General features: G+C 71.3%; 54 protein-coding genes (2 of these 54 running past the window's edge). 34 read left to right on the top strand and 20 right to left on the bottom strand.

Going from position 1 to position 56,100, the window contains the following annotated elements; translation table 11 throughout:
- The 4 genes from ACFQTY_RS14545 to ACFQTY_RS14530 form a co-directional block, all read left to right on the top strand.
- Window positions 1-319: the final stretch of a cation diffusion facilitator family transporter gene (locus tag ACFQTY_RS14545; protein ID WP_378101695.1), read on the top strand. 713 nt of this gene lie to the left of the window's left edge; 319 of the gene's 1,032 nt are visible here — the last part of the coding sequence; its start codon lies beyond the left edge, outside the window; its stop codon occupies window positions 317-319.
- A 161-nt stretch (window positions 320-480) separates the two neighbouring features.
- On the top strand, window positions 481-882 hold the full coding sequence (locus ACFQTY_RS14540) for an ArsR/SmtB family transcription factor (protein ID WP_378101693.1): 402 nt from the start codon (window positions 481-483) through the stop codon (window positions 880-882).
- Window positions 879-2,837: a heavy metal translocating P-type ATPase gene (locus tag ACFQTY_RS14535; protein WP_378101691.1), complete on the top strand. Its 1,959-nt coding sequence runs from the start codon at window positions 879-881 to the stop codon at window positions 2,835-2,837. The genes ACFQTY_RS14540 and ACFQTY_RS14535 overlap by 4 nt, the downstream gene beginning before the upstream one ends.
- 50 nt (window positions 2,838-2,887) lie before the next feature.
- Window positions 2,888-3,223 (top strand): YnfA family protein, encoded by a 336-nt coding sequence (locus tag ACFQTY_RS14530; RefSeq protein ID WP_378101689.1) that lies wholly within the window; start codon window positions 2,888-2,890, stop codon window positions 3,221-3,223.
- A gap of 97 nt (window positions 3,224-3,320) precedes the next feature.
- Here the strand turns inward: ACFQTY_RS14530 and ACFQTY_RS14525 are convergent, their stop codons facing one another.
- From ACFQTY_RS14525 to ACFQTY_RS14515, 3 genes are all read right to left on the bottom strand, one after another.
- Window positions 3,321-5,186, bottom strand: coding sequence for a hypothetical protein (locus ACFQTY_RS14525; RefSeq protein WP_378101687.1), 1,866 nt, complete (start codon window positions 5,184-5,186; stop codon window positions 3,321-3,323).
- A gap of 503 nt (window positions 5,187-5,689) precedes the next feature.
- Entirely contained in the window at window positions 5,690-6,040 is a 351-nt protein-coding gene (locus tag ACFQTY_RS14520) for a helix-turn-helix domain-containing protein (protein WP_378101685.1), read from the bottom strand.
- A 17-nt stretch (window positions 6,041-6,057) separates the two neighbouring features.
- A complete protein-coding gene (locus ACFQTY_RS14515; protein ID WP_378101833.1) occupies window positions 6,058-7,119 on the bottom strand; it encodes a tyrosine-type recombinase/integrase in 1,062 nt (353 codons plus the stop codon).
- Window positions 7,120-7,537: 418 nt separating this feature from the next.
- Between ACFQTY_RS14515 and ACFQTY_RS14510 the strand changes: the two genes are divergently transcribed.
- Both ACFQTY_RS14510 and ACFQTY_RS14505 read left to right on the top strand, forming a co-directional pair.
- Window positions 7,538-8,704: a cyclic GMP-AMP synthase DncV-like nucleotidyltransferase gene (locus ACFQTY_RS14510; RefSeq protein ID WP_378101683.1), complete on the top strand. Its 1,167-nt coding sequence runs from the start codon at window positions 7,538-7,540 to the stop codon at window positions 8,702-8,704.
- Window positions 8,705-9,233: 529 nt separating this feature from the next.
- Window positions 9,234-9,761, top strand: a complete 528-nt coding sequence (locus tag ACFQTY_RS14505) for an SLATT domain-containing protein (protein ID WP_378101680.1) — start codon at window positions 9,234-9,236, stop codon at window positions 9,759-9,761.
- 801 nt (window positions 9,762-10,562) lie between these two features.
- On the opposite strand, the gene ACFQTY_RS14500 is transcribed toward ACFQTY_RS14505, so the two are convergent.
- Together ACFQTY_RS14500 and mobF are read right to left on the bottom strand one after the other, a co-directional pair.
- The gene (locus ACFQTY_RS14500; RefSeq protein ID WP_378101677.1) at window positions 10,563-10,940 is read right to left on the bottom strand and encodes a hypothetical protein; all 378 of its coding nucleotides are present in this window, start codon (window positions 10,938-10,940) and stop codon (window positions 10,563-10,565) included.
- A gap of 12 nt (window positions 10,941-10,952) precedes the next feature.
- Window positions 10,953-14,507, bottom strand: coding sequence for a MobF family relaxase (gene mobF / locus ACFQTY_RS14495; RefSeq protein ID WP_378101676.1), 3,555 nt, complete (start codon window positions 14,505-14,507; stop codon window positions 10,953-10,955).
- Between the two features lie 474 nt (window positions 14,508-14,981).
- Here mobF and ACFQTY_RS14490 point away from each other — a divergent pair, with 474 nt between their 5' ends.
- Entirely contained in the window at window positions 14,982-15,407 is a 426-nt protein-coding gene (locus tag ACFQTY_RS14490; RefSeq protein ID WP_378101674.1) for a hypothetical protein, read from the top strand.
- A complete protein-coding gene (locus tag ACFQTY_RS14485; protein WP_378101672.1) occupies window positions 15,404-16,798 on the top strand; it encodes a hypothetical protein in 1,395 nt (464 codons plus the stop codon). Before ACFQTY_RS14490 ends, ACFQTY_RS14485 begins: the two co-directional genes overlap by 4 nt.
- 450 nt (window positions 16,799-17,248) lie before the next feature.
- Here the strand turns inward: ACFQTY_RS14485 and ACFQTY_RS14480 are convergent, their stop codons facing one another.
- The 3 genes from ACFQTY_RS14480 to ACFQTY_RS14470 form a co-directional block, all read right to left on the bottom strand.
- Window positions 17,249-17,587 carry a transposase gene (locus ACFQTY_RS14480; protein ID WP_378101670.1) on the bottom strand — a complete coding sequence of 113 codons (339 nt, stop codon included), beginning with the start codon at window positions 17,585-17,587 and terminating at the stop codon, window positions 17,249-17,251.
- Between the two features lie 144 nt (window positions 17,588-17,731).
- The gene (locus ACFQTY_RS14475) at window positions 17,732-18,361 is read right to left on the bottom strand and encodes a sulfocyanin-like copper-binding protein (protein ID WP_378101668.1); all 630 of its coding nucleotides are present in this window, start codon (window positions 18,359-18,361) and stop codon (window positions 17,732-17,734) included.
- Entirely contained in the window at window positions 18,358-18,669 is a 312-nt protein-coding gene (locus tag ACFQTY_RS14470; protein ID WP_378101664.1) for an SHOCT domain-containing protein, read from the bottom strand. Before ACFQTY_RS14470 ends, ACFQTY_RS14475 begins: the two co-directional genes overlap by 4 nt.
- 63 nt (window positions 18,670-18,732) lie before the next feature.
- Between ACFQTY_RS14470 and ACFQTY_RS14465 the strand changes: the two genes are divergently transcribed.
- A complete protein-coding gene (locus ACFQTY_RS14465) occupies window positions 18,733-19,134 on the top strand; it encodes a DUF3105 domain-containing protein (protein WP_378101662.1) in 402 nt (133 codons plus the stop codon).
- A 57-nt stretch (window positions 19,135-19,191) separates the two neighbouring features.
- On the opposite strand, the gene ACFQTY_RS14460 is transcribed toward ACFQTY_RS14465, so the two are convergent.
- The 3 genes from ACFQTY_RS14460 to ACFQTY_RS14450 form a co-directional block, all read right to left on the bottom strand.
- Complete coding sequence (locus ACFQTY_RS14460) at window positions 19,192-19,344, bottom strand: hypothetical protein (protein WP_378101659.1); 153 nt, start codon at window positions 19,342-19,344, stop codon at window positions 19,192-19,194.
- Between the two features lie 90 nt (window positions 19,345-19,434).
- Window positions 19,435-20,787 (bottom strand): dihydrolipoyl dehydrogenase family protein, encoded by a 1,353-nt coding sequence (locus ACFQTY_RS14455; protein ID WP_378101657.1) that lies wholly within the window; start codon window positions 20,785-20,787, stop codon window positions 19,435-19,437.
- A gap of 72 nt (window positions 20,788-20,859) precedes the next feature.
- Window positions 20,860-21,159 (bottom strand): thioredoxin family protein, encoded by a 300-nt coding sequence (locus tag ACFQTY_RS14450; protein WP_378101655.1) that lies wholly within the window; start codon window positions 21,157-21,159, stop codon window positions 20,860-20,862.
- 55 nt (window positions 21,160-21,214) lie between these two features.
- Here ACFQTY_RS14450 and ACFQTY_RS14445 point away from each other — a divergent pair, with 55 nt between their 5' ends.
- The 9 genes from ACFQTY_RS14445 (at window position 21,215) to ACFQTY_RS14405 (ending at window position 30,116) form a co-directional block, all read left to right on the top strand.
- Window positions 21,215-21,616 (top strand): heavy metal-responsive transcriptional regulator, encoded by a 402-nt coding sequence (locus tag ACFQTY_RS14445; protein ID WP_378101653.1) that lies wholly within the window; start codon window positions 21,215-21,217, stop codon window positions 21,614-21,616.
- Between the two features lie 382 nt (window positions 21,617-21,998).
- Window positions 21,999-22,349: an NADH-quinone oxidoreductase subunit A gene (locus ACFQTY_RS14440; protein ID WP_378101651.1), complete on the top strand. Its 351-nt coding sequence runs from the start codon at window positions 21,999-22,001 to the stop codon at window positions 22,347-22,349.
- A gap of 158 nt (window positions 22,350-22,507) precedes the next feature.
- Window positions 22,508-23,500 (top strand): hypothetical protein, encoded by a 993-nt coding sequence (locus tag ACFQTY_RS14435; protein WP_378101649.1) that lies wholly within the window; start codon window positions 22,508-22,510, stop codon window positions 23,498-23,500.
- The gene (locus ACFQTY_RS14430) at window positions 23,493-24,431 is read left to right on the top strand and encodes an NADH-quinone oxidoreductase subunit H (RefSeq protein ID WP_378101646.1); all 939 of its coding nucleotides are present in this window, start codon (window positions 23,493-23,495) and stop codon (window positions 24,429-24,431) included. Before ACFQTY_RS14435 ends, ACFQTY_RS14430 begins: the two co-directional genes overlap by 8 nt.
- The gene (locus ACFQTY_RS14425) at window positions 24,428-24,988 is read left to right on the top strand and encodes an NADH-quinone oxidoreductase subunit J (protein WP_378101643.1); all 561 of its coding nucleotides are present in this window, start codon (window positions 24,428-24,430) and stop codon (window positions 24,986-24,988) included. The genes ACFQTY_RS14430 and ACFQTY_RS14425 overlap by 4 nt, the downstream gene beginning before the upstream one ends.
- Window positions 24,985-25,287, top strand: a complete 303-nt coding sequence (locus ACFQTY_RS14420) for an NADH-quinone oxidoreductase subunit NuoK (RefSeq protein WP_378101640.1) — start codon at window positions 24,985-24,987, stop codon at window positions 25,285-25,287. The genes ACFQTY_RS14425 and ACFQTY_RS14420 overlap by 4 nt, the downstream gene beginning before the upstream one ends.
- Entirely contained in the window at window positions 25,284-27,194 is a 1,911-nt protein-coding gene (locus ACFQTY_RS14415; RefSeq protein WP_378101638.1) for a proton-conducting transporter membrane subunit, read from the top strand. The genes ACFQTY_RS14420 and ACFQTY_RS14415 overlap by 4 nt, the downstream gene beginning before the upstream one ends.
- Window positions 27,194-28,684 (top strand): NuoM family protein, encoded by a 1,491-nt coding sequence (locus tag ACFQTY_RS14410; RefSeq protein ID WP_378101829.1) that lies wholly within the window; start codon window positions 27,194-27,196, stop codon window positions 28,682-28,684. Before ACFQTY_RS14415 ends, ACFQTY_RS14410 begins: the two co-directional genes overlap by 1 nt.
- Before the next feature lie 25 nt (window positions 28,685-28,709).
- Window positions 28,710-30,116 carry an NADH-quinone oxidoreductase subunit N gene (locus ACFQTY_RS14405; RefSeq protein WP_378101635.1) on the top strand — a complete coding sequence of 469 codons (1,407 nt, stop codon included), beginning with the start codon at window positions 28,710-28,712 and terminating at the stop codon, window positions 30,114-30,116.
- A 27-nt stretch (window positions 30,117-30,143) separates the two neighbouring features.
- On the opposite strand, the gene ACFQTY_RS14400 is transcribed toward ACFQTY_RS14405, so the two are convergent.
- Together ACFQTY_RS14400 and ACFQTY_RS14395 are read right to left on the bottom strand one after the other, a co-directional pair.
- The gene (locus tag ACFQTY_RS14400) at window positions 30,144-30,578 is read right to left on the bottom strand and encodes a sulfocyanin-like copper-binding protein (RefSeq protein WP_378101633.1); all 435 of its coding nucleotides are present in this window, start codon (window positions 30,576-30,578) and stop codon (window positions 30,144-30,146) included.
- A 209-nt stretch (window positions 30,579-30,787) separates the two neighbouring features.
- On the bottom strand, window positions 30,788-31,075 hold the full coding sequence (locus tag ACFQTY_RS14395; RefSeq protein WP_378101630.1) for an SHOCT domain-containing protein: 288 nt from the start codon (window positions 31,073-31,075) through the stop codon (window positions 30,788-30,790).
- A gap of 456 nt (window positions 31,076-31,531) precedes the next feature.
- Between ACFQTY_RS14395 and ACFQTY_RS14390 the strand changes: the two genes are divergently transcribed.
- Together ACFQTY_RS14390 and ACFQTY_RS14385 are read left to right on the top strand one after the other, a co-directional pair.
- Complete coding sequence (locus ACFQTY_RS14390; RefSeq protein WP_378101627.1) at window positions 31,532-32,881, top strand: peptidoglycan DD-metalloendopeptidase family protein; 1,350 nt, start codon at window positions 31,532-31,534, stop codon at window positions 32,879-32,881.
- A gap of 215 nt (window positions 32,882-33,096) precedes the next feature.
- A complete protein-coding gene (locus tag ACFQTY_RS14385; protein WP_378101624.1) occupies window positions 33,097-33,423 on the top strand; it encodes a heavy-metal-associated domain-containing protein in 327 nt (108 codons plus the stop codon).
- Between the two features lie 53 nt (window positions 33,424-33,476).
- On the opposite strand, the gene ACFQTY_RS14380 is transcribed toward ACFQTY_RS14385, so the two are convergent.
- The gene (locus ACFQTY_RS14380) at window positions 33,477-33,734 is read right to left on the bottom strand and encodes a hypothetical protein (RefSeq protein WP_378101621.1); all 258 of its coding nucleotides are present in this window, start codon (window positions 33,732-33,734) and stop codon (window positions 33,477-33,479) included.
- Between the two features lie 468 nt (window positions 33,735-34,202).
- On the opposite strand from ACFQTY_RS14380, the gene ACFQTY_RS14375 reads away from it, so the two are divergent.
- The 4 genes from ACFQTY_RS14375 to ACFQTY_RS14360 all read left to right on the top strand — a co-directional run bounded on the left by ACFQTY_RS14375 (window position 34,203) and on the right by ACFQTY_RS14360 (window position 44,164).
- Window positions 34,203-37,310 (top strand): heavy metal translocating P-type ATPase, encoded by a 3,108-nt coding sequence (locus ACFQTY_RS14375; protein ID WP_378101618.1) that lies wholly within the window; start codon window positions 34,203-34,205, stop codon window positions 37,308-37,310.
- A 146-nt stretch (window positions 37,311-37,456) separates the two neighbouring features.
- On the top strand, window positions 37,457-40,012 hold the full coding sequence (locus ACFQTY_RS14370; RefSeq protein ID WP_378101615.1) for a heavy metal translocating P-type ATPase: 2,556 nt from the start codon (window positions 37,457-37,459) through the stop codon (window positions 40,010-40,012).
- Between the two features lie 77 nt (window positions 40,013-40,089).
- Window positions 40,090-40,983 carry a DMT family transporter gene (locus tag ACFQTY_RS14365; protein WP_378101612.1) on the top strand — a complete coding sequence of 298 codons (894 nt, stop codon included), beginning with the start codon at window positions 40,090-40,092 and terminating at the stop codon, window positions 40,981-40,983.
- Between the two features lie 64 nt (window positions 40,984-41,047).
- Window positions 41,048-44,164: a beta-phosphoglucomutase family hydrolase gene (locus ACFQTY_RS14360; RefSeq protein ID WP_378101609.1), complete on the top strand. Its 3,117-nt coding sequence runs from the start codon at window positions 41,048-41,050 to the stop codon at window positions 44,162-44,164.
- Window positions 44,165-44,297: 133 nt separating this feature from the next.
- Here ACFQTY_RS14360 and ACFQTY_RS14355 read toward each other — a convergent pair whose 3' ends face one another.
- From ACFQTY_RS14355 to ACFQTY_RS14345, 3 genes are all read right to left on the bottom strand, one after another.
- Entirely contained in the window at window positions 44,298-44,558 is a 261-nt protein-coding gene (locus tag ACFQTY_RS14355) for a hypothetical protein (RefSeq protein ID WP_378101607.1), read from the bottom strand.
- Between the two features lie 130 nt (window positions 44,559-44,688).
- Window positions 44,689-45,093 (bottom strand): hypothetical protein, encoded by a 405-nt coding sequence (locus ACFQTY_RS14350; RefSeq protein ID WP_378101605.1) that lies wholly within the window; start codon window positions 45,091-45,093, stop codon window positions 44,689-44,691.
- Window positions 45,090-45,887, bottom strand: a complete 798-nt coding sequence (locus ACFQTY_RS14345) for a prolipoprotein diacylglyceryl transferase (RefSeq protein ID WP_378101603.1) — start codon at window positions 45,885-45,887, stop codon at window positions 45,090-45,092. Before ACFQTY_RS14345 ends, ACFQTY_RS14350 begins: the two co-directional genes overlap by 4 nt.
- Before the next feature lie 226 nt (window positions 45,888-46,113).
- On the opposite strand from ACFQTY_RS14345, the gene ACFQTY_RS14340 reads away from it, so the two are divergent.
- The 10 genes from ACFQTY_RS14340 (at window position 46,114) to ACFQTY_RS14295 (ending at window position 53,758) form a co-directional block, all read left to right on the top strand.
- On the top strand, window positions 46,114-46,338 hold the full coding sequence (locus tag ACFQTY_RS14340) for a heavy-metal-associated domain-containing protein (protein ID WP_378101601.1): 225 nt from the start codon (window positions 46,114-46,116) through the stop codon (window positions 46,336-46,338).
- Window positions 46,335-46,511, top strand: a complete 177-nt coding sequence (locus tag ACFQTY_RS14335) for a hypothetical protein (RefSeq protein ID WP_378101598.1) — start codon at window positions 46,335-46,337, stop codon at window positions 46,509-46,511. The genes ACFQTY_RS14340 and ACFQTY_RS14335 overlap by 4 nt, the downstream gene beginning before the upstream one ends.
- On the top strand, window positions 46,508-48,787 hold the full coding sequence (locus tag ACFQTY_RS14330) for a heavy metal translocating P-type ATPase (protein WP_378101596.1): 2,280 nt from the start codon (window positions 46,508-46,510) through the stop codon (window positions 48,785-48,787). The genes ACFQTY_RS14335 and ACFQTY_RS14330 overlap by 4 nt, the downstream gene beginning before the upstream one ends.
- A 1-nt stretch (window position 48,788) precedes the next feature.
- On the top strand, window positions 48,789-49,064 hold the full coding sequence (locus ACFQTY_RS14325) for a metal-sensitive transcriptional regulator (RefSeq protein WP_378101594.1): 276 nt from the start codon (window positions 48,789-48,791) through the stop codon (window positions 49,062-49,064).
- Window positions 49,065-49,107: 43 nt separating this feature from the next.
- Window positions 49,108-49,767 carry an ATP-binding cassette domain-containing protein gene (locus ACFQTY_RS14320; protein ID WP_378101591.1) on the top strand — a complete coding sequence of 220 codons (660 nt, stop codon included), beginning with the start codon at window positions 49,108-49,110 and terminating at the stop codon, window positions 49,765-49,767.
- A complete protein-coding gene (locus ACFQTY_RS14315; protein ID WP_378101588.1) occupies window positions 49,764-51,278 on the top strand; it encodes an ABC transporter permease in 1,515 nt (504 codons plus the stop codon). The genes ACFQTY_RS14320 and ACFQTY_RS14315 overlap by 4 nt, the downstream gene beginning before the upstream one ends.
- A gap of 306 nt (window positions 51,279-51,584) precedes the next feature.
- On the top strand, window positions 51,585-52,283 hold the full coding sequence (locus ACFQTY_RS14310) for a M15 family metallopeptidase (protein WP_378101586.1): 699 nt from the start codon (window positions 51,585-51,587) through the stop codon (window positions 52,281-52,283).
- A 112-nt stretch (window positions 52,284-52,395) separates the two neighbouring features.
- The gene (locus ACFQTY_RS14305; RefSeq protein WP_378101584.1) at window positions 52,396-53,079 is read left to right on the top strand and encodes a DUF305 domain-containing protein; all 684 of its coding nucleotides are present in this window, start codon (window positions 52,396-52,398) and stop codon (window positions 53,077-53,079) included.
- Window positions 53,080-53,228: 149 nt separating this feature from the next.
- Window positions 53,229-53,465 carry an SHOCT domain-containing protein gene (locus ACFQTY_RS14300; RefSeq protein ID WP_378101581.1) on the top strand — a complete coding sequence of 79 codons (237 nt, stop codon included), beginning with the start codon at window positions 53,229-53,231 and terminating at the stop codon, window positions 53,463-53,465.
- Window positions 53,462-53,758 carry a DUF2933 domain-containing protein gene (locus ACFQTY_RS14295; protein WP_378101579.1) on the top strand — a complete coding sequence of 99 codons (297 nt, stop codon included), beginning with the start codon at window positions 53,462-53,464 and terminating at the stop codon, window positions 53,756-53,758. Before ACFQTY_RS14300 ends, ACFQTY_RS14295 begins: the two co-directional genes overlap by 4 nt.
- A 153-nt stretch (window positions 53,759-53,911) precedes the next feature.
- Here ACFQTY_RS14295 and ACFQTY_RS14290 read toward each other — a convergent pair whose 3' ends face one another.
- The 3 genes from ACFQTY_RS14290 to ACFQTY_RS14280 all read right to left on the bottom strand — a co-directional run.
- Window positions 53,912-54,562 (bottom strand): DUF3105 domain-containing protein, encoded by a 651-nt coding sequence (locus ACFQTY_RS14290; protein WP_378101576.1) that lies wholly within the window; start codon window positions 54,560-54,562, stop codon window positions 53,912-53,914.
- Window positions 54,563-54,820: 258 nt separating this feature from the next.
- On the bottom strand, window positions 54,821-55,960 hold the full coding sequence (locus ACFQTY_RS14285; protein ID WP_378101574.1) for a sensor histidine kinase: 1,140 nt from the start codon (window positions 55,958-55,960) through the stop codon (window positions 54,821-54,823).
- Window positions 55,957-56,100: the final stretch of a response regulator gene (locus ACFQTY_RS14280; RefSeq protein WP_378101571.1), read on the bottom strand. Its footprint extends 582 nt past the window's final position; only the last 144 of its 726 coding nucleotides appear in the window; its start codon lies off the right edge, out of view; the stop codon is at window positions 55,957-55,959. Before ACFQTY_RS14280 ends, ACFQTY_RS14285 begins: the two co-directional genes overlap by 4 nt.

Here is a 56,100-nt window from a genome sequence, read left to right as displayed (position 1 = left end):
GATCCTGCCTCGCACCTGGAACCTGATGCGCCAGGCCCTGCGGATCCTCATGGAGGTCGCGCCCCGCGGCATCGACGTCAACGCAGCCACCGCCGAGCTCGCCGCCCTGCCTGGGGTCCGGGAGGTCCACGACCTGCACATCTGGACGCTGACCAGCGGGATGGAGGCCGCGACCGTGCACATCGTGGTCGAAGACGACGCCACCTGGCACCGCGTGTTGGACCGGACACGTCGGATCCTCACCGAGAAGTACGCCGTCACCCACCCCACCATCCAGCTCGAACCCGCAGATCACGTCGAGGCACCTGTCGGCTTCTGACCGGCGCGCGCCTGCAAGCTCGTGCCCGCCGGCCATTCGACTGCCGGGACCTCACCCGGTAGGACGATCCGCCCGTCGGCGGCATGCCCGGACGCAGCATTAGAGTTGCCTGCTAGTATCGTCATGTGACGATCACAACTGGCGGAAACGATGCGACTCGCGTGGAGCCGTCTGCTGGCGGGGCGGCGGCGTTGGCGCCAGCGGCGGCGTTGTTCCACTCCTTGTCCGACCCGGCGCGGTTGGCCGTCCTGCAGCATCTGACCAACGGCGAGCACCGGGTGCGTGATCTGACCGATCACATCGGCCTGGCGCAGAGCACAGTCAGTGCGCACCTTGCCTGCCTGAAGGAGTGCGGCCTGGTCGACTCGCGCCCGCAGGGTCGGGCGTCGATGTTCTTCCTGACGACGGCACCGGAGCTTCTCGCGGTCCTCGCGGCGGCCGAGCGGCTGCTGGACGCGACCGGGCACGCGGTCGAGCTGTGCCCCACCTACGGGCTGGGCCAGACCGGCGCCCGGACCTTGATCACGACGAACGACGACACACTCGAGGAGAGCACCCGATGAGCGACGCCTGCTGCGCCGACCAGACCACTACCGGCGCGGTCGAGGACGACGATGACGACGAGGTGACCAGCATCTGGGGTGTGCGCGAGATCCGCGCTGGCATCCTGGCTGGCGCGCTGCTGGCCGTCGCCTTCGTGCTGGGACTGGGCGGTCAGGATGGGTGGGCGCTGGGCCTGAACATTGCCGCCCTCGTGGTCGGGGCGAGCACCTTCGTGCCCGAGACCCTGAAGAAGCTGGCGCGGGGCAAGATCGGCGTCGGCACCCTGATGACGATCGCCGCCGTGGGAGCGGTGGTCCTCGGCGAGTTCGCCGAGGCCGCGACGCTCGCCTTCCTGTTCTCGTTGAGCGAGGGGCTGGAGGAGTACTCCCTGGCCAAGACCCGCCGCGGCCTGCGCGCCCTGCTCTCCCTGGTGCCCGAGACCGCCACGGTCCGACGCGACGGGATCGAGCAGGTCATCGACCCGGCCGACCTTGTCGTGGGCGACGCGATGCTCGTCAAGCCCGGCGAGCGGCTGGCCACCGACGGCACCATCCGTACCGGGCGCACCACCTTGGACGTCTCGGCCATCACCGGTGAGTCCATCCCCGTCGAAGCCGGACCCGGCACCCAGGTGTACGCGGGGTCCATCAACGGCACCGGGGCCCTGGAGATCGAGGTCACCACCACCTCAGAGAACAACTCCCTGGCGCGAATTGTGCACATCGTCGAGGCCGAGCAGTCCCGCAAGGGCACCACCCAGCGCCTCGCCGACCGGGTCGCCAAGCCGCTCGTGCCCGCCATCATGATCGTCGCCACCCTCATCGCGGTCATCGGCTCCCTGCTGGGCGACCCGGGCCTGTGGATCCAGCGCGCGCTGGTCGTCCTGGTGGCCGCATCCCCGTGCGCCCTGGCCATCTCCGTACCGGTCTCAGTCGTCTCCGCCGTGGGGGCGGCCAGCCGGTTCGGGGTGCTCATCAAGGGCGGCGCCGCCCTGGAGACGCTCGGCGCCATCCGCACGATCGCCCTGGACAAGACCGGCACCCTGACAGCCAACGCACCCGCCGTCGTCGAGGTCGCCACCACCACCGGACACACCCGCGAGCAGGTTCTTGCCCTGGCCGCCGCCCTGGAGGCCCGCAGCGAACATCCCCTTGCCAGGGCGATCCTCGCCGCGGTCAGCACCGTGCCCGACGCCGCAGACGTCCAGGCGGTTCCCGGCGCCGGCCTGACCGGCACCATCGACGGGCGCCTGGCGAGGCTGGGCCGACCCGGCTGGATCGAGACCGGGGACCTGACCGACGAGGTGCAGCGGATGCAGGAGGCCGGGGCCACCGCGGTCCTGGTCGAGGATGACGGGCAGGTGATCGGCGCGATCGCGGTGCGCGACGAGCTGCGCCCCGAGGCGTCCGCCGTCGTCGCCGAGCTGCACCGCCAGGGCTACACCGTCACGATGCTCACCGGCGACAACACCGCCACCGCGCAGGCCGTAGCCGCCCAGGCCGGCATCACCGACGTCCACGCCGAGCTGCGCCCCGAGGACAAGTCCACCCTGGTCGCCGCGCTGCGCACCACGGCGCCAACAGGGATGGTCGGCGACGGCGTCAACGACGCCCCTGCCCTGGCCACCGCGAACCTCGGCATCGCGATGGGCGCGATGGGCTCCGACGTCGCACTGGAGACCGCGGACGTCGCCCTGATGGGTACGGACCTGCGCGCCCTGCCCCAGGCACTCGCCCATGCCCGACGAGCCCGGCGCATCATGCTGCAGAACGTCGGGCTGTCCCTCGCCCTCATCGCCATCTTGATCCCGCTGGCCGTGGCCGGGGCGCTGGGGCTGGCCGCCGTCGTCCTGATCCACGAGCTCGCCGAGGTCGTCGTCATCGCCAACGGCGTGCGCGCCGGACGCACCACGAACCTGCACACCACGAGCGCCGCGACCAGCACATCGAACCCGCAGCCTGCGATGGCCCGATAGAAGCCGATCCCACCCAGGCAGCCTTTGTCGGGCCGTCTAGGCTCTCGGCCATGCCGATCGCCAGGCCCGTCGCCCTGTTCGTCCTGGCCGCGATCGCCGAGATCGGTGGCGCCTGGCTCGTGTGGCAGGGCGTGCGCGAACACCGCGGCCTGCTGTGGGTGGGCGCCGGGGTGATCGCGCTCGGCCTGTACGGCTTCGTCGCAACGCTGCAGGCCGACGCGAACTTCGGCCGCATCCTGGCCGCGTACGGCGGTGTGTTCTTGGCCAGGTCGCTGACCTGGGGAATGGTGGTCGACGGGTTTCGTCCCGACCGCTACGACGTCATCGGCGCGGCGGTCTGCCTCGTGGGGGTCGCGGTCATCATGTATGCCCCCCGAGGGGCCTGACCAGCTTTCTCGCCGATAGCCGCGACCGGAGGCATCGTCTGGCGCGTCGCCAACCGAAGGCGAACCGACCAGACAGGCACAACTCAGCTCGCGGCAGTCACGTCGCCCGGTCGGCTGCGTAGTGCGCCCAGTCGCCGCCGGCACGGGTGGTGTGCCGGACCACGTGAGAGGTTCTGAGGCCCAGGACCCCGGCGAGCATGGCTGGCGGGATCTCGGTGCTGAGCTGGTCGAGGGCGGCCAGCCGGGTCCGGCGCGGTTCGATGCCGATGGTGCGCAGCCGGCGTCCAATGCTCGCGGCAGTGAGGTGGCGTCCGGCGCGCTGACCCGGGAACAGCCAGTCGCCGGGGAGCTGCTCGGCGACGCCTTCGCGTCGACGCGAAGGTAGCGACTGGATCAGGGTCGCGAAGGGTTCGGGGAGCTCGAGTCGGTCGCCGCCGAGGCGTACGGTCACGATGGTGCCATCGGTGGCGATGTCCCTGGTGGTCAGCGCGCAGATGCGCACCAGGGGTTGGGCGTAGAGGACGACGAGGGCGCCGGCGACGCGGTCGGCGGTGTCGAGGGTGTCGTCTCGGACCAGGCGGCGGGCGATGGTCCACCGCCGTTCGGGATCGGTGTGCAGGTCGCTTCGGCCGCTGGACGATGGCGACAGGATGATCGCCGGAGGCAGCACTCGGGTGCGCCTGGCCCAGGTCAGGAATGGCCTGACCTGGTGGGGTCGGGTGCGGGGGCTGGCGAACCAGCTGTCGATGTCGCCCTGGTGGATGCTCGCCAGGGTGCGGTGGGTGGCTTCGACGGTGGCCAGGAACGCGATGACGGAGCGTAGGGTGCGACGCGCGTTGGCGACGGCGGCGCCGATGTCGATGTCGATGTCGATGTCGACGGTCCCCGCCTGGTGGTGGCGCAGGCGCGGTAGGACCTGCCAGCGCAGCCAGCTGCGCACGATCCGTGCGTCGTTGACGTCCAGGGCGGCCAAGATCTGGTCGCTGTCCTGCTGGAGTCGGTCGATGAGTCGGCCCCGGTCGGGGTCCAGCGCGCCGGTGGCGAGCAGGAGGTCGCGCAGGTGCTCGACGGCCCTGGTTGGGGGTTGGGCGTCCATGGTGGCGTGGGTCAGTGGCAACTGCCCGGAGTCGAGCGCGGTGAGCAGCGAGGTGATCGCTGGTCGGCGCAGCCAGCGGCGGGTGGTCATGGGCTCGGCGGCCAGGATCGGCGCACGCAGAGCGTGCAGGGCTCCGGGCGGGTGGTCGGCCAGCAGCCCGTCGACGGTCCGCCCCAGCGCGCACGGGCCGCACAGCTGCTGTCCGGCGAGCGTGGTCAGGTGCCGGTTCTGGTGGCAGTCGGCGCAGCGGCGCGCCGCGCGCTCCCGACACCAACGGCACCACCCCCGGTTGTCGAGGACCCGGTCCGGCTCGTTGCAGCCCGTGCACGTGCCCCGACGCCGGTGAGCGTCGCGCCGGCACCGTCCGCACACGCGTTCATCCTCGCCCCGTGCGGGTCTGGCGCACTTGGGGCAGTGCCGCGCGCAGGCCCGACACCGAATCCGAAGGCCGTACACGCTCGCGTCGCTGCCACAGGGCTGCTGGCAGAACTGGCACGAGGGCCAGGGCAGGTCAGCGCCCGCGGTGCGCAACGCGATGACGAGCCGGGCCACGAGGAACGGGAGCCCGGGGTCGGTCAGGCGGTGTTCTGCGAGCAGTCCGGCCAGGACCCACAGATCGCGCACGCTGGGCGCCACGGTCGCCAGGACGTCGGCGACTTGGGCGCGGTCCAGTGACACCTGCCCGGCCAGCGCGTACGTGAGCTGCTCGAGCGCCTCGGTCCGTTTCGCCTTTGCGCGGAGCCGGTCGGTGCAGCCGCGGCAGCGCGGGTGACCGGCCTGGTCGCACGCGTAAGGGCGCCGCCGCTGACCGCACCCGGCACACATCTGCGTACTGGTGCGTCGGGCGTAGCACGCGGAGCAGATCACTGCGCCGCCGGGGAGCTGCTGGTGCGCGGGTCGGGTCCGCCCGCAGTCCCGGCAGGTCGGGTGGATCGACCTGATCGCCTGCGCGCCCCGCCGCGACCAAGGCGCCGACGAACCGGTCCAGGACCGGCGGCAGGCTGGTCGGGCCGGTGGCCAGGACGCCGGGGTGGGTGCACAGGTGGTCGGCGAGCTGTCCCAACCGCCGTCCTTCGGCCATCTGGTCGATGACCCGAACGACGGCGGCTTCGCCCAACGCCGGTTCGGCCGCCGCGACGGCGGCCAGGATCACGGCACGGCGCCGGGCGGCCAGCCAAGCCGCGGCCACCGTGCGGTAGCAGGCGTCGCACCACGGCGCGCCATCGCCATTGCGGCCCACGAGCTTGCGGTGTCGACCGCACGTAGCGCACATGCCCTGGTGGGCGCGGGCCACGCACGCCGTGCAGATGCGTCCGTGCGGGCCGTAGCCTTTGAGCTTGACTTGCCGCCCGCAGCCGGCGCAGGGCGGATCACTCACGGTCGCGGTGGATCTCGGCTCGCCGCGGAACCCGTCCCCGCCCGCCGTCCGCGGGCCCGGTCACTGCTGGTCCGCGGGTGCCGGTTGCCCGGGACCGGCGGGTCGCAGCGACCGGTTCGATCAGGTCATTGGGGCTGCAGGCCAGGATGTCGCACAGGGCCATCAAGGTGCGCAGGCTCAGGCGTTCGGGGGTCTGGGTGACCAGGCGGTAGACCTGCGCGGCCGACAGCACCACGCCGCGCTCGGCCAGCAGCGGGACCAGGTCGGTGGTAGCGAACATGTTCTGTTCGGCCATCCGCAGCCTCAGGTGCCAGGCGTATCCCAACTTGCGGGCGGGCGTCATCGCGGTGCTCCTGTCTGTCACGGCATAGCCGGATCGGTGAACGCCCGGCTCAATGCCCGGCGCAGCGCCTGGTTCTTGTAGTCCGAGCCGACCGTGGTGTACCCGGCCGTCGTCGACCCCCACGAGTGGCCGACCTGCTGCTGGACGAACAGGTGGTCGAACCCGTCCTCGATCAGGTGGGTGATGTAGGAGTGGCGCAGGCAGTGCGGTCCCAGCTCGCCCGGCAGACCGCACTGGTCGCGGTAGGCCGCGAACCGGGCGTTGATGTGATCGGTCGAGATCGCCGCGCCCCGCTCGGTCGGCCACAACGTCGTCGACGCGGAGGCGTAGCCCGGGCGAATCTCCTCGACCCACTCGGCGAGAGTCTCGGCGGCCCACCCCATCGTGGTCAGCACGGTGCGCCGGCGCGGCGTGCCGCCCTTCATCGCCTTGCCGTAGCGGACCGAGACCGCGCCGTACCGGCCGAACTGCTCGGCGTGCGGGTTGGGCGACAAGTCGGCCAGGTCCAGCATCGCCACCTCCCGGCGACGCAGCCCGAAGGCGTACACCGTCTTGAACAACGCCGCGTCACGAAACGCCGCCAACCAGCCCTTGCGCCCGGACCTACCCACCGTCGCCACCCGCTCGTCGCAGTAGTCGAAGAACCTCTGCAGCTCCTGGCGGCTGAGTGGACGGTTCCCGGGCCGGGCCTCGCTCTGGTCGCGGTGCACGGCGGTGTTCCACTCGTGGAACACCTGCACCGGGTGGGTGCCGAACCGCTGCTCACACACCTCGTCCCAGCCGTACCGACGATCGGTCACGTACCCGCAGAACAGCTGCACCGCCATCTGGTAGTTGCGCAGCGTCGAGTGCGCCAGCCCCCGGCCGACCAACGCCGTCGTCCACTCCTCGACATCGCCCGGGGTCCACGTCCACGGGTAGGCGTTGGTGAACGCGACCAGCCGGCGCACCAACAACACCCGCTGCTCGATCGTCGTCGCCGCCAGGAGGCGCGACGTCTGCTGCGCGACCCAGCCCGCCAGCATCGCCTCCAAGACCGCCTCCTCCGGGGCGAGGAACGACACCCCGGACGCCAACACCGACACCGCCGAGCCAGCCACCACCCCCCGAACCGATCGATCAGCTCGCATCCAACTCCACCCCAGACCGTCGTGATCCGATGACCGTATCACTCATCAGATGCACGATTGCGAGCGCCGTCCGTCGTCCAACGCCCCCGGTCGACGCGTCTCAAGAGACCCGCCCCGCGCCCGCGGAAGGGCGACCAGCCGCCCCGTCCCAGGTGCCCGCTGCTCGGGTTCCAGCTGTTCGAAGCGGCGAACGTCGCCAACTACTAGATGTCGTGGTCCGCGCGTGTGTCAGACCCAAGTAGTAGTGTGTGAGAAGTACAAGCGTGTAGTTGCAGTCACGTGATTCACCGTCACGCCACGTCGAACCGTGAGCCGGGATGCAGGCGATCCGACGCGCCGCCATCCGATTCGCAAAGGGAACCTCGCCATGACGCAACTCGCCGCACCGCCCGCACTGGGCGGGCTGACCCACCTGCTCGACGAGGGCCTTGCAGCGCTCGACATCACCCAGTCCGACCATGACCGGGCCGTGCAGCGCTACGAGGAACTGGCCACCGTCCTCGACGCACGATGGGCACCAACCTGCGGTAGCAACGCGGTCTTCCCGCAAGGTTCCTTCAGGCTCGGGACGGTCGTTCGCAACATCCAGCGTGACGACGACATCGACATCGACATCGTCGCTCTACGCGACATCACTCGGGGCGCCATCACGCAAGAGCAACTCAAGGACGAAGTGGGAGACGCGGTGCGGACATACGCGCGTCGGCCCGTCAGTGACTTTCCCGAAGTCGAGGAGAGTTCCCGGTGCTGGACGCTGACCTGGCCGGACATGCACATGGACATCCTCCCGGCCATCCCTGGCGACGACGCCTCAGGGGAGGCGCTGCTGATCACTGATAGGGACGTTCGCTCCTGGCTCGCGTCGAACCCCGTCGGCTACAGCCGCTGGTTCAGTGGCCGTACCCAGGTCGCTGAGTTGGGCCACAGGGTTGAGGCCAAGCGCCTTGAGGTCCAACCGGTACCAGAGTGGCGACGGCGCGCGCCGCTGCAGCGGGTAGTTCAGGCGCTCAAGCGGCACCGCGACGTGTACTTCGAGGATCGACTTCACGACCGCCCGTCCTCCATCGTGATCACGACCCTCGCAGCGCACGCCTATGCCGGAGGAGCCGACCTGTACGACGCGCTTCGTCAGGTGGTCCTCGACATGGACGGCCACCTGGAGCGGATCGACGGCACGTGGGTCCTGCGGAACCCCGCCCAGCCGGACGAGAACTTCACGGACGCGTGGGCAGCGGAACCCGAACGCGCGGAGCACCTCTTCGAGTGGCTTACCGCTGCACGGGAGGCGTTCGCACAACTGGAGGCGACGTCTGGATTGCAGCACACTATCCCGCTGCTCGAAGGCGCGTTCGGCAGCCGGTTTGCCAGCGGGGCAAGCCGTGGGCTGGCGGACCTCCTCGGTAGTTCACGGCGAGACGGCACCCTTCGCATGTACGAGGGCGGCGCCCTCGGGACTGGAGCTTCTGGCCTCGCCTCCACTGCGTCGCGCCCCGTGAGGAGCCATGGCTTCGCCGGCGGCCCCACGTCGAACTGACGTCAACTTGCCTCTCCAGGCTCTGTCTCTCAGCCGAGCATTCCCAAGAGGTGCGATCCGTTTGTCGGCGCAACGTCTGGTCTGGGAATGCGCCGTGCGTCCGGCTCCGACGTGCAGCGAATACATCGTGCGCCTCGAAGCGGGCCCCGCCAAGATGCCATCGATCTACGTTCAAGACCCCGAGCTGGTTCCCAACGGAGACGGTCTGCTGCCGCACGTCTACGAAGATGGAAGCCTATGCGTCTCGAAGTTCGGCGATTTTCACCCCGGGATGCTGTTCGTCGACTCTATCGTCCCGTGGACGAGCGAGTGGCTGATCTTCTACGAGTTGTGGCGAGCGACCGGCCTTTGGTTCGGTGACGGGGCCGATCAACTCGACGAAGACGCACAGTCCCAGGTGCTTCACCCGTACCGTGCCCGCCGGTCACTCCCGGACCAAACGAGTGGCCTTAGGTGAGGCCGGCTGTGGCGCGTCCCCCCCTTGATCGCTGCACATTTAGCCGAGTGGGCCGACCGAATCGAGGAAGCAATGGCAGCACCGAGTGACAGCGTCGACCGACTCCGGGATGCGGTACGGCGCGAACTCGAAGACATCGCTGAAGACGTCCTGTGGACGGAGAAGGCCCACTTCGCCCACGCCCACGATCTGCATCGGGTCAACTTATGGCTGGGCTTGACCTCAACTGTTGCGGCCAGTATCGCAGCTGCGACCGTTGTTGCCAAGATCGCACCGGTCTTGACCGGGATCGCGGCGGTAATTGCAGCAATCACGTCCGGGCTGTTGACCTTCCTCCAACCGAGGGACACAGAGAAGCGTCATCTAGACGCCGCAAGGAAACTGGGAGCTCTGCGAGTCAAGGCCCGCGAGGCGGTTCGCTTGGACTTGTCTCCGGCCTTCGACCCTGACCCGTCGAAGTGGCGCTCCATTGTCGATGTCATTGCCACGGAGAAGTCCCGGATAGACAGCGAATCGCCCGGCATATCCGATCGAGCGTTCGAGCGCGCCCGCGCGAAGATCGAAGCCGGGCACTTTGACCATGAGTCGGACCAGCACTGACTCCGTCCGCTTCCCAGGAGGCCTCCTCCCGGCGACGTGGTTTGGGAATTCAGCCGCTGGACCGATGTCATGGCTTGCGAAGCTCCGTGCGGCCGTGCAGATGTGCCGCCGCGTTCCAGATGTCGCCTCCACAGTTCTGTTTGCGCAGTGCGATCTGCTGGTCGTAGCTGCGCCACCCTGTCCCTGTCACCCTGATCCCCGACGCGGCCGCGCTCTGCAGCAGGCTGGAGAGCGCGCCGCTGAGGCAGGTGGACCTGGATGCCACCGACCACGACGGTGCTGGAACTTGGGACGGGGCCGGTGACGTCTGCGCAGTTCGACGACGCGGGGCAGGCTTCTCCGGGGCGATCGGCTGGTAGCGCGAGCGCGGTGATCCATGACCGCCCATCGCCGACGAACCCCGCGGCAGTCCGCGCGCGACCGGGAGACCCCCGCGAAGAAACCGCGTGGGGTCATCCCGTCGCGCGAGGTCAGCCGCGGACACCTTTCGCGCCGTGTCGTGCGAGGGGAGCGATCCAGCCGACGTCATCCGATCACCACACGTGGGGTGCGGCCCTCACGAGCCGGGGTCATCCAGGCGCACGCTGGCGATTCCGAGACTGACCACGCCGTCGCGGCGCGGGCGGGCGACTCGGTCCGATAAGGCGTTGGGTCGCGCAGTGAAGGCAATATGCGGAATTTCACCGCGCGGGATGCTTCAGACGCTGTTCGGCGGTCCCCGAAAGTCGGGGGAACAGGCCGGCGGGTGCAATTACCTACTGCAGTACGTCGGCGGCCGACAACGGCTTCTTCATGCCAGGTTCATCTATCAGAGGCGCGGTGGTATCCCGGTCGGCATCCGAGGCGGGCGACCCAGTCGCTGATGCGAGCGCGGGCGAGGGCGAATCGTTCGTGCCAGAGCAGGGGGGCGTCGTGGGGTGCGGTGGTCGCGAAGGAGCCTTGCCAGGACAGGTGCAGGGCGGAGAGCTCTTCGATGAGTTCGGGGTGTTGGTGCCAGCAGTCGGGCACGGTGCGGTGGTCGAGTCGGTAGCGGTCGGCGAGCCAGAGCACCCAAAGGTCGAGTTCTTCGAGGAAGAGGTGTTCGTCGTTGGGTGTCTGGGCGGACCAGGCGAAGACGACGGGTGGTTGCCGGGGCTGCGTGAGGCGCGGTGGCGGGTAGAAGCCGTCGGGTTCGGCCATGGCGGTTGCCTCCTAGCGCGACATGGTTGGGGTTGATCCGGGGCCGGCGCCGCGGTTGGCGGTTGCGGTCCGGAGTCGGTCCTGGTGGGCGGCGGTGGTGGTGATCTCGGCGAGCCAGGCGGCGTGCGCGGCTGCGTTCTGGGGTTCTGGCCCGAGTCGGTCCAGCCAGCGGGGGTGGGTCTGCAGGGCGGTGTCGGTCAGCGCCTGCATTCGCTCGTCGAGGAGCTGGTTGACCTGGGCGAGCAGGTCGCGCCCGGCCGGGTCGAGCCCGGCGGTGCTGGGGACAGCGCAGACTTCGCCGCCTTCGCCGTGTCGGTTCAGGTAGGCCCGAGCACCGGCAAGCAGGGCAGATCCTGGCTCGGCGTGCGGATCCAGCTCGGTGATGAGGCCGCCGATGACGGCGTCCGGGTCGGCGGCCAGCAGGGTGAGGGTGTCGAGCGCAACGAATGCCCGTCCTGCGTCGGGAGAGCGGGTCAGCCCGTCGAGGGCTGCGGTCGGCATCCCGAGGTTGGTGAGCTTGTGGGTCCATCGGGCTTGGGCGGCGTCGGCGTACAGGGTGCGGGCGATCGGTTCGAGCCGTCGCAGGGACGTCGCGTCGTCTTGCCGGGCGGCGGTGATAGCGGTGGCGGACTGTTCGGCGCCGGTGGTGGTCAGGATGCGGGTGAGGATGTCGTGGGCGTCGAGGGCGGCGTGCGGGTCGGGCAGGGTGTCGCAGTCGGTGTCGAGGGTGTCGGTGGCGACGTAGAGGTGGTTGGTGTCGCGTCCGCGGGTCATGGCGACGTAGAGGTTCTCCCGGCTCATGCCGGCGTGGGTGAGCACGTGCGCCCGGTCGACGGTGATGCCTTGGGCGCGGTGCGTGGTGGTGGCGTAGGCTAGCTCGACGTGGTCGGCGACATACGCCGCCGGCAGCTCGACCGGGGTGGTGTGCTGCGAGCCGGCGGTGCCGACGACGCCGCGGCGGGCCAGCCGGGTGCGTGCGGCGGCCACGGTGAGGGACCCGTCGGGGTGGACGTGTTGGACGTCCCACAGGTCCCCGTTGCGCACGTACCCGCCGGGGGCGGCCAGGTGCCGGTTATTGAGGCGGGTGACGATCCGGTCGCCGACGCCGATCGTGGTCCCGGTGCGGGTGGTCAGGCCGCCGGGTGCGACGAGGCCGTCCTGGACGCGGTCGTTGTGGGCGCGGGTGTTCAGTGCGGTGACGGTGGCGGTGTCGGGGGCGAGCAGGACGGTGGCGTATCCGGCCGCGACGTCGGCGGACCAGGCGGTGTAGGCCTCCTCGAGCATGGATTCCCCCGGGCCGGCGTGGATCCGTCCGGCCTCTTGGTAGGTGTCGAGGATGCGGGGGTTGCCGTCGCGAAGGGCTGTGGTGGCGGCGGCTTCCCAGGGGTGGGTGAACCGCCACAGGCTGCGCAGCCGGGCCCCGCCAGTGCGGGTGGCGAGCAGTCCGAACGCGCCGCCGGCCTCGACCGCGGACAGCTGGGCGTGGTCCCCGACCAAGAGCACCTTGGCCCCAGCTCTGGCGGCCTGCCGAGTCAGCTCGTCCAGGGCGAGGGTCCCGGCCAGGGAGGCCTCGTCGACGATGAGCAGCTGGTCCGGGTGCAGGGTCCAGTGCGTCTGGTGGTGGTGGTAGTCGGCCAGGGCGGTGTCGATAGTCCGGAGCCGGGTCAGGTTGCCCCCGCTGGTGCGACTGCGTAGCTGGGCCAGCTGGTCGATGACGGCGGCCCGGGTGCTGGCGCCGGGGCCGGTGGACTCGTGCAGCCACTTGGCGGTGTTCTCGCAGCTGATCCCGAGGGCGGCGGCGAGGTTGGCCGCTGCGGTTGAGGAGGGCGCGAGCCCGATCACAGATCCGCGCCCGTGGGTCCGTTCCCAGACGGTGCGGACGGCGGCCAGCGTGGTGGTCTTGCCCGACCCGGCCGGCCCGACGAGCAGGTCGACCAGGCGGCCTGACCCGGCGATCGCGGCGACCGCCTCCGTCTGGTCGTCGGCGAGGCGGTCACCGGTGGTGCCGGGGAGGGTGAGGGCGTCGTCGAACACGGGGGCGGTGGGGGCGCTGGTGTCGGTGGCGGCGTTCAGGAGGCGGGTCTCGGCGTCGAGGATGACCGTGTCGGTGAACGTGTGCTCGTCGGGCCGGTCGAACACGGTGGCTCCCTCGCGGCCGGCGTACCGGCCGGTGGCCTGCAGCACGGCGGGGGCTTCCAGGCTGATGCAGCGGGACAGGACCGTGTCGGTGACCAGGTCCAGGACTGCGAGACGGTCGCGCGGGGACGCGGCGATCAGGGCCCGGGTGACGCGGGCGGCTTCGGAGAACACGTTCCACCGGGTCCAGGTCGAGCGCCGTTCTCGCACCCCGGCCAGCACCTGCCCGGCCAGCTCCTCGACCACCACCCGCGGGATCGCTGCGGCCCGCACGGGTCGCACCTGGGAGTGACGCAGGACGGCCGCGGTCAGGTCGTGCGGTGACATTCCGGTGACATCGGTGGCGCGGTGACGCCAGCGGTGCAGCAGGTCGCGTAGCGGTGTCACGGTCTTGGCGGGGCGGGTGGTGCGGGTGACGTGCTGGCGCAGCCGGGTGATCTCGATGCGGTTCGGTGCCCGCCCGTGCCCGGCGGCGAACCCGGCCACCGCGACGGTCATGGCCTGGTCGATCTGGGAGGTGCGTTGGGAGAACGCGGCCATCAGCTCCTTGCTGACCCCGTCCAGCTCGAACCCCACCGACCGGTGCGCGCCCCGGGACCGCCAGCCCCAGCGCACGGGCAGGCGGCGGGACAGCTCGTCGGCAAGGAACGCGTTGTAGGCCTCGGAGACCGCGACGACGGCGTGGTGCAGCGCGCGGGAGTCCACCGACCGCCACGCCCCGTCGGCGCCTTGGACCTTGTTGGCCAGGACCACGTGGGTGTGCAGGTTCGGGTCGCCGGCGCGGGAGTCCCAGTGGTCGAACGCGACCGCCAGGCACCCCTGGGTCGGTTCCTGCCGGCAGCCGCCGTGCCCGGTCCGGAGGTACAGGGCACGGTCCTGCAAGAAGCCCATGGCCTGCTCGACCGCGGCGGTGTGCGCGTCGGTGACCGCCTGCCGCGTGGTGTCGTCGGCCACCGCCCACAGGGTGGAGACGGACTTCATCACGGTGAACGTCAGGTCGAACCCCGCCACCACCGGAGCGGTGTCCCGGCCCAGCTCGACCCGGGTGATCGCCTCCAACGCCGCCTGCCGGGCCGCCGGTGACATGTCCGCGGGCAGGGCCTTCACCTGGGCGGTGACCCGGTCGGAGGGGGAGACGAAGGCCCGGTAGGGGCGGCCCAACGCCGCACCGGTCAGCGGGTTGAGCCCATGCGCGAACAGTCGTGACATTCCGAGCTCCTCCACGATGGCGCCGGCGACCAGTGCCGGTCGATCGCCTCCGGGATCGGTCAGGCCGGGCAGGCCGCGGCCGAGCCAGCGGCCGGGCGGGTTGCCCGACTCCAGGTAGTACGCCGTCACAGGCGCCGGCCCCGTGCGCTGGCAGTCACCGGTGGCGACCTGCCGCAGCAGGTACCGGTACCCCGCGCCGGCCGACAGCCGGTGCATCGTCATCACCACCTCCGACCACCCACCCCGGGCCGGCCGGGTCCGCGCGTCCCCATAGAAGCGGGAGTGCGGATCTGGCGAAACACGCGACGGCGACAGCCCGACCGCAAGCCCGGGTGCCAGAGGTGTCTAGCGGGTTGATGGCAGGGGAGCGAGGCGGGTCAGTGACGGAGAGGAGGTTCGGTTGGCGGTGGGCCGCGGTGGGCGGGGGTGGAGCGGTGGAGGGCGTCAGCGGGTCGGGACGGGATGGGTACAGGGGTCGGGCGGGGGTTCGCGAGGAGTGTCAGTGGGCGACGCCGACTGGTTCCGCTCACGGGTCGCGGGCGTCGTGATGACCCCGCGAAGTGCCTTGGGGCGTCGCGTGTTTCGCCGGATCCGCACACCCGCTTATGGGGGAGTCGCTCGTCCACAGATCCGGCCCCGTCGGGTGCGTGGGGCCGAAGCCGAGTGACGGTGGGGCCAACAGGACCGGAGGTCAGGATGACGTACACGTGGTCGACGGGCGCTGCGGCGGTGCTCGAGCACGTCGAGGACGACTGGGCGGGGGTCTGGTCGCTGTTGTTTGCCGCGACCAAGGCCACCTTCCGGCTGTCCTTGCAGCTGCCGCCCGACGTGGGCGCCGAGCTCGCCTTTGCCGCGATGGACACCGGCGAGGCGCGCGAGGAGGTCACCTGGGCGCACCCCGAAGTACCGACGACGGCCGTCGCCGTCGACCTGGGGCCTGTGGGGCCAGCACTGGACGTGCCTGCCACGTGCTCGGTGATCGTTGGCCTGCTGGACGGTGCACTCCGCCGGCTGGGCCCGATTGCCGCGGCGGATCCTTCGCCGGGCGACCGTCAGCTCGCTCGACGGATCGGCTCGAAGGTGCGTATGGCTCGCGACGTGCTGATGGACGCGCGGCCGTGAGGGCGACCTACGGTGACCTGGTCGGGCGCGCCGGGGTCGACATCCACACCGGCCTCCTGCAGGTGATGCGCCGCGGCTTCCGCGACGCCACTCAAGCGCAGAACACCGTCGGGGAGTACTACGACCTGCTGGCCGCCCTGCGCTCGCACTCCTGGTGGCTGCTCGACCCGGCCAGGATGCGTACGCGCGAACTGCGGCCCGCGGGTCGAGGTGGGCCCGACGGCGGCGACCTGGACCGGATCGCGGCGGACCTCTTCGCCAGCCTGGGCCCACTCGCCCAGCGACCCGTCTGGATGCCGTACCCGGATCCGGCGTTCGACCACCCCTGGCACGACGCAGCGGTCAAACTCGGGGCCGCCACCGACCTGCTCGCCACGCATCTAGGTCCCCGTGACGAACCGCGCTCGGAGCAAGCGGCGCTGGTGATGGACCCGGTGCAGCGCCGCGGCGCCCTTGCGTTCATTGCCTCACTGACCGACCTGACGCTGAATACCGACTCGGCCATCGGCGCCGCCTGCCGACACCGCGACATCCCCTGGCAGCAGGTGAACCAGTGGCTACCGGACCGGTCAAGGGCAAAGTCCCTGACGCGCCGGATGCATGAGCTTGCGTCACCGCACGACGGGGGACGGGGCCTACGCGACGTCACCACCAACATCTACCCCGTGCGTGAAGGCGACCCCGTCATCGAGCTAGGCGACCGCATGCTCCGCCTCCGGCGCGCCGCCTGGCGGCTCGCCGACGCGACCCCGGACTACTCCATCGTCACGTTGCACGACCTGGCCGGCCTGGGCATGGCAACCCACATGCACACCGCCCATGCCCACGGCATCGACTTCCGTGACTCCAGCTCCTCGTCAAACCGCCTGGTCGCGAGCGCACGAGCGTTCCAACGCCTCATGATCGATCTGGACGACTACCTCGCTCCGGGCCCGCCGGAACCCGCGATCCGTGTCGACATCCTCGCCGCCCGCCAGATCCTCACCGAGATCGTGCCGCTCCACCGCCGCGCGCACACGATGACCATCTCGGACCCGCGGACCCGGGACACGCTCGGCGCCCTGCACGGCGCCTGCGAGGTCCTGACCCAGATCGCGCACCTGAACCAGAGGACGTTCGCGACCCTCGCCCGTTCGCAGCTGATCCACATCCCAACCCGGCTCCTTGACGGCGAAACCCTCAGCGAGGATCCCGCCGCTGCCGCTGCGAAACTGAGCGGCGCACGCCGGATCCCGGCGACCACCGCCCGCATCGCGCAGACCGTGCAGCTCTACGATTCCATCGGCGCGGTCACCGACCCCATCGCGCCGTACGCGGTACCGGTCGCGCGAGCGGCAGCCTACGATCCGCCGGCGCTCTTCCGGGCGGCCGAGTTCGAAGGGCGTCCCTGACCTTCGGAGCGTGGAGCGCCCGCACGTTACCGTCGAACCGGCCGGCTCCCTGTGCTCAACAGGCCAGGAGAGTGGCCATCTTCACTGCTGTCATCACCACGATGGGGATCCCGAAGATCTGCATGAGGACGGGGCCGGAGACCAACCTGCCGGTAAGTCGGGCGCCGAGGAACGAGCCGACGGGCGCCGACCGCGACGAAGACAGCTGGCAGCTTCAGGTCGACCCTGGCGGTGGCCAGGTGCGGGATCAACGAGGTGAAGCACGGCAGGGTGAAGGTGACCGCTTTGATCCCGGCGGCGAGCCTGGGCTCGTAGCGGGGGAGAACCAGCACCCGCATCCGCAGGAACTCCGGGGCCGACGCCGAGGAGCCCGGCCTGACCTCGGAGGCGAGGGCCTTGGGTCGCAAGACACCGTCGGCGAGCTCGGTCCGCTGTCACGCGAGCCAGAGCTCAGCATCCTTCTTCGTGGCGAAGGTCGCGCCGGCGTTCACCCACCGCTGGGGGACTGCACCAACGATGGCGTAGCGGGCGCGCCATCGCCCGGGCGCGGTCTGCGCAACCGTCCCGAAGCCTAACCTTCGTCGCCCCACCAGACCATGGTCGCAGTAGCGAGTGTCTGCTGGTCTGGCCCAGCACGATGCCGTCGTCGACGTCGGCCTGGCGCACCCAGCGCCGCACCGACTCCACGGAGATGTCGAAGTCGGAGGCGACCTCGGCGTGCGTCAGATCGCCGCGGCGGGCAACCCGCACGACGTCACGCTTGAACTCGAGCGGGAACTTCTTAGGCACAGCGACATCCTTCCAGCGGGACCTCGTCCCACAGACGGAGTGTCAACCAGTCCCCCAGGCCTGGACCGCGGGCGGGACAGACCGCGGGCGAGTGCAACCCGTACCAGGGTCCCGGCCACGCGCGATCACGGGTCGATGGGTAGCTCAGGAGATGGTCAGATCCGCGTACATCCCGGCCGCGTAGTGCCCCGGCAGGTTGCAGATCAGCTCGTAGCGTCCGGCCGGCAGGTCCAGGGTGGTCCAGCCCGCGGCGCCCGGCTCGATGCCGTCGCCCGTGCCCGAACCGCCGCTGAGGGACACTTCGCCGAGGCTGCCGGACTCGTCGACCGTGCCGTCGGCGCCAACGGACCGGCTGCCCACCTGCTGCCCGTCGGCGAGCGGGAGCACCACCAGCTCGTGGGTGCGCCATCCGGCGTTCGCCAGCACCAGCGAGACCGTCCCGGCCGGCACGGCGGCCCGGTCCACGACCAGGCCCATGTGGCTTCGACCGCCCATCATCGCGCCCATGTCGACGGCCGTGACGCGCACGGTGGTTCCGTCCAGCTGGGGCACGGCCGTGTCCACGCGACCGCCCATCATCCCGCCGGCGCCGTGACCCGGGCCGACGGAGTTCCATCCGCGGTTCGTCGTGGCGCCGCTGCCGGCGTTGCCGGCGTTGCCGGCCCAGGCGACGGTCGCCGCCACGGATCCGATGAGCAGGACGACCGCGGTGACCAAGCCGGCGAGCAACCACGTGCGCGGTCGTCGACGCGGTCCTGCCTCCGCGGCGCTCATCGGTTCCCCGACTCCCCGAGTACTGCACGCACCTGCTGGTAGGTCGCCAGGTCGATCTCGCCTGCCGCGAGGCGTCGGTCGAGGAGCTCGAGCGGCGAGGGCGCCGGTGTCGGTCCGAAGCCCGTCGGTGGCGCCGGGACCGGCATGCCGTCGTTCGCTCGGTGCCCGGATCGAGCCAGCGCGACGACCAGCCAGACGATCGCGGCGATCAGCAGCACCCAGAACAGGCCCATGAACACCCATCCGACGCCCATCCCGGCGCCGTACCCACCCATCATCACGATCTCCTCGGACAGCCCGGCCGGCACGTTCCGCCGACCTGATGCGAACCAGACTCCGCCAACGATGCGAAGGCTCGAACATCGCGATGATTGAGATTCGATGAAGGACCGCCGCGACGGCACCCGCCCGTCGGTGGCGACCACTCCGAGATCGTCCAGAACTGCGGCTCCTACTCCACGCCGGTGGCCGACGAGAATGCCGGGCACTCCCTCGAGCACGGAGCGGTCTGGATCACCCACGACCCGAACCTCCCCGCCGCCCAGCTGGCCACCCTGAAGTCGCTGGCCGCGAAGAGCTCCTACGTCCTGGTCACGCCCCGCGCCAGCCTGCCGGCCGAGGTGGTCGCCTCCGCCTGGGGGCTGCAGCTGCAGCTGAGCTCGACGAACGACCCCCGCCTGGCGGCCTTCGTCACCAAGTACGCCAACGGCCCCCAGACCCCGGAGCCCGGCGCTGCGTGCTCCGGCGGGACCGGAACCCCCGACGCGCCCTGACGGCCGGGCCCGCTCCAGCATCCAGCGCACCGGGCGCCGACGAGCCGGCAACCGCAGTCACCGCACGACCGATAGCGCCTCCGTCGGCGCCGTGGGTTCGCCGTCGGCTGCAGCCGCGCGCCGCCGCGTGCCGGCCCGCACCACCACGACCGCACCGACCACGACGCCGAGCAGTGCCCACAGCTGCGGCTGGGTGAGGGGGCCCAGCACCCGGGTGTTGGGTATTCGTGGCCGGCACAGCGAGGCGGTTCATCCCGGGGTCGCCGGTCGTGGCGGCCGCTGGGCCGCGCGAGGCTGCCGTCAGAGCATTGAGGCGAGGTCGGAGCCGACCGTCGGGTAGGCAGTTGTCGCCGACTTCAGCTGTCGGGTGGTGAGGCCCAGCTTCATCGCCAAGCCCAGGGTGTTGACGAGCTCTGCGTAGCCGGGGCCGAGCAGGTGGGCACCGACGATCAGGTCCGAGGACCGGTCGACGAGGATCTTGACGGCCGCGGTCGTCTCTGCGACCCGATAGGTGGAGTACCAGCCGCTCGTGTCGGAGTAACGAACGTCGACATTGAGACCCTGGTCGCGGGCCTCGTGCTCGAGCAGCCCGACCCGGGTCAGCTCGGGGATGGTGAAGACCACGGTCGGGACACCGGTGTAGTCCGGGACCGCCGTGCCGCCCTTGAGCATGTTGGACGCCGCGACCTTGCCCTCGGCCACGGCGACAGGCGTCAGGGGCATCCCGGCCGTGTCGGCGCTGTCCCCGGCGGCGTACACCACCGGATTCGTGCTGCTCTGCAGGTGAGGCAGCACGCTGACCCCGCGGGCTGACCACGCCACGCCGGCCGCGTCCAGGTCGAGGCGTGCCAGGTCGGCTTCCCGACCCGCGCCGTGCACCACCAGGTCAGTCGCGATCGACTCGGTGCGGCCTGCGTGGTCGATCAGCACACGAAAGGCGGCCCCGTCGCACTCCACCGCCGCGACCGCCGTCGAGGTGCGCACCTCGACACCGGCTGCGGCCCCACGCGCGAGCAGGAGCTGCACGAGGTCGGGGTCGAAGGTCTTCAGCGGGCGAGTGCCCCGGTCGACGATGAGGACCGAGCTGCCGGCACGGGCGGCGATGTGCGCGAGCTCGAAGGAGACGAACCCGCCCCCGACGAACAGGATCCGGGCCGGGAGCGTCTCGAGGTCGAGGAACCGCGTGCTGTCGACCATGAGCTCGTGGCCGGGGAAGTCCAGGGAGCGAGGGGCGGCGCCCGTCGCGACCAGGACGTGCTGTGCGCGGTGGGCGACCCCGTCGATCTGCACGCCGTCAGCGCCGGTGAACCGTGCCTCGCCGTGCAAGGTGGCCACCCCGGCGCCAGCGAGGCCCGCCTCCATGCTGTCCGGCACCGGATCGGTGAAGCCCCGCTTGTGGCGCATGAGCTCGGTCCAGCTGATCGCTAGGCCCCCCTGGTCGACACCCTTGCCGCGCATGAGCCGGGCGGCATCGAGGATCTCCGCGCCGCGGCGCAGGATCTTCTTCGGGTCGCAGCCGCGCAGCGCGCACGTGCCGCCGTAGGGCAGCGCGTCGACGATCGCGACGTCCCAACCCTGCGAGGCGCACTTGGTCGCCGCTGTGACACCGGCCATGCCGGCGCCGATCACGATCAGGTCATGCTCCGTGCTCATGTCACTTGCCCTTTCATCCGATGGCGAGACGGCGTCGGCGCAGGGCCGGCTCGGTGACCACCCCCAAACCGTTCAGGCCCGCCCAACCAGGGCGCGGAGCTGGTCGAGCGTCGGTGCGCCGGCAAGCCCGTCCGGTGTGGTGTAAAGACGGCAGGTGAGTGCGACGGGGGCATCCCGGGCTGCAAAGCCGTCGACGCCGTTGATCAAGATGGTCGGCGAGCCGTGGAAGCCGACCCGCTCGGCCTCCTCGACGGTCTCCAGCCGGTGCCGGGTGACGTGGACGTCTGGTCGATCCGCAGCGATCTGCGCGAGCCGGCGGTCGGCGATCTGCCAGTTGGGGCAGCCGTCGAAATAGAGCAACGTGATGTCCATGCCGGGACGCTAAACCTTGATCCGCGGTACAAGGTCAAGAGAGTAGGTTCGGCTCGTGCTGATCGGAGAGCTCGGGCGCACGGTAGGCCTTCCCGGCGAGACCATCCGCTTCTACGAGCGCCGCGGGCTCCTGCCAACACCGACCCGCGGTAGCAACGGGTACCGCAACTACGACGACTCCGCGGTCGCCCGCGTGCAGTTCATCCGCGCCGCTCAAGCGGCCGGTTTCTCGCTCGACCAGATCCGCGGCATCGTCGACCTGCGGAACCACGGCCGTGCCCCGTGCTCCCACGTGGCACAGCTCATCGACGGCAAGCTCACAGAGGTCCAAGGCCGTATCCGAGAGCTCGTGGCCCTGCAGGAGGAGCTCCACCAGTTGCGCGAGCGCGCCCGGGTCCTCGATCCGGCCGACTGCACGGACGCCGACATCTGTCGCATCCTCAGCCAGTCCCTCTGACCACTTCGTCTGGAGGCGGTCGGTCGACCGCATCGACGCACCTCACCGCCCAGCTTGCGAACACACCAGCTGGGCGCCGGCGGTCACAGGTCGGCACGTGTCAGGCGCGTCGACGGCAGGGCGGCCCACCCGCCCTTGGCGCTGGAGCACTGGCGTGCGGTGCGCTCAGGACGAGGGGAGCTGCCACGTTCGCCGAAAGGAGGGGGGCCTGACGACACGTGGCCCACAGACTTCGCGGGGCGTTCGCCGGCCCGGATAGGCGGCCGTTGACTGCAGGGGTCGGGCCGCGGCGCTCGCCGGGCGTCACGACGGCGTGGGCGCTAGCGTCGTGGAGGTCCGGAGAAGACCCCTGGCGGTGGTCTATACGAGGGGCGGTGAAGCGATGTTCTCGTGGGGTGCGATCGGGGCGACGGCGCTGGTGACCATCGGGTTGGTGGCATCTGTACGCAGCGTGGCCTGGGTCCTCGCGGGCGGTCGTGCACCCGTGAGGGTCCTGCCATTTCAGTCCGGCCATCGGCCGGTCGAGCACGCTCTTTCCCGCTTCCACGCCCGGTGGTATCCGCTGACGCTGCTGTTCCTGGCGTTCGACGTGGAGATGTTGTTCATGTACCCGTGGGCAGTGGTCGTCGTGGCCAAGGGGGCCGCGGCTGCCGCTGAGATGTTCGGGTTCCTCGGCGTGTTGCTGGCAGGTGTGGTCTGGGCCTGGCGGGAGGGTGTCCTGCGGTGGGTGTGACACCACCGGTGCACGTACTGGTGCTGACACTCCCCGGCGGAGCGCCGATCCGGCTGTCGGTGGATCGAGCGCTGCGAGAGCTTGGGTGGGTGTCGGCCTGGTCGCCTGCCGACGCTGATCTGCTCGTGGTGTGCGGAGCGGCGGGCGAAGGCGACGTCGTGGAGAAGATCTGGCAGCAGCTGCCGGGACCGCGCGCACGGGTGCACCTCGACGCGTCCGCCGGGTCGGTGCCCGCCCAGGTAGGTGCCCTGCTGGAGCGGGCCGCAGCGACGTTGAGGGATCGGGCGCGACAGGACGACCTTTCCCGGGAGGCCGACTCGGTGGGTACCCACGACGCACACGGCGGGACATCCGACGACAACCGCGGCTCGACCGATCACGGCGGGATCGGGCGGGACGGGTCGGGCGACGACGTGATGGACCACCGCGACCCGAGGGCCGGTGACCCGGGCGGGATGGACATGTCGGGCCCCGCCGACATCCCGCTTGCCGGCTCCTCGGACGACGACCGCGACGGGCTCGAGATGGACGAGTGGCACGTGGTGCTCGGTGCCGGTCTGGCCGCCTGGCCGTCTGGCCTGGTGCTGCGGGCCACTCTGCACGGCGACCTGGTGACCGGAATCGAGACGCTCCGGGAACCGGCCGGAGCAGAAGCCGCCGGCAGGCGACCAGAATCCTTGCCCACGACGGCACCCGCCATCGCCGGGTGCGGCGGGGCCGCGCCCGTACGCCCGGCGCTGCTGTTCGACGCCGCTGCTGCGGTGCTCGAGCTGGCCGGGTGGTCGTCGGCTGCGGACGCCGCCCGTGGACTGCGCGACGCCGCGCTGAGCGATCCGGATCCCGCCCGCCTCGCGCCGGTAGCGGACCGCCTCGTCGGACGCGTGAGCAGCTCCCGGGCGCTGCGTTGGTCGCTCCAAGGCACACGCCGGCGCGCCGCTCCGATGACTCCGGGACGGATGGTCCATGTTCGGTTGGTCGGCCTCCTCCGCGAGGCCGCCGCTCTGCTCCGCGACCCGGGCGCCACCGTTCCGGCTCCCGCACCGGACGGGCTCGCCACCCTGCGTGACCTGGCGGTGGGGCAGGATCTCGGCACGCTTCGACTGTTGGTCGCCAGCCTGGCGCTTGATGCGCGTGAGCTCGAGCGTGTCTGACCTGAGCCCGGTGCCGGTCGTCTGGGCGGCCCTTGCCCCGGTCGGTTTGCTGGCGCTCGCCGGGACCGGTGCCGCGGTTGCGGGCGTCTCGGCGGCACGGCTGCGCGGCGCCCCAAGGAGCGCGGGGGCACTGACCCCCGTGACCGAGACGGTGCGGCTGCTACGGCAGCGGCGCCGGGTGCCCGTGGCTGCAGACCGGCTGCTGTGGCAGGTGGCCGTCGGCGGGCTTCCCGTGGTGGCGGTCCTCATGGCGGTGGTCGTACCGCTCGGCCCCGTGGTGCTGGCCGACGTGCCAGTCGGTGTCGTATGGGTCAACGCGATGGACGTCATGGTCTGGGCGCTGTGGTGGCTGGCCGGCTGGGGTCCGAACAGCGCGCACGCGCTGATAGCGGCGCACCGTTTCCTGGCGTTGGCGCTGGCGTACGAGCTGCCGCTGATGTTCGCGCTGACGGCCCCGGCGATCGCCGCGGGCAGCCTGCGGCTGGCGGACGTGGCCTCCGCGCAGCAGGGGCTCTGGTTCGTCGTGTGGATGCCCGTGGCCTTCGTAGTGCACCTGGTAGGCGCGGTCGCGTTCAGCTCCTGGGGACCGTTCGCGGCGGCCGCCGGCGCCGACCTGGCCGGTGGCGTGCTGGTCGAGGCGTCGGGCGTGGACCGGTGGCTGGTGCTTGCGGGACGGCACCTGCTGCTGGCAGCGGCGGCGCTGGTCGCGGTGCCGCTGTTCCTCGGCGGTGGCGCCGGGCCCCTGCTGGGGCCGGTGCTCTGGACCGTCGTCAAGGCGCTCGTCGTGCTGGTGGCGCTCGAGCTGCTCTCCGGGCGGGTGCCACTGGTGCGGCCCGAACGGTTCGCAGAGGTGGGCTGGGTGGTCCTGCTGCCGGCGACGGTGCTCCAGATGCTCGTCGCCGCCCTCGTGGCGATGCGGGGTGGCACGTGACCGGGGCACCGGTGGAGTGGGTCGCGGCCGTCGTCGCCGTCGCCGCGGGTGTCGCCGTGTTCCGGACCGGGTCCATGGCTCGGGCGACGTACGCGCTGGCCGTGTCGTTCGTCGCCGTCGGGGTGCTGCTGCTCGGCTTCCACCTCGACTACCTGGGCGTGGTGGTGATCCTCATGATGGTGATGGAGATGGCCGTGATGGCCCTCTTCATGGTGATGCTCATGGGGATGAACCCCGCGCTCATGCCGATGTCGATGGTGCACGGCAGGCGCGCTGCGACGGCGGTTGCGGCGGTGGTCTTCGTCGGCCTGGCGGCCGCAGCCCTGCTGGTGCCGTGGCCGGCGCGCACAGGCGCCCCGGCGGCCGACCTCACCCGCAGCCTCGGGGAGACGCTGATGGGCTCGAAGATGCTGGTGATGCTCGTCGTGAGCCCGGCGCTGTTCGCCACGATGGTGGGCGCGCTGGTCCTCGCCCACCCGCACGACCGCTACCAGCGCCGCGGTGACGACCTGGGTCGCACCCCGGACGACCCTGTCGACGGCGGGCTCGGCCGATGACCCTGCCGCTCGTTCTCGTGGTGGCCGCCGCGCTGTTCAGCGTCGGGCTGTGGGGCGCGCTGTCCCAGCAGGTCGTCGTCATGGTGATGATGGGCCTGGAGCTGATGGTCAACGCCGTCGTGCTCGCCGTCGGCGTGTTCTGGTGGTTCACCAGCCCAACGCCTGACGGCCAGGTGCTGATGCTCGTCGTGGTCGGGGCCATGACCGTCGAGATGGCGATGGGGTTCGCCGTCGCACTCCTGCTGCACCGGCGCCGCGGCACGGACATGACCGACATGGCGGCGGAGCTCGAGCGATGAGCGGCTGGCTGCTGGCGCTGGTGGTGCTGCCGACCGTCGTGGGGGTCGCGCTCCTGGTCGCGGCGGTGCGGCGGGCCGCCCGGGCCGACGACGAGCGTTCCGAGACCCGCGCCCCGGCGGTCCCGGCGCTCGCGCTGCTCACCGCGGGAGCCGTGCTGGCGCTGAGCGCCGTCGTCGCCGTGCGCCGGCCGCGCCTGCAGTGGACATTCCTGCCGGGCGGCGCCTTCGCACTGGGCGTGAGCGGGCCAGCGGTCATCGTTCTGCCCGCGGTGGCCGCCGTTGCTCTGCTGGTGCTCGCCGTGGCCGCCGCCGCGCGCACCCGGCCGGCTGCACGGTTCCACGGGCTGATGCTCCTGTTCGTCGCCGCCGTCGTGGTCACCCTGACGGCGGGCACCCTGCCCACCCTGCTGCTCGGGTGGGAGCTGATGGGCGCGGCGTCTTGGGCGCTGATCGGCTTCCGGTGGCGGGACGCCGACCGGACGGCGGCCGGCGTGGTCGCGTTCCTCACCACCCGCTCGGCTGACCTGGGCCTGTACGTGGCGGTCGGCGCAGCTGCGGCCGGGACCCTCTCCATGTCGCCGGCGGCCGGCGCCGGCCTGGGGCTGGGGCTGGACGGCCTGGCCGCCCTGCCGTCGCCGTGGCGGACCGTCGCGGCCGCGGGCCTCGTCGTCGCGGCGCTCGGCAAGGCGGCACAGCTACCGTTCAGCTTCTGGCTGTCCCGGGCGATGCTGGGCCCCAGCCCGGTCAGCGCGCTCCTGCACTCGGCGGCGATGGTCGCGATGGGCGGGTACCTGCTGCTTCGCGTCCAGCCGCTGCTGGCCGCGACCCCTCAGGTCGCCGCCGTGGCGGCGTGGGCGGGGGCGCTGACCAGCGTGGCGCTGGGCCTCGTCGCGATGGCGCAGCGGGACCTCAAACAGCTGCTGGCGGCGTCCACGGCCGCCCAGCTCGGCTTCGTCGTGCTCGCCGCCGGGGTCGGCGACGTGGCAGGCGGCACCGCGCACCTCGTCGGCCACGCCGCCACCAAGGCCCTCCTGTTCCTGGTCGCCGGCCTGTGGTTGACCGCACTGGGCACCAAGCGCCTCGACGCGCTCGCGGGCGCCGCCCGCTGGTGGCGGGGTGTCGGGCTGCTGTTCGCGCTCGCCGCGCTCACGCTCGCCGGGCTGCCGCCCCTCGGTCTGTGGGTGACCAAGGACGAGGTGCTCGCGGCCGCGGCCGCGAGCAGCCCGTGGCTGGGCGTGGTCGGCCTCGTCGGCGCGGTGCTGTCCGCGGGCTACGCCGCGGTCGCGCTGCGAGCGGTGTGGCGCGGACCCGCGCAGCGGCCGACGAGCCGACCCGGTTGGGACGACGAGGAGCCCGGGACGCGGCACGTGCCGGCCGCGGCGCTTCCCGCCCTCGCGCTGCTGGCGGCCGGCGCGGTGCTGCCGGTCGCTCTGCTGGTTCCGGCCGTCCGCGCGGCGGTGGACACGATGACCGCTCCGGCCGGACCGCTCGTCGGCCCGCTCGGAGCCGGTCTGTCCGCCGGTCTCGCACTCGTCGTCTTTGGTCTGGTGCTCCGCCGCGTTCCCCCCCCGGTGCCTGGAGCGGCAGCCTGGTGGCACCTGGAGCAGGTCGCCGGTGCACTGGTGGTCCGCCCGGTGCTCGACGCCGCCCGGACGGCGGACCGGTGGGACCGCAGGCTCGACATCGTGGTGCGAGGGGTGGCGCACGGTGCGGTGGCCGCAGCGCATGCCGCGGGTCGCTTCGATCTGACAGAGGTCGCCGGTGCGGTGCGCCGGCTCGCGGTCGGCGTGCGCTCCACGGGCCGGGTGGCCCGCGGGCTGCAGACCGGTCTGGTGCACCAGTACCTGGCGGCGGCCGCGGCCCTGCTGACCGCCGGTGCCCTTGTCCTCGTGGTGGTGAGGCCGTGATGGTGTCCCTCGTCGTGGTTCTGCCGCTGCTCGGTGCCGCGCTGCTCCTGCTGCGGCCCTGGGGACCGGTCGCGAGCCGGGCCGTCTGGTTGGGAACCGCGGCCGTCGACCTGGCGCTACTGCTCGTCGTCGTGGCTCGCTACCGGACCCCGCCGGCCGGGGGCCTCACCGAGGCGGACCAGGTGGGCTGGATCCCGGGCCTCGGCGTGTCGTACCACGTGGGGGTCGACGGCCTGTCCCTGCCGATGCTTCTGCTCAGCGACGTGCTCTTCCTGGCCTGCGCGGTGTGGTCCCTGCGCGGGGACGACAAGGTGCGCAGGCTCGCCGCCCTCTTCCTGGCGTTGCAGACAACCTGCCTCGGGTTGTTCGCTGCCCAGGACCTGATCCTGTTCTTCCTCTTCTTCGACCTGTCGATCGTCGCGATGTATGCGGTGATCGCCGGCTGGGGTCACGGCGAGGCGCGGCGGGCGGCCCTGCAGTTCTTCCTGTACACGTTCACCGGCTCGCTGGCGCTGCTGGTCGGTTTCATCGGGCTGGCCCTGCGCACGGCGCCGCACACCTTCGACATCCCCACCCTCACGGCACGCGCCGCGGAGGGCGGGACGAAGGCAGGAAGCGGACTCGCCGTGCTCGGCCTGGTGCTGCTGGGACTGGCGATCAAGACGCCGACCGTGCCGTTCCACACCTGGCTCCCTCCCGCCCACACCGACGCGCCCTCCATCGGCTCCGCGGTGCTGGCCGGCGTGCTGCTCAAGATGGGCACCTACGGGTTCCTCCGCGTGGGCCTGCCGCTGCTGCCCGACGCGTGGCGGTCGTGGGCCTGGGTGATCATCGTCGTCGGCTTGGTGTCGGTGCTGTACGGCGCGCTCGTCGCGCTTGCCCAGGACAACCTGAAGCGGATGATCGCCTACACGTCCGTCAACCACATGGGCTACGTGGTGCTGGCCGTGGGCGCCGCCGGGCTGGTGGCGCCCGACACCGCGACGGCCCGCGAGGTCGCGGTGACCGGCGCTGTGACCCAGATGGTGAGCCACGGGCTGATCACCGGCGCCCTGTTCCTTCTCGCGGGCGTGCTGCGGGACCGGTCCGGGACCTACGCGATGGACCGGTTCGGGGGTCTGGCCGGGGTCGCACCCCGGTACTCCACCCTGTTCGTCGCCGGCGCCCTCGCGTCCCTCGGACTGCCGGGGCTGTCCGGGTTCGTCGCCGAGCTGCAGATCTTCACCGGCTCCATCGCGGGTACCTGGTGGGCCGCGCTCGCGCTGCCGGGGATCCTGCTGACTGCAGCGCTGTTCCTGCGGGCGTTCCACCGCGTCTTCACCGGCGACCGCGGTCCGGCCAGCGCCGGCTTCGCCGACCTGACGGGGTCCGAGCTGATCGGGGCCGGTGGACTGCTCCTCGCGTCGGTGCTCATCGGCCTCGTGCCCGGGCCGTTGCTGACGCTCATCCGGCCGTTCGCGGCAACGGCCGTCGCGGTGCTCGGCCGATGACACACCGGGCGGGGGAGGCGCCGCGATGAGCGCCCACGACTATGCCCCGCTGGTGCCCGAGGGCATCCTCGTGGCCGGCGCGGTCGCCGTGCTGCTGCTCGGGTCGTTCCTGCCCCGGCGGCGGCTGCCCGTCACCCGATGGGTCGCCGGTGCCGCGCTCGTCGCCTCCGCCGCCACGGCGCTCGGTGCCGGCACCGGGACGGCGTTCGCGCAGACCTACGCGCTGGACGCGGCCACGGCGATCGCGCGGGTGGTCGCACCGCTCGCAGCGCTCGGCGTGCTGGCCCTCGGCGCCGACGAGCTGCGCCGCACCACCCGGGAGGCCGAGACCTGCGCGCTGGTACTGCTCGGCACGGCCGGGACCGTGGTGCTGGCCGGTGCGGACGACCTCGCAGTGCTCGCCGCGGGCTACCTGCTGGCATCGGTGCCCGTCTACGCGCTCGTCGGGCTGGCGCAGAGCGGGCGAGCGGCGGAGGCGGCCCTCAAGGCGTACCTGCTCGGCGCGCTGCTCGGCGCGATGCTGCTGCTGGGGACCGCCGTCCTCGCGGGGGTCGGCGGGTCGACGGGCTACCCGGACCTGCACCGGACGCTGCCCGCAGCACCGGCCGCTGCCACCGCGGTCGGCTTCGTCCTGGTGCTGGCCGGGCTGACCTTCAAGGCGGGTGCGGTGCCGGGTCACTTCTGGGTGCCCGACGCGGCACAGGGCGGCAGTGCGACCGCGGCTGCCTTCGTCACCACCGTCCCCAAGGTCGGTGGGCTGCTGGCCATCGCACGCCTGGTCGGCGTGCTGGCCGGCGTGCCGGTCGCGGCCGCCGCTGCCGTCGCTGTACTGGCGGCGGCCACGATGACACTGGCCAACCTGGCTGCGCTGGGCCAGGACGACGTCCGCCGGCTGCTCGGCTGGTCCGCCGTGGCGCAGGTCGGCTTCCTGCTGATGGCCCCGGCCGCGCTGGCGCGACCCGGTGCCGTACCCGCCCTCGGTCTCTACCTGGCGGCTTACACCGCGACGAACGTCGTGGCGTTCGCCGTGGCCGCGGCTCACCCTCGGCGGCGCCGGCTCGCCGACTGGGCGGGGCTGGCGCACCGCCACCCCGTCAGCGCGGCGGCCCTGGGGGTCGCGATGCTCGGGCTGGTGGGCACCCCTCCGACGGCCGTGTTCGCCGCGAAGGTGAGTGTGTTCACGGCTGCCTGGGACGCCGGCTGGCGCTGGCTCGTGCTGCTCGCCGCGGCGCTGACCGTGGTGAGCCTGGCGTACTACCTGCGCTGGATCCGAGCGGCATTCGCCACCGAGCCCACTGACGCCGGCCACGACGAGTCACCCGTGCACCGCACCGCTCAGGCCGTCGCCGTCGGCGGTTCGGTCGTCGTGCTGGCACTGGGTCCGGTGGCCGGCCCCGTGTTGCACGCCCTGAGCGGCCCGCTGCTGCCCTGACGCGGCAGCCAAGGCCAGGTTGCCAGCTCAGGAGACGGTCAGCTCGGCATACATCCCGCCTGCGTAGTGGCCAGGCAGGTTGCAGACCAGCTCGTAACGCCCGGCAGTGAGCTGCAATGTGGTCCATCCTGCGGCACCAGCGATGATGCCATCGCCGGAACCGGCCCCACCCCCGCGGGAAGCCTCGCCGAGGCTGCCGGACTCGTCGACCTTCCCGTCCCCGCCGACTGCGCGGGAACCCACCTGCTGACCGTCGGGCAGCGGCAGCACCAGCAGCTCATGGGTGCGGAAGCCGGCGTTGTTCAGCACCAGCGAGACCGTGCCCGAGGACACCGCGCTGCGGTCCGGCGCCAGACGCATCGGCCCGGCAGCACCCATCATGGCGCCCATGTCGACGGCCGTGACCTGCACGGTCGTCCCGGCCAGCTGCGGCAGCGACGTCTGTATGCCGCCGCCCATCATGCCACCCGACCTGCCGCCGAGACCGCTGGAGGTCCACCCGTTCGCCGTCGACGTGATGGGACGTCCTGCGTTCGCCCACGTGACAGTCACGGCCACCGAGCCCACGAGCAGGACCACGGCCGTGACCAGTCCGGCCACCAGCCACACGCGCCGATGGGCGCCGCCGGCTGCCCCGCGCGGTGCAGGAGGACCGCCGCTGAGAGGTGCGGTCATCGCGCACCGCCGCTCTCACCCAGCGCGGCGCGCACCGGCTGGTAGGCGGCAAGGTCGGTCTCACCGGCGGCGAGCCGACGGTCCAGCACGTCCACAGCTGTCGCGGACGCGGGTCCGAACCCCGTCGGAGGCGCGAGCAACGCCGGGGCCGTCGTGTCGTGGCGGTTCCCGGACCGGACGAGCTCGGCGATCAGCCACACGATCGCACCGACCAGGAGCACCCAGAAGAGTCCCATGAACACCCAGCCACCGGGGCCCATCCCCATGCCGTACGAACCCATCATCACGCGCCTCCATCGACCGGGGTGGTCCCCGTCGGACCTCCCTGCTGCAACCAGCCTGCGACGGCCTTACGAAGCGATCGCGGTCGCGATGATCAAGATTCGATGAAGCCGGGCGGATCGGGCAGACGGGCGAGCAGCCACCGGGTCGCCAAGGGCAGCCCGGGCCTGTGCCAAGGGCCCGTGCCGCCCTGTTCGGCGTCTCAACCACCACGCCCGGAATGGTTCTCCGCCAGCGGACACAACCCAGCGGTCTGTCACTTCTTCACCGATCGTCAATGGGAATCGTGCACAGCCAGGAAGAAGGCTCGGGTAGACAGGCGTGATGCGGGCGCAGCATCGGTTCGACGTGGATGAGCGTGGACACCGGCTGCCGCCGGCTCGCGGGCGGTCGCCGTTCGCCGCCGGCTGGATCGCCGCCCGTCGTCCTCACGCTCAACCGCTCCACGAAGGTTTGAAATGAACCAGGTCCCGCCCACGAACCTCCGCCCCCGAGGCACGAACCTACGCCGGCTGCTCGCGCCGATGCTGTCGTCGCTCCTGGTCGCGCTGGTGGCAACCGCATCACCCGCCGGTGCAGACGACCTGTCCAACAAGCGCAAGCAGACCCAGGCGCAGCTTCAGGCAAACCAGGCGGCGCGGGACGCGCTGCAGGCGTCGCTGGAGGACCTCTCGGCGAACCTTGCCCAAACCGTGTCGGACCTGCAGAACGTGCAGGCCCAGCTGCCCGCAGCCCAGCAGAAGCTCGACGACGCGAACGCCTCGCTGCAGGCGACGCAGCGCCAGGCTCAGCGGATCGCCGACGATCTCGCCGATGCCAAGGCCCAGGAGTTGTCGCTCGCCGACGCGGTCGCCAAGGACCAGGCCCAGTCGGCGCAGGTCCGGATCGCAATCGGGCAGATGGCCCGTCAGGCGTATCGAAGCGGTGCCGCGATCGACACGTCGGGCCTGTCGATGGTGGTAGGGGCTACCGATGTGCAGGACTTCGTGGACCGCTTGGCGCTCAGGTCCACGGCGCAGCGCACGCAGGAGCAGGTGCTGGGGCAGATGCAGGCCATCGAGGCGCAGGACCGCGGCTCGCAGGCCCGGCTGACCGCCGTGCGCGAGCGGATCGACCAGCTGAAGAAGGACGCCGACCAGCAGGTGGCCCTGGCGGACCAGGCGACAAGGGAGGCTGCGGCCGCGAAGGCTCAGGTGGACACGCTCGTCGCGAACCAGACCGCCAAGCAGGCGACCATCGAGGGTGAGATCGCCCAGGCGAAGGCGGACCAGGCGCAGGCGGATGCCGCGCAGGTTCAGCTGAAGAACGAGCTGGCCACGATCATTGCCCAGCAAGCCGCGCAGGCCGCGTCCCAGCGACCGACGAGCACCAGGCCACAGGCGGCCACCCGCGCCGGCGCCTGGTTCGTGAACCCGACGGCAAACAGTCCGATAGTCGTGACCTCGCCCTACGGGATGCGACTTCAGCCGATTCTGAAGATCTGGCGGCTGCACGCCGGAATAGACCTCGTCGATCGGTGCAATCAGCCGGTGTACGCAGGTCGCGACGGCACGGTGCTGAAGCTTCAGACGATCTACGGGGACGGCAACCGGGTCATGGTGGACCACGGCTGGGTCAACGGTGCCTCGCTGATGACGGCCTACAACCATCTCAACACGTTCGCGGTCTCTGCCGGCCAGAGCGTCCGGGCGGGTCAGCTACTCGGCTACGCCGGCATGACCGGCGGCGTCTCTACGGGATGTCACCTCGATTTCCAGGTCTACATCAACGGCTCCACGGTCGACCCGGCCCCCTATCTCGGTCTCTGAGCTCTCGTCATTAGGCGCGGCCGCACGTATCCCGCACGTCGCCCTTAAGTAGTTCGCACAACGGGGAGCGGGACCAGTCAACCGAAACGTGGCCGGCGCGGCTCCAGAGAGCGCCAACTTCACCGAACCTTCGTCGTTCCTGGTGGTCAACCTGCGGTGCGCTGGACGTAGCTTGGCGTACGCGACGCGGTTTGGGCGGAGGAGGAGGGCTTGCCATGGTGAACACAGTCTTTGCCGTCACGGGTTTGACCTGCGCCACGTGCCTCGCGGAGCTGCTCGAGCAGGTCAGGTCCCTTGACGAGGTTCAGCAAGCGGCAGCCGACCTGATCGTGGGCGGCTCCACGGTGATGGTCGTAGTCAGCGAGCGTGGGGTAAGCGCACCCAAGATTCGGGCGGCGGTCCGGGAGGCCGGCTTCTCGCTCGAGCTGGGCAGGACGATTTGGCCACCGCACACCGGTCCGGACCACCTTCTGGCCGCGGCGATGGCCAAGACTTCGTCCGGCACGTCCGTCTGGAGCGGCGGTGTACGTACCTGGATCTGAAGGCACCGCCAGATGCCCGCACGTCGAACGGCGTCCTTTCGGTGAGAGTTCCTTCAAGAGGCTCTTCTGCGTTCTTGCCGGGCGAAATGTGCCGAGACGTTGATCTCAAGCAAAGTAATCGACTCCAAAGTAAGGGGAACACCATGAACAGGATGCCCAAGATGGCGTGGATCCTCATAGGGGTGCTCGCGGTGGGCGTGGCGCTCTGGGCGCTCGGCGTCCCCGGACGAGTTCTCCTCAGCTTCGGATTCTTCGGCGGCATGATGCTCATGCACGGTGGCCACGGTGGCCACGGTGGCCACGGTGGCCACGGTGGCCACGGTGGGGGCTCTCAGGGTGATCAGCACATCGGGCACGAGGGCTCGGACCGCCTTTCCGAAGGGCGGCCCCAGCGCCCTGGCGGGCATCAGCACTGACCGGCCAAGCTCGCGAGGTGGGCCACGGGGGAAGCCCGAAGCCCACGCAACCTCGGGACTGCGGGTCGGCGCGGTCACGCAGCGACCCAGCGACCCTCAGTCGCCCAAGGGCGCGCGTCCGAGGGTCGAGGTGCGTGACGGCAGCTGCAACGATCCCGCTCGAGCGGCCGGCGCCGATGGCGGCCCGGCCGGGCGCCGCGAGCACGCAGGGCTCCAGGCCGGGCGCGACTGCCCGGCGCCGCGGCGACGGCACGCAGGCTTCGTCGAATCTTCATCGTCGATCACGTTGCACTGATACCCATACGGGGTATACCTATCGGTGATCAAGGTGATCAGGGACGTCTCGATGAGGTGGTGGGTTCTGTGACCGGTGGCAGTGCGGCGGTCCTCGCGCTCGGCGTGGGTTTCACGGCCTTGGTGGCGTGGTTCTTCTTCGGTCCGAAGAAGACTCGGCGTGCGCAGCTCGACGGGGGAGTGCAGGTAGTCACCGTGACGGTCAAGGGCGGCTACAGCCCTGACCTGATCGAAGTCACGGCCGGTACGCCGGTGCGGCTCCTGTTCGATCGTCAGGAGAGCGGCGACTGCACCTCTCGTGTCGTGTTCGCCGACTTCAAGGTGAACCAGAGCCTGCCGGCGAACGAGACGACCGCGGTCGATCTGCTTCCCACTGTGCCCGGCGACTACGAGTTCGCGTGCGGGATGAACATGATCCGGGGCCGGCTCCGGGTCGTGGGCGACGCCGAACCGGCCGGGACCCTCGATCGCGAGCCCGCGCTGGTCGGGGTCGGGGGTGCAGCTAGGGACGGGCGGCACGACCACGCCCAGATGTCCGCACCCGCTGTCGCGCGGCCGGCCACGGCTCGCCTCGAGCAGGGGGTGCAGGTTGCCGACATCGAGGTGGCCGGCGGTTACAGCCCCGATGTCACACGGGTCGCCGCCGGTGTGCCGCTGCGGCTGCGGCTGGCGCGCTCGGAGGACTCGGCCTGCTCCGAGCGGTTCGTCATGACGGAGCTCGGGCTCGATGTGCAGCTGGCGGCACACGGAACCACGGTGGTTGACCTGCCGCCGCTGGCCGAAGGTGCCCACGAGTTCACCTGCGGGATGGGCATGCTCCACGGGACGATCCTCGTCGGCGACGCGGCGTCGTCGTCCCCGTCGGACGACCACGGACGCGCGGTGGCTGTTGATGGGCTGGGGTCGGCCGCCGAGCTGGAGGACGCGGAGGCTCGGGATCGGGCCGCCGAGATCGCCGACCTGAAGAGGCGGGTGGTCTTCGGCGCGGTGGTGAGCACGCCGGTGCTGTTCGCCGTGATGGCGACCTCGATCTTCGGGGCTCAGTGGGTCCCGGACCTGCTGATGAACCGCTGGTTCCAGCTCACGCTGATCACGCCCGTGATGTTCTACACGGGTTGGCCGATCCACAAGACCGGGTGGCTGGCGCTGTCCCACCGCAGTGCCGACATGAACTCCCTGATCACGCTGGGCACCATCGCGGCCTACGGCTACAGCCTGGTGGTGACCACGGTGCCGACCCTGCTGCCGCCGCTCGCGCGGGAGGTGTACTACGAGGCGGTCGGGGTGATCATCACCTTGATCCTGCTGGGCCGGCTGCTGGAGACCAAGGCCAAGGCTGGCACCGGCGAGGCGATCCGCACGCTGATCGGCCTACAGCCCCGGACCGCCCGCATCGTGCGCGACGGGGCGGAGATGGAAGTCTCGATCGAGGACGTGCGCCGCGGTGACGTGGTCGTCGTCCGCCCTGGTGAGAAGCTGCCCGTCGACGGAGAGGTGCTGGACGGGCGGTCCGCGGTCGATGAGTCGATGGTCACCGGCGAGCCCATGCCAGTGACGAAGAGTTCCGGGGACGTCGTCATCGGGGCCACGATCAACCAGACCGGGTCGTTCCGGTACGTGGCGACCAAGGTCGGCGCGGACACGATGTTGGCGCAGATCATCCGGCTCGTGCGCGAGGCACAAGGCTCCAAGGCGCCGATCCAGCGGCTGGTCGACCAGGTCTCGGGGTACTTCGTGCCCGCCGTCATGATCGTCGCCATCTGGACGTTCGTCACCTGGGCTCTCGTGGGTCCGCCGCCTGCCCTGGTCTTCGCCCTGGTCGCGGCGGTGTCGGTGCTCATCATCGCGTGCCCGTGCGCGCTCGGTCTGGCGACCCCGATGTCGATCACGGTCGGCACCGGAAAGGGTGCTTCTCACGGGATCCTCATCCGCTCGGCGGAGGCTCTGGAGACCGCGCACAAGCTGAACACGGTCGTGCTGGACAAGACCGGCACGATCACCAAGGGCACTCCGGCGCTGACCGACGTCCTGCCCGTCGCCGGTTTCGACGCCGATGAGGTCCTCGCGCTGGTGGCGGCGGTCGAGCGCTCCTCGGAGCACCCGTTGGCAACCGCCATCGTGGCAGGCGCGAGGGATCGCGGGCTCGTCCTGCAGGAGGCCGAGGGCTTCGACTCGGTCACCGGCCAGGGCGTGCGCGCCTATGTCGGCGGACGCGAGGTGCTCGTCGGGAACGTTCGTCTGCTTTCCGCGGCAGGGATCGACCCGGCACCTCTCACCGCGGACGTGACCAGGCTGGCCGGGGACGGGAAGACGCCGATGCTGGTCGCTCTCGACGGGCGGGCTGCGGGCGTCGTCGCGGTGGCCGACACGGTCAAGCCGGGGTCGGCGGCCGCGGTGGCGGCGCTGCGAGCCAGGCACATCGAGGTCGTGATGATGACCGGGGACAACCGGGACACCGCGGCCGCGATCGCTCGCCAGGTTGGCATCACCCGGGTCGTCGCGGAAGTCATGCCCGAGCACAAGGCCGCCGAGGTCAAGCGGCTGCAGGCCGGCGGCCGTGTCGTCGGCATGGTGGGCGACGGCATCAACGACGCCCCGGCACTGGCTCAGGCCGACGTCGGCTCGGCCATCGGCACCGGCACGGACGTGGCCATCGAGTCCAGCGACATCACCTTGATCTCGGGCGACCTGTCCGCGCTGGTCACCGCGGTGGACCTCTCGCGGGCCACGATGGCCAACATCCGGCAGAACCTCACCTTCGCGTTCTTCTACAACGGGGTCGGGATCCCAATCGCCGCCGGAGTGCTCTACCCCTTCTTCGGCATCACCCTCAGCCCGATGCTCGCTGCCGGCGCCATGGCACTGTCTTCACTGTCCGTGGTCGCCAACGCCAACCGTCTGCGGCGATTCACGCCGCAGGCCGTCCTCAACGCCGCCCCGGCTCGTCCCACCGAACCGGTGGTCGAGATCGGACACGACGAAGCGGACGACAAGCCCGACCAGAAGGAGGAACACATGTTCGGCAAGGCCCAGAAGACCACCGATCCGGTGTGCGGCATGAGCGTGGACCCAGCCACCGCGAGCAGCTTCGAGCACGAGGGCGTGACCTACTACTTCTGCTCCCCGCACTGCGCGAAGAGCTTCCAGGCCAACCCGGCCGAGTTCATCGCCGGCTGACCTCGCCCCCGGCGGGCCACCCCTGAGCACAAGAGGGCGGCCCGCCGGGCGCACAACCACGTGCTCCCGCCCGTGAGGCCTGGGACTGGAACACCGTCGTCAGGTGCATGAACGGGTTGCCGGCAGGCGACGAGAGGAATGGAAGCATGACGAAGTCTCGAAGCACCGTTCTGGCGATGGGTGGTCTGCACTGGGCCACCTCCGAGCCGATCGTGGAGAAGACGCTGATGCGCCGGCCCGGGGTGCTCGCCGTGGAGGCCCACGCCTTGTCGCAGACGGCCACCGTCACCTTCGACCCGGACACCACCTCACTCGCCCAGCTGGTCGGGTGGGTCAACGAGTGCGGCTACCACTGCGAAGGCCGGTCCGTACCGGGGCACGTGTGCATTCCGATGGACGAGCCGGCAGAGGACGTCGATGCGGGGCACGGGACGCACGCCGGGCATGAGATGCATACCGGGCACGAGCCTCACGCGGTACACGATGCTCACGCCGGCCACGGCGCGGCCGCGCCGCCGGTTGCTCCTGCCGGACATGACATGCATGCGGGGCACGAGGCTCCCGGGCATGGCGGGCATGACGTGCCCGGGGGGCACGAGGAGGCCGGGCCGCCGTCGGCGCACGAGCTGATGGGTCATGGTGGTCATCACGGCGGCGGGTCGATGGCGGACATGGTGCGCGACATGCGCAACCGTTTCCTGGTCGCGCTGGTGTTCTCCATCCCGATCACCCTGTGGTCGCCGATCGGGCGCAAGTTCCTCGGGTTCACGGCGCCGGCGCCCTTTGGCCTGCGCGATGACGTGTTCATGCTGCTGCTGTCCCTGCCGGTCGTCTTCTACGCGGCGTGGATCTTCTTCGACGGCGCCTACCGGGCGTTGCGGGCCAGGACGCTGGACATGATGGTGCTGGTGGCCGTCGCGGTCGGCACGGGTTGGCTCTACAGCCTCGTCGTGACCCTGACCGGCGGCGGCGACGTGTTCTACGAGGCGGCCACGGTGCTGGCGACCTTCGTGCTGCTGGGCCACTGGTTCGAGATGCGCGCCCGTGGCGGGGCGAACGAGGCGGTCCGCACCCTGCTCGAGCTGGCGCCGCCCAGAGCCGTCGTGCTCCGAGACGGCGTCGAGAGCGAGATCCCGACCGCGGAGGTACTGGTCGGGGACCTGCTGCTGGTGCGCCCCGGATCGAAGATCCCGGTGGACGCCGTGGTGGAGGAGGGCGAGTCCGAGGTCGACGAGTCGATGGTGACCGGGGAGTCCCTGCCGGTCGGCAAGGCCCCTGGTGCCCAGCTGATCGGCGCCTCGATCAACGTCTCGGGAACCTTGCGGGCACGTGCGACGAAGGTCGGGGAGGACACCGCCCTCGCTCAGATCGTCAAGATGGTCCAGGAGGCTCAGAGCTCCAAGGCCCCCGGCCAGCGGCTGGCGGACCGGGCGGCGTTCTGGCTCGTCTTCGTCGCGTTGCTGGGCGGTACCGCGACCTTCCTGGCCTGGTGGCTGGTCGGCGCAGCCATCCCGACCGCGATGCTGTACGCGATCACCGTCGTCGTCATCACGTGCCCCGACGCCCTCGGGCTCGCCACGCCCACGGCGATCATGGTGGGGACCGGCCTGGGCGCCAAGCGCGGGGTGCTGTTCAAGAACGCGACCGCCCTGGAGACCTCCGCGCGTATCGACACCGTCGTGATGGACAAGACCGGGACCCTCACCAAGGGGCAGCCGGAGGTCACCGACGTCGTCGTCCGCGGGATGGGCCAGGACGAGGCGCTGGCGCTCATCGCCGCCGTGGAGCGCGAGTCCGAGCACCCGCTAGCCCGTGCGGTCGTCGCGCACGCCGCTGACAAGGGTGTGTCGGTGCTGGCGGCCTCTGACTTCCGCAACGTCGCCGGGCACGGTGCCACGGCCACGGTCCAGAACCACCGGGTTGTCGTGGGCAACCGGCGGCTGATGGACGCGGAGAGCATCGACCTCGGCGAGCTGGCTGGGGTGCGTGAGGAGCTGGCCGCCGCGGGTCGCACGGCAGTTCTCGCCGCGGTCGACGGGCGGGCCGTCGCCGTCGTGGCACTCGCCGATGCGGCTCGCGAGACGGCGCCCCTCGCGGTGGCTTCGCTGCACGAGCTCGGCATCGAGGTGGTGATGCTCACCGGCGACAACGAGGCCACGGCACGCCGGATCGCCGCCCAGCTCGGGATCGACACCGTCATCGCGGAGGTCCTACCGGGGGACAAGGCCGCCAAGGTTGCGGAGCTGCAACGCGCCGGGAAGCGGGTTGCGATGGTCGGCGACGGCGTGAACGACGCCCCCGCTCTGGCGACGGCCGACCTCGGCATCGCGATCGGCGCCGGCACGGACGTGGCGATCGAGACCGCCGACATCGTCCTCATGCGCTCGGACCCGCTGGACGTGCCCGTGGCGCTGCGCGTCGGGCGCGGGACGCTGCGCAAGATGCGGCAGAACCTCGGCTGGGCGATCGGCTACAACACCGTCGCGCTGCCGATCGCCGCGGGCGTCTTCGTCGCATCGATCGGGTTGTCCCTCAGCCCCGAGATCGCGGCGCTGTCCATGTCCGGGTCGTCGGTGATCGTCGCGGTGAACGCGTTGATGCTCAAGCGCTTGCGCCTTCCTGCCCAGCAGCCGCCTGCCCCGGCACAGCACGCCGTTCTCGAGCCCCGTCCGTCGGCGCCGGTGCCCGCCGGCGAGCGCTGAGCCCGCGCATGCGCGCCGGCGGCGGCACCCCCGCCGACCTTGCAGCCGCGGTGCAGCGGAGACCTCGACCGGCACGCATGCTCTGGATCACCGCGACCCTGGGCGGCTGTTTCATCGCCATCGACTGGGGGCTGCGCGATGCGCCGGTCCTGTGGTTCGCGGCCCTTCGCGCGCTGGTGGCCGGAGGTGCGCTCCTCCTGCTGGCTGCCGTACAGCGTCGGCCGTCCCCGGTCGGTGTCCGGGCATGGGGCCGCATCACGATCCTCGGTCTGGTCAACGTGACCCTCGCGTTCGGGGCCATGTTCGCGGCTGCTGCGGGACTGGCTACGGGGACTGCCGCGGTGCTCGCCAACGCCCAGCCTCTGCTCATCCTGCTGCCGGCCTGGTGGCTCTACGGTGAGAAGCTGTCCACGCGGACCACGGTGGCACTGGTGGTCGGTTTCGCGGGGTTGCTCGTCGTGGCACTGCCCGGGGGCGGTGGCAACGGCGCCGTGCTGTCGCTGCTGGCGGCGGCAGCAGTCACCGGGGGAACGTTGCTCGCCCGACGTCTCGGAGATCTCGACGTGGTCGTGGCCACCGGTTGGCACCTGGTGATCGGCGGTGTGGCACTGGCCGGGCTGGCCGGCGCGGTCCAGGGCGCTCCCGTGATCGCCTGGACGCCGCGCTTCCTCCTGTCGCTTGCCTTCCTGGCGTTGCTCGGGACCGCGGCGACGACCGCTGCGTGGTTCACCGAGGCGCGCCGCGTGCGGATGGACGCCCTGACCGCCTGGACGTTCCTGACGCCGGTCTTCGGCATCGTGCTGTCGTTCGCCTTGCTCGATGAGCGGCCACGGGGCTGGACCGCTGCGGGGCTGCTGGTGGTGCTGCTGGCTCTCTACCTGTCGCTGCGCACCTCGCCTCGCGCGGCGATACCTGCACCCGCCGACGGGCCACTGCCGGTGCGTTCCTCGCCCGGGACAGGTCATGCCTGATCCGCGATCGCCGAGGCCTGCCCCCGCCCCGACGCCCGCCGGTGCGACACCTCCCCAGGTGGCGGTGATCTTCGACCTGGACGGTGTGGTCACCGACACCGCGGCGCTCCACGCCGTCGCCTGGAAGGCGCTGTTCGACGAGGTTCTGGCTGATGACCGAGTTCCGGGGGCCGGCTCCCACCCGCTCTTCGACGCGGCCGCGGACTACCGCCGGTACGTCGACGGGCGGCCCAGAGAAGATGGCGTGCGCACCTTCCTCGCGGCCCGCGGCATCCAGATCCCCCTCGGCTCGCCGGACGATCCGGCGGGGTCGTGGACGGTCCACGGCTTGGCGGGGCGCAAGAACGCGATCTACCTCGACATGCTCGCGTCCGCGGGGGTCAGGGCCTACCCGGGCACCGTCGAGCTGATCGGCAGGCTTCGGGCGGGCGGGGTCCGGCTGGCGCTGGTCACGGCGAGCCGTAACGCGGGCGCGGTCTTGACCGCGGCGGGGCTCGACGGAGCGTTCGACGTCGTCGTCGACGGCGGGCGAGCCGCCGACCTCGGTCTCCCGGGCAAGCCGGATCCCGCGATGTTCCTCCAGGCGGCAGACGATCTGGGGGTGGCCCCGGCACGGGCCGCCGTGGTCGAGGATGCCGCGGCGGGCGTCGAGGCGGCTCACCGCGGCGGATTCGGGATGGTGGTCGGGGTCGATCGCGGTGGCCAGCGCGAGTCGCTGGAGCACGCCGGGGCGGACCTCGTGGTGGCCGATGTCGCCCAGCTGGACCTCGGCTCCCTGCGAGCGGACCCTTGGGTTCTGGTGTACGACGGTTTCGACCCGGCGCACGAGGGGCATCGGGAGGCCTTGACGACGCTGGGCAACGGCTACCTGGGGACCCGCGGCGCCGCTGCGGAACGCACGAGCGACGGGGTGCACTACCCGGGGACGTACCTGGCCGGCGTCTACAACCGCCTGACCACGCTGGTGCACGACAGGCTGATGGAGGACGAGCACCTGGTCAACGCACCCAACTGGCTGACCCTCGACGTGTGTGTCGGGGAGGGCGGGTGGTGGTCCACGGGCGCTCTGACCACCACGGCGGAGCGCCGGGAGCTGGACCTGCGGCGGGGTGTGCTGACGCGCAGCGCCGTGCTGAACGACCCGGCCGGCAGGCGGCTACGCATCACCCAACGACGTGTGGTGTCGATGGCACGTCCGCACCTGTGCGCGGTGGAGACGATGTTGGTGGCTGAGGGCTGGGACGGGCCCGTGAGGGTGCGTTCGGGCATCGACGCCGGTGTACGTAACGACAACGTGGTCGAGTACCGGGAGTTGGCCAACCGGCACCTGCGGACGGTGGCGGCCCGGGAAGCAGCCGAGGGCACCGTCCTGGTGGAGGTGGAGACGACCCAGAGTCACGTGCTGATCGCGACCGCGGCACGCACCACCGTGACGGGCGCCGCCCTGGATGGTGATCCCGTGGTGGAGCAGGACGGCGACCGGTGCGCGCTCGTGCTGGACGTGATCCTGCGCGACGGTCAACCGGTCACGGTCGACAAGACTGTCGCGATCTTCACGTCCAAGGATCGGGCCATCGCCTCGCCCGGGCTTGCCGCCATCGCGGAGCTGCAGCGTGCGCCGGGCGGACTTGCGGGTCTGCTCCCCGCCCATGTCGCGACCTGGGCACAGCTCTGGGACCGGTTCGGGCTCGCGCTGCAGGCCGACCGGCAGACCCAGCTCGTCCTCAACCTGCACGTCTTCCACGTGGTGCAGTCGCTGTCCGGGCACACCGCCGAGCTGGACGCGGGCGTGCCTGCCCGGGGACTGCACGGCGAGGGCTACCGGGGGCACGTGTTCTGGGACGAGCTGTTCGTCCTGCCGGTGCTCACCGCACACCAGCCCTGGCTTACCCGCTCCTTGCTCGACTACCGGTTCCGACGGCTCGACGCCGCACGCGACGGTGCTGCGGCCGAGGGTCTGCGCGGAGCGATGTTCCCGTGGCAGAGCGGCAGCGACGGCCGCGAGGAGACCCCGAGCGTGCTGTTCAACCGCAGGTCCGGGCGTTGGGTGCCGGACAACTCCCGGCGCCAGCGACACGTCGGCCTGGCGATCGCGTACAACGCCTGGCAGTACTTCGAAGTCACCGGGGACGTCGCCTGGCTCGGCCACCGCGGCGCCGACCTGATCATCGAGGTGGCGCGCTTCTTCTGCTCCCTGGCCACCTACGATCCGGTCGACGACCGCTTCCACATCGACGGGGTGATGGGCCCGGACGAGTACCACGACGGCTACCCCGATGCGCCGGGCGCAGGTCTGCGGGACAACGCCTACACCAACGTGCTCGTCTCCTGGGTGCTGCGCCGGGCGATCGAGGCTCTGGATCGCACGGAGGGCCACGACTGCGACGAGCTGCACGAACGCCTGCGGATCCGGTCGACGGAGCCCGATCACTGGGATCATGTGTCCAGGCGCCTGGCGGTGCCGTTCCACGACGACGGCATCATCAGCCAGTTCGCCGGGTACGCCGAGCTGCAGGAGCTCGACTGGCCCGCCTACCGGGCCCGGTACGGCAACATCGAGCGCCTGGACCTCATCCTCGAGGCCGAGGGTGACTCCACCGACCGGTACAAGCTGGCCAAGCAGGCGGACGTCCTCATGCTCGCCTACCTGCTGGGAACCGACGTGCTCCTCGAGACGCTCGCCCACCTGGGCTACCCCACGACGATGGACGCGCTCGGCCGGACGGTCGAGTACTACCTGGCGCGAACCGCCCACGGCTCGACCCTCAGTCGCGTCGTGCACGCCTCGGTGCTGGCGCGCTCGGACCCGCGGCGCGCCTGGCAGACGTTCCGGGACGCCCTCGGGGCTGACCTGGACGACACCCAGGGCGGCACCACCAGCGAGGGCATCCATCTGGGTGCCATGGCCGGCACCGTCGACATCGTCACGCGGGTCTTCGCCGGCTACCGCACCGAGAACGACGTGGTGGTCCTCGACCCGCAGCTGCCTGAGGGTGTTGTCTCGGCACAGTTCGGCCTGCTGCACCGCGGGCAGCGTCTGCAGGTGCGGATCGACCAGGACTTCGTCGAGGTGACCGCCGACCCGTGCGCGACGAACCCGCGGGTGCGGGTACGCGTGGGAGGGCAGACCGCGACGATGACTTGTGGGCACGCCGTCGTCTTCACCCCAGGCCGGGTGTAACCCCGGCTCCGTCCTCGCCGCGAGCCCGGGAGGTCCGGCTTACCTGCGCGTCGACGCGACACGGGCCTCCGGGTCGTGAAGGCGACGTCCCTGCACGACCCGGAGGCGCTGGGTCAGGTCAAGGTCGCGGGCGTCAGCCCGCGATGGCGAAGGTGACCGGATCGGCGTCGAAGATGTCGAGGCAGCGAAGGCAGCAGAAGTAGTACCGGTGCCCTCGGAAGTCCCTGACGAGGCCGCTGTTCTCAGCCTCGGACTTGACCGTCTTGTTGCCCTTCACCGCGCAGGTGACGAGCTGGTCGCCCGGAGCGGCGACAGCGTCGTGGTGGTGACCGTGCTCCTGCCCGTGTCCGCCGCCACAGCCCTCGTGGCCGTGACCTTCGTGGTCGTGCGACATCGAATTCCCCTCTCCTTGACCTGTTTCGCGGCGACTTCTCACCGCCTTGTCCGCGTGGATCTGCCACGCGGCGCTGCTGGTGGCGATGGGGCGGATGGCCCCCGTTGCCCTTCCCACGGCCTCCGGCCGCCTAACCGTGGTGTGCGGCGTGCCCTGCCGGCTCGGAGACCACGGGGCCGGGGACAGGAGGCGCGGGCGGGGTGCGGGCGCCGCTGATCAGTGGTCCGACGACAAGCGTCGAGACCGCGAAGGCGACGGCGAACAGGGCCAGTGCCAGTGCGGGTGCGCGCCAGGTACGGAACCGGCGGTGCAGTCGCAGCAGCATCGGAACCGAGGCGGCCAGGCCGAGCAGCCCGAACAGGATCGTGCCGCCGGTGCCTGCGATGAGCGCGACACCGAGCAGTGGTCCGATGTGGTGCAGCACGTGGGGTGCCAGTCCCACGATCGCACCGACTGTGGCGGTCGCGGCGGTGGCCAGTCGCCCCCGTAGGGTGCGCGGCGGTGCCGAGGTGGCGGGTGCGTCGGTCGTGGTCATCGTGACACCGGGGTGGGGTCTGAGAGCGCCGAACCGGCGGGGGCGATCGGGCCCGGCCGGCCGCGCTCGTCTCGCAGGCCGGCGCGGGCGATCAGGACGCCGCCGACCACGATGCCGAGCAGCGCCCACAGCTGCGGCTGGGTCAGGCCGGCGAGCACCGGGGTGTTGATCCGCAGGAGCTCCACGAGGAACCGGGAGATGCCCGACAGCACGAGGTAGGCGCCGAACACCCCGACGGGTGCGAGGTACCGCTCGAGCCGCCACAGGAGGAGGGTGATCAGCACCGCGGCGAGGGTTTCGTACAGCGGGGTGGGGTGCACCGGCACGGAGGTCGGCACGATGCCGTTGGTGAACGTCACTCCCCACGGCAGCGTCGTGGGCGTGCCGTAGGTGCCGTCGCCGGACAGGAAGCAGCCGATGCGCCCGATGCCGTAGGCCAGGGCCAGGGGAGCCGCCGTCGCTCCGACGACCTCGGCCAGGGGCAGGCCGTGGCGTCGGATGATGACCAGCGCGGCGACGATGCCGCCGATCAGGCCGCCGTACCAGGTGAAGCCCATGCCGCCCAGGTGGTGCAGGCTGAAGTCGGACAGGTGCTCCAGGACGTAGTAGATCTTCGCGCCGACGAACCCCCAGATCGTCGCCCACAGCACGAGCGAGGTCGCCGAGTCCTTCGGCAGGCCGCGGCGGGTGAACGCGCGTCCGAGCAGCCACATGGCGACCAGCGCGGCGGCGGCCTTGCTGACGCCGTAGCTCTGGACGTGGAAGCTGCCGATCGAGAACAGCACCGGTAGCACGTGGATCTCCTCTCCTGGCCCGACGTCGATAGCGCCGGCTGATGGCGCGACGAGGCGCCCGACGACCACGGTGGGGCCCGATCCCCACGGGTCCGGCTGGGGTCCGATCAACGTTCGATGAAGATCCGCTGCACTCGCTGGATACCAATACGGGGGAGGGGTATACCGGAAGACGTGCAGGTCCGGCAGCTGGTCGGATCGAGGATCCGGGTCGAAGGGTGGAGAGATGAGCACGACGACGTACCTGGTGCAGGGCATGACGTGCGGGCACTGCGTGGGGTCGGTGTCCCGTGAGGTGGGCCGGCTGGCGGGTGTCACCGGGGTGGACATCGAGCTGGTACCGGACGGCGTCACCACAGTGACGGTCCGCTCGGCGGCACCGCTGGACACGACACGGGTGGCCGCTGCGGTTGCGGAGGCCGGCTACGAGCTGACCGGCGCGCTGTCGTGAGCGACGCGGGCCGGCTGGCGGCCTTCGCTCTGGTGCTGGCGCTTGCCTTGTTCGCCGGTCTGGGGATCGGTGCGGCCGTCGGCCCGCTTCGCGCCAGCTCGGGGACGGATCCGGTTGGCTCGACGAACGGCGCGCTGTTCGCGCAGGTGGGCCCGACGGAGGTGGCGCGGTGAGCACGGCGGTCCAGCTGGAGATCGAGGGCATGACGTGCACCTCGTGCGCCGCCCGCATCGAGAAGCGGCTCAACCGCCTCGACGGGGTGCAGGCGAGCGTGAACTTCGCCACCGAGCGCGCCACCGTGCAGCTGCCCGACGGCACCAGCGTGGAGCAGGCGATCGCCGCCGTCGAGGAGACCGGCTACGCGGCGCGGGTCCACGACCCGGCGCCCGCCCCTGGCTCGCCGGTGGCCGCTGACAGCGCGGACGTGGGGGCGCCGCGCGAGCCGGACCCGCTGCTTCGTCGACTGCTCATCAGCGCCGCGTTGGCGGCACCGGTGCTCGTGCTCGCCACGGTGGAGCCGTTGCAGTTCGAGCACTGGCAGTGGCTGTCTCTGACGCTGGCCGCGCCGGTGGTGGTCTGGGGCGGTTGGCCCTTCCACCGAGGGGCGTGGAAGAACCTGCGGCATGGTGCCGCGACGATGGACACGCTGATCAGCGTCGGGGTGTCGGCTGCGTTGCTGTGGTCCTTGTACGCGCTGTTCTTCGGCACGGCCGGGGACCCGGGCATGCGGATGGGCTTCAGCCTGGTGCCGCGACGCGGGGGCGCCTCGAACGAGATCTACCTCGAGGTCGCCTCCGTCGTGACGGTGTTCATCCTGCTCGGCCGGTACTTCGAGGCTCGCGCCAAGCGGCAGTCAGGTGCGGCGTTGCGCGCCCTGCTGGCGATGGGCGCGCGGGACGTGGCCGTGCTGCGCGACGGCGTCGAGGAGCGGATCCCCGTCGAACAGCTGGCGGTCGGCGACCTGTTCGTCGTGCGACCGGGGGAGAAGGTCGCCACCGACGGGATCGTGACCGACGGCGCCTCTGCAGTGGACGCGTCCATGCTGACCGGCGAACCCGTGCCGGTCGAGGTGGGGCCCGGCGACGAGGTCGTCGGTGCCACGGTCAACGCCGGCGGGCGCCTGGTGGTGCGCGCCACCCGGATCGGTGCGGACACCCAGCTGGCGCAGATGGCCCGGCTGGTCGAGGAGGCACAGAGCGGCAAGGCACCGGTACAACGGCTGGCCGACCGCATCTCCGGAGTGTTCGTCCCCGTGGTGATCACCCTCGCGGTGGCCACGCTCGGCTTCTGGATCGGCGCCGGCGGCGGGGTGGAGCTGGCGTTCACCGCCGCGGTGGCGGTGCTGATCATCGCCTGCCCGTGCGCGCTCGGCCTGGCCACGCCCACCGCCTTGATGGTGGGCACGGGTCGTGGCGCGCAGCTCGGGATCCTGATCAAGGGCCCGCAGGTGCTGGAGTCCACCCGACGGGTGGACACGGTGGTGCTGGACAAGACCGGCACGATCACCACCGGCCGGATGGTCCTGGTCGCCGCAGTCCCGGCCGCCGGGGTCGACGAGGACGAGCTGGTGTCGCTGGCCGGGGCGCTGGAGGACGCCTCCGAGCACCCCATCGGAGCCGCCGTGGCAGCCGGTGCGCGCGCCCGCGGCGGGGACCTTCCGCCGGTGACGGACTTCGTCAGCACGCAGGGGCTGGGGGTGTCGGGCACCGTCTCGGGCCAGTTCGTCGCTGCCGGCCGGCCCGCGTGGTTGATGTCGGAGTGGGCCCTGACCATGCATGAGGACCTGGCCATCGAGCTGGACCTGGCCGAGCATGCCGGGCGGACCGTGGTGGCCGTTGCCTGGGACGGGCAGGTGCGCGGCCTGCTGGTGGTGACCGACACGGTCAAGCCGACCAGCGCACAGGCCGTCGCCGAGCTGAAGGGCCTGGGCCTGCACCCCGTGCTGCTGACCGGCGACAACGAGCGTGCTGCGCGGACGATCGCCGCCGAGGTGGGCATCACCGACGTCGTCGCCCAGGTACTCCCGCAAGACAAGGTGGCGGTCATCCGCGACCTGCAGGCCCAGGGCCGAGTCGTCGCGATGGTCGGCGACGGCGTCAACGACGCGGCGGCACTTGCCCAGTCCGATCTGGGCATCGCGATGGGCACCGGCACGGACGTCGCGATCGAGGCCAGCGACCTGACCGCCGTCCGCGGCGACCTGCGCGCCGCGGTCGACGCCGTTCGACTGGCGCGACGCACCCTGGCCACGATCAAGGGCAACATGTTCTGGGCCTTCGCCTACAACGTCGCCGCGATCCCCCTGGCGGTCTCGGCCGTGCTGAACCCCTTGATCGCAGGGGCGGCGATGGCGTTCTCCTCGGTGTTCGTCGTCACCAACAGCCTGCGGCTGCGCCGGTTCCGCGCCGTGTCCACCCAGGTCACCGTGCCCGTGGCGAAGGGAGTCTGAAATGAACGCCGAGGTCTCGCAGGAGCAGCTGCGCCGCCTGCGGCGCATCGAGGGGCAGGTGCGCGGGATCGCCGGGATGGTGGAGGCCGATGCCTACTGCATCGACATCCTCACCCAGGTCGCTGCCGCCTCCCGCGCGCTGCAGGCGGTGGCCCTCGGGCTCCTGGACGACCACATGAGCCACTGCCTGGTTGAGGCCGCCCGCCACGGCGGCGAGCTGCAAGAGGCGCGGCTGCGCGAGGCGTCGGCCGCGATCGCCCGGCTCGTGCGCAGCTGAGCCACCGGCCGGCCCGAGGAGCGAGAAGGGAGCTGCGATCGAGATGGGAACGCACAGCGGGCCGCAGGCGGGTCCGGTGCTGGCAGCGACGGGCGTGGACAAGTCGTACCGCACGGGCGTCTGGCCGGTCCGCCGGTCGGTCCACGTGCTACGCGGGGTCGACCTCACCCTGTCCGGCGGGGAGGTGGTGGGCCTGGTCGGGGAGAACGGCTCGGGCAAGTCCACGCTGATGCGGGTCCTCGTCGGCGCACTCGCGCCGGACGCCGGGTCGGTGTCGTGGTCGGGTCGGCTGGGCTACTGCCCGCAGCACCCACAGCTGTATGAGCGGCTGACCTGCGACGAGCACTTCGAGGTCTTCGGCCGGGCGTACGGGATGCCGCCGCCCCAGGTACAGGCAGCGCGCACAGCCCTGTACGACTCTCTTGGCTTCCAGAGTTACGCGTCGATGCAGGCGGCCCGGCTGTCCGGCGGCACCTCGGCCACGCTCAACCTCGCGCTTGCCCTGCTCGCCGACCCGCCGGTGCTGCTCCTGGACGAGCCGTACGCCGGCTTCGATTGGGACACGTACCTGAAGTTCTGGCAGATCGTGGAACAGCGCCGCGCGGCCGGGCGCACCACGTTGCTGATTAGCCACTTCGTGGCGGACGAGGACCGGTTCGACCGCATCCTCGAGCTGCGAGACGGGCTCGCGGTGCCGAGATGACCCGCATGCTGGTGCGCCGGTTCCTGCTGGACCACGCCCGCAACCGCACCACGGTCGTGGTCCTCGTCCTCGTGCCCGTGGCCTTCGTCCTGGTGGCCGCGCCGACGCTCGCCGACGCCGCGCGGCTGCTGGGGGGCCGGGGTGGTGGACCCGCCGTCGAGGTCGCGACTGCGGGCTGGGCTGCGGCATTCGTCGCCGGGATGGCGATGTACCTGCAGGTGACCGATTCGCGGCAGGCGGACCGGAGGTTGGTGCTGGCCGGGGCCAGGTCGGGGCAGCTGGCGATGGCCCGGGTGCTGGTGGGCCTGGTCCTGGCCGGGGTGGCTGCCGCGGCCGCGTTCGGAGCGCTCGTCTCGCGGGTCCACGTGCACCAGCCCTTGCGGGTCGCCGCCGGTACGTTGCTGGCGGCCGTGGCCTACCTGGTGGTGGGCGCCGTGGTCGGCACCCTGGTTCGGGTCCCGGTCAACGGCGCGGTCCTCATCCTGTTCATCTGGATCGTGGACGTGTTCTTCGGGCCGAACCTCAGCGGGACCGCGACCCCGGCGCTACGGGCGATGCCGCTGCACTACGTGTCCCTGTGGACCACCGACGTCGTCTCCGGGCACGCCGGCCGTGCCGGTGACCTCGGACTCGCGCTCGGATGGGCCGGCGGCTCCCTGCTGGTCATGGCTCTGATGATCGCGCTCGGGGCGCGCCCGCACCGCCGTCGTGCCGTCAGATCGCGACCTGGATCCGCGCGTGGCCAGCTGGGTGCGGCTCTTCGGGTCGGGTGGCTCGAGCTGCGTCGCAACCCGGTGCTGTGGGTGCTGCTCGCGCTGGTTCCCGCGGTCTTCGTGCTGCTCTCGGACGCCATCACCCCCTCCGGTGCGACACCGGTGGTTGTCGTCGAGCACGGGGTTCGCCTCACGCAGGTGTTCGACCCGGCCAAGATCCATGCCGGCACGATGGCGCCGATCGCCGTCGCCTCGCTGGCAGCCCTCGTTGGGGTCTTCCTCTCCGTGGACGCCGGTCCGGCTGACCGTCGTCTCGTGCTGGCGGGTCTGCGCCCCGGTGCGCTGGCCGGTGCTCGCGGCCTTGTGGTCGCCGCAGCTGCTGTGGGGGTCACGGCCGTGACTGCGGCGGTCACCGCCACGGTCTTCGACGCACGCCAGTGGCCCGCGTACCTCCTGGCGAACGCGGTCCTGGCCCTGACCTACGCGGCGCTAGGAGCTCTGGCCGCACCGCTGCTCGGGCGGGTCACCGGAGTGTTCGTCGCGTTCCTCGGGCCCTTCCTCGACGTTGGCCTGGCGCAGAGCCCCATGCTGCGCGCAGAACCATCTGCGTTGGCACACCTGCTCCCCGGGTACGGCGCCGTCCGCCTCGTCGTCGACGCCGGACTGACCGGCTCTTTCGACGCCGACGCCGACGTGTGGCTCGCCATCGCGTGGGTGCTCGCCCTGGGCGCCATCTCCGCTGGTGCCCTGCGGCACCAGGTGAGGTCACGGGCGCGGGTCAACTTCATCACGTCTTGATCGAACGTCCAGAAGAACTTCGCAGCAGCCCCGCAAGCATGGCGTCATGCGAGCCCCGACCCCCGCCTGCCCCTCCGAGCGCCCGCACCCCCGACGGTGCGCTCCAGGCCCGGGTCGGGGCCGCACCACGCTGCGCGGGGCCGCCGAATCGTGAGCGCCGCGTCGCTTGCTGGCTCGTTCCCCACAACCCACGCCCGCACGCACGCCACGGCCGCGGCACCCACCGCTGCCCCCGGCCCCAGCGTCCGACGCCGCGACCTCAGGGCCACGAGCCCGGCACGTCCGCGACCGGCCGGTGCGGCGCGCATGGTGGCGCGCGGGCTGCTGATCCTCGCCATGATCGCCGCACCGACCTGGGTCGCGAGCTCGGCAACCGCCGGAATGCGGGACGCCGCCGACCAACCCACCACGATCGAAGCCCTCACAGCACCGGCGGACTTGACCCCTCCGGCCGCCCTGAGTGCACCGGCCGGAGCCACGATCGAGCACGCCTCACGCAGCGCATTCCGGGACAGCCCGCCAGCCCCGAGCCCTGTCGGCACGTCGCCTTCGGAGGTGCTGGCCGCGGCGGAGTGCTCGGGCGTCGTGTCGGGGGCGATGACCAACGGGCGGCTGGCGGCGGCGAATCTGTGCGACCTGTGGCAGAAGCCCTACAAGGACCGAGCAGACGCTGTGGTCACGGCGTTCGCGATGAACGACGCGTTCGTCGCGAAGTTCGGCCGCCCGATGTGCCTGACGTCCGGCTACCGCACCTATGAGGAGCAGGCGCGCCTGCGTGCCGCCGAACCAGGGATCGCGGCGGCGGCCGGGACGAGCAACCACGGGTGGGGCCTGGCGATCGACTTCTGTCCGAACACGTACGGCGGCGCGGCCGGGGTGTGGCTACGGGCCAACGGTCCGAAGTTCGGCTGGGACAACCCCTCCTGGGCTCGCCCCGGTGGTTCAGGCGCGTTCGAACCGTGGCACTGGGAGTACGTGTCGGGTGTCAAAGCGCTGGCCAAGTGAGAGCCCTGGGCGCCCAAAACTTGAGCGGATCTTCATCGTCCGGGCCGACCGGCACGGGTTGACGTCCCTGAAACTCGAAGGGACTTAAGTCCCACCACCAAGGAGCCGTCCAGTGACCGCCTTCCTCGCGCACGCCACGCGCAGCCCACGACGCTCGGCCCGATCGGCACTCACGCTCGCGGTCGCGCTCGCCGCGACCGCGAGCCTGACCGCCTGCGGGTCCGCGTCGGGCGGTGCCTCGGCTCAGCCCTCGTCTCCCGCCGGCGTCAACGAGTCGGCGGCGCCCACACCGTCCACCACGTCCACGCACAACGCCACTGACACGACGTTCACGCAGATGATGATCGTGCACCACCAGGGCGCCGTGCAGATGGCGCAGCTGGCAGCCGACCGTGCGGTCACCTACGAGGTCCGCGCCCTGGGCAAGCGGATCGTCGCCGCCCAGGGTCCCGAGATCGAGCGCATGTCCCGATGGTTGGCCAGCTGGGGTGAAGCCGCCCCCTCGGGGCTGGACGGCGCCAGCGACACCGGAATGACCCACTCGAGCATGCAGGTCGACGGGATGGACCAGTCCGACGCGACAGCGGACCTGACCGGACGGACCGGCAAGGACTTCGACCGTCAGTTCCTCACTCTCATGATCGCTCACCACCAGAGCGCCCTCGACATGGCGAAGGTCGAACAGACCCAAGGCCTGAACGCCGATGCGGTCGAGCTGTCCGGCAGCATCGCCACGACGCAGACCGCCGAGATGGACGAGATGCGCGCCATGATCAGCCGCCTCACGGCCTCCTGAGCCGACGCGGCGGGTCGTCGACCGACCGTCCAGCCTTCACCGACTCTTGATCGGTCCTGAGGACTGCGTTGATGCGTGACCGCAACCCTTGAGACCAGGGACGCCGGTCGGCGCCCCGTCGAGCGGCTCGTACACCGAGGAGGTCGGGCATGGCCCCGTGGTGCAGCACCTCGTCAGGCCTGGGCTGGGTCGCGATGGTCGCCGGCTGGGTGCTGGTCGTCGGGCTCGCGGTTTGGGCGGTCTGCCGGCTGTTCCCCGGCCAGGCGCGTCCCGACGCTCGCACGCTGCTGGAGCAGCGGCTCGCGGCCGGGGAGCTCGACGCCGAGCAGTACCGGGAGCTGCGGGACACCCTCGACGACCGGTCAGGAGCGAAGGGCACACCGTGAAGTCGCACGCGAAGCACATGGTCATCGGAGGCGCGGTCATCCTCGTCGCGCTGATGGCCTTCGGGGTCAGCTGGCGCCAGGCTGCGCAGTGGGCGGTCCTGCTCGCCTGCCCCGTGATGATGATCTTCATGATGGCCGGCGGCCACGGGCACGGCGGACATGGCGGGCACGCCGGCCACGGCGATGCGGGCGATGACGCAACAGACCCCGCACGCCGCGATCAGATCGGGCCGGACCGTGAGCGCATCGACGGTCCGTCCACGTCGGCTCCGCATGACCACGGGTCGCACTGACCTCGTCGCCACCACAGCTGGAACGCCCGGGCGGTCCCCTGCCGCCCGGGCGTTTCCTTGCGCACCCGCAGCTCGACGGCCGCTACGGCAGAAGAGCCCGCTCGTTGCCGCACCCCGAGCACCCCGGCCGTGGCCAGGAGGGCGCCCGGAGCGTCACGGTGTGTCGGGCGACCCGGTTCCGCCGGAGCAGGCCGCCCCCGGCTCGGGGGTCTGCGGACCGTTCGCATACTTGGCCACGAAGGCCGCCAGCCGCGCGTCGTCAGCCGAGGACAGCTGCAGCTGGACGCCCCAGGCCGAGGCGACCACCGGCGCGGGGAGCCCGGCGCGGGGCGTCACGAGGACGTAGGCACTCTTCGCGGCGAAGGCACGCAGGGCGGTGAGCTGGGTGGCAGGAAGACTCGGGTCGCGGGTGATCCACACCGCACCGTGCTCCATGGAATGCACGGCGTTCTCGTCCGCCACGGGCGCGGAGTAGTAGCCGCAGTTCTCGTCCACTGCCGAGTGGTCCCCGCCGGCGGGCGGGTTCTGGGCATACGCCACCGTGCCGGTCACGTGGTTCCGCGAGAGTCCGGTGAAGGTCTGCACTCCCGAGATCGGAGCCTTCGCTGCAGCCTGGACGCTCGCCTGGTGCTTGGCCTGACGGACCAGGACCGTGGCCGTGGTCCCGACCAGGGCAAGGACCACGACCCCGATGACCGTGGCAATCAGGATGGTGCGCCTGCGTTCGGCCCGCCTCTGGGCGGCCTTGACCTCCGCCAGGCGTGCCTGACGCTCGGTCAGCTCAGACTTGCGCTTGCTGCTCATCGATCAGGAAGCCTTTCAGGGAACGTGCCCGCAGTCGAAGAACGGCCGTGGTGACGTGGACTTCAGTTCAGGTCGGACGAGCACTTGGGAGACCGCCGCGGACCAGGATGGCAGACGAGGCGACACGATCGAAGCCGGCTCACGATCCAACAGTGGCACCGTGACTCTCAGCGGGAGCGTGGGGCCGGACGGCAGTGGGAACCTGAGGGGATCTCGCGGTCAGCGGCCCGGCCACCGGACGCCCGGCGCGGTCATCCGTCACAAGCTCCGGTCGACGACGGCCGCAGGCAGCTGGACCTCGATCCGGGTCCCCCTGCCGGGTCCGTCGCTCAGCGCCACGACCCGCCCGCCGTGCGCCTCGACGAGGGCCTTGACGACGGCCAGGCCGATTCCTGAGCCGCCGTCGGTGCGCGACCGCGCGGTGTCGACGCGGTAGAAGCGCTCGAACACGCGCAGAAGGTGCTCGGCCGCGATGCCGGACCCGGTGTCGGTGACCGAGAGCAGCACACCGCCAGGCCGTCGCCGGCCGGCGAGCGTCACCGAACCGCCGTCGGGCGTGTGCCGCAGCGCGTTGTCCACCAGGTTGCCCAGGACCTGTCCCATCCGGTCGTGGTCGACCAGGATGGTCGGCAGGTCCTCTGCGCAGTCCACGAGGAGCTCCACGCCCGCCCTCGCGGCACTGGCCTGGGCCGAGCTGGCGGCGGAGTGAAGCAGGACACAAGGCGCGGTGCGCGTCAGGTCCAGCGACGTGTTCGGGGCTTCGGCGCGGGTGACGGCGGCCAGGTCGTCGGCCAGACGGGTCAGCCGGGCTCCCTGGCCGCGCAGCACCGCGATCGTCTGCGAGCCGAGGTCAACGACACCGTCCTCGAGGCCGTCCAGGTAAGCGCCGAGCGTCGCCACGGGGGTCCGAAGCTCATGGGCGACATCCCCGAGGAGGCGCCGGCGCAGCTCCTCGCTCTCGGCCAGGCGGCCGGCCATCGAGTTGAACGAGGAGGCGAGCGCGTCGAAGTCCGCCCCGAGGCGGGGGTCGGGCACGCGGGCGTCGAACCGACCGGACGCCAGCAGCGCGGCTGCGGTGGACACGGCGTGCAGAGAGCGGCTGACCCGGCGGGCGAGCAGGACGGCGACCGCCAGTGACGTCGCCAGCCCGGCGACCAGGCCTAGTCCGACAGCGAGCGCGCTGGCCGAGCGGAACGCGTCCTCCGCGTGGAACACGGCGGCCGGGTCGGCCACACCGGTCGCTACCAGGTGGCGATGGAACAGAACGGGCCCGGCAAGACCGGCCACGAGCCATGCGGTGACACCCGCCACGGCCACCACCAGGACGAACGCGAGCAGCAGGCGGGCGGCCAAACCGGAACGACCGAACGTCCCTTCGACGCTGGCCAGATCGTTCACGAGCCGGTGCCGATCCGGTAGCCGACGCCGCGGACGGTGCGCACGAAGCGTTGCGCGTCGACGGTGTCCCCGAGCTTCTGACGGACGTGGAGCACGTGCACGTCGACGAGGTGCTCGTCACCGACCCACCGGTCACCCCA

Source organism: Cellulomonas sp. T2.31MG-18 (genome assembly GCF_964266755.1).
In the GTDB taxonomy this organism is placed as follows: domain Bacteria; phylum Actinomycetota; class Actinomycetes; order Actinomycetales; family Cellulomonadaceae; genus Cellulomonas.
Note: the sequence above shows the minus strand (reverse complement) of the source record. Positions and strands in the feature narration are given on the sequence as shown.

Coding starts and splice junctions, on each gene's coding strand:
- ACFQTY_RS14450 (WP_378101655.1), bottom strand. CDS start 21,159: ATGGACATCACGTTGCTCTATTTCGACGGCTGCCCCAACTGGCAGATC.
- ACFQTY_RS14535 (WP_378101691.1), top strand. CDS start 879: ATGAGCGACGCCTGCTGCGCCGACCAGACCACTACCGGCGCGGTCGAG.
- ACFQTY_RS14370 (WP_378101615.1), top strand. CDS start 37,457: ATGACGAAGTCTCGAAGCACCGTTCTGGCGATGGGTGGTCTGCACTGG.
- ACFQTY_RS14310 (WP_378101586.1), top strand. CDS start 51,585: ATGGTGGCGCGCGGGCTGCTGATCCTCGCCATGATCGCCGCACCGACC.
- ACFQTY_RS14300 (WP_378101581.1), top strand. CDS start 53,229: ATGGCCCCGTGGTGCAGCACCTCGTCAGGCCTGGGCTGGGTCGCGATG.
- ACFQTY_RS14505 (WP_378101680.1), top strand. CDS start 9,234: ATGGCAGCACCGAGTGACAGCGTCGACCGACTCCGGGATGCGGTACGG.
- ACFQTY_RS14530 (WP_378101689.1), top strand. CDS start 2,888: ATGCCGATCGCCAGGCCCGTCGCCCTGTTCGTCCTGGCCGCGATCGCC.
- ACFQTY_RS14385 (WP_378101624.1), top strand. CDS start 33,097: ATGGTGAACACAGTCTTTGCCGTCACGGGTTTGACCTGCGCCACGTGC.
- ACFQTY_RS14490 (WP_378101674.1), top strand. CDS start 14,982: ATGACGTACACGTGGTCGACGGGCGCTGCGGCGGTGCTCGAGCACGTC.
- ACFQTY_RS14355 (WP_378101607.1), bottom strand. CDS start 44,558: ATGTCGCACGACCACGAAGGTCACGGCCACGAGGGCTGTGGCGGCGGA.
- ACFQTY_RS14350 (WP_378101605.1), bottom strand. CDS start 45,093: ATGACCACGACCGACGCACCCGCCACCTCGGCACCGCCGCGCACCCTA.
- ACFQTY_RS14395 (WP_378101630.1), bottom strand. CDS start 31,075: ATGATGGGTTCGTACGGCATGGGGATGGGCCCCGGTGGCTGGGTGTTC.
- ACFQTY_RS14415 (WP_378101638.1), top strand. CDS start 25,284: ATGAGCGGCTGGCTGCTGGCGCTGGTGGTGCTGCCGACCGTCGTGGGG.
- ACFQTY_RS14455 (WP_378101657.1), bottom strand. CDS start 20,787: ATGAGCACGGAGCATGACCTGATCGTGATCGGCGCCGGCATGGCCGGT.
- ACFQTY_RS14475 (WP_378101668.1), bottom strand. CDS start 18,361: ATGAGCGCCGCGGAGGCAGGACCGCGTCGACGACCGCGCACGTGGTTG.
- mobF (WP_378101676.1), bottom strand. CDS start 14,507: ATGACGATGCACCGGCTGTCGGCCGGCGCGGGGTACCGGTACCTGCTG.
- ACFQTY_RS14390 (WP_378101627.1), top strand. CDS start 31,532: ATGAACCAGGTCCCGCCCACGAACCTCCGCCCCCGAGGCACGAACCTA.
- ACFQTY_RS14500 (WP_378101677.1), bottom strand. CDS start 10,940: ATGGCCGAACCCGACGGCTTCTACCCGCCACCGCGCCTCACGCAGCCC.
- ACFQTY_RS14320 (WP_378101591.1), top strand. CDS start 49,108: ATGGGAACGCACAGCGGGCCGCAGGCGGGTCCGGTGCTGGCAGCGACG.
- ACFQTY_RS14410 (WP_378101829.1), top strand. CDS start 27,194: ATGGTGTCCCTCGTCGTGGTTCTGCCGCTGCTCGGTGCCGCGCTGCTC.
- ACFQTY_RS14400 (WP_378101633.1), bottom strand. CDS start 30,578: ATGATGGGCGGCGGCATACAGACGTCGCTGCCGCAGCTGGCCGGGACG.
- ACFQTY_RS14365 (WP_378101612.1), top strand. CDS start 40,090: ATGCTCTGGATCACCGCGACCCTGGGCGGCTGTTTCATCGCCATCGAC.
- ACFQTY_RS14340 (WP_378101601.1), top strand. CDS start 46,114: ATGAGCACGACGACGTACCTGGTGCAGGGCATGACGTGCGGGCACTGC.
- ACFQTY_RS14510 (WP_378101683.1), top strand. CDS start 7,538: ATGACGCAACTCGCCGCACCGCCCGCACTGGGCGGGCTGACCCACCTG.
- ACFQTY_RS14420 (WP_378101640.1), top strand. CDS start 24,985: ATGACCCTGCCGCTCGTTCTCGTGGTGGCCGCCGCGCTGTTCAGCGTC.
- ACFQTY_RS14520 (WP_378101685.1), bottom strand. CDS start 6,040: ATGACGCCCGCCCGCAAGTTGGGATACGCCTGGCACCTGAGGCTGCGG.
- ACFQTY_RS14440 (WP_378101651.1), top strand. CDS start 21,999: ATGTTCTCGTGGGGTGCGATCGGGGCGACGGCGCTGGTGACCATCGGG.
- ACFQTY_RS14290 (WP_378101576.1), bottom strand. CDS start 54,562: ATGAGCAGCAAGCGCAAGTCTGAGCTGACCGAGCGTCAGGCACGCCTG.
- ACFQTY_RS14405 (WP_378101635.1), top strand. CDS start 28,710: ATGAGCGCCCACGACTATGCCCCGCTGGTGCCCGAGGGCATCCTCGTG.
- ACFQTY_RS14315 (WP_378101588.1), top strand. CDS start 49,764: ATGACCCGCATGCTGGTGCGCCGGTTCCTGCTGGACCACGCCCGCAAC.
- ACFQTY_RS14325 (WP_378101594.1), top strand. CDS start 48,789: ATGAACGCCGAGGTCTCGCAGGAGCAGCTGCGCCGCCTGCGGCGCATC.